52 protein-coding genes (1 of these 52 running past the window's edge) are annotated in these 57,671 nt (G+C 44.5%); 17 read left to right on the top strand and 35 right to left on the bottom strand.

Features of this window, described 5'->3' with window-relative positions:
• From GB993_RS07990 to GB993_RS07965, 6 genes are all read right to left on the bottom strand, one after another.
• On the bottom strand, positions 1-763 hold the 5' portion of the coding sequence (locus GB993_RS07990; RefSeq protein WP_161003835.1) for a class II fumarate hydratase. 623 nt of this gene lie to the left of the window's left edge; only the first 763 of its 1,386 coding nucleotides appear in the window; the start codon lies at positions 761-763; its stop codon lies beyond the left edge, outside the window.
• Between the two features lie 346 nt (positions 764-1,109).
• The gene (locus GB993_RS07985; protein WP_161003834.1) at positions 1,110-2,057 is read right to left on the bottom strand and encodes an L-lactate dehydrogenase; all 948 of its coding nucleotides are present in this window, start codon (positions 2,055-2,057) and stop codon (positions 1,110-1,112) included.
• 415 nt (positions 2,058-2,472) lie between these two features.
• Positions 2,473-4,302 carry a DUF6568 family protein gene (locus GB993_RS07980; protein WP_161003833.1) on the bottom strand — a complete coding sequence of 610 codons (1,830 nt, stop codon included), beginning with the start codon at positions 4,300-4,302 and terminating at the stop codon, positions 2,473-2,475.
• 46 nt (positions 4,303-4,348) lie between these two features.
• Positions 4,349-5,566: an NAD(P)/FAD-dependent oxidoreductase gene (locus GB993_RS07975; RefSeq protein ID WP_161003832.1), complete on the bottom strand. Its 1,218-nt coding sequence runs from the start codon at positions 5,564-5,566 to the stop codon at positions 4,349-4,351.
• Between the two features lie 16 nt (positions 5,567-5,582).
• Positions 5,583-6,251: a Crp/Fnr family transcriptional regulator gene (locus GB993_RS07970; RefSeq protein WP_161003831.1), complete on the bottom strand. Its 669-nt coding sequence runs from the start codon at positions 6,249-6,251 to the stop codon at positions 5,583-5,585.
• Between the two features lie 35 nt (positions 6,252-6,286).
• Positions 6,287-7,762 carry a Na+/H+ antiporter NhaC family protein gene (locus GB993_RS07965; RefSeq protein WP_161003830.1) on the bottom strand — a complete coding sequence of 492 codons (1,476 nt, stop codon included), beginning with the start codon at positions 7,760-7,762 and terminating at the stop codon, positions 6,287-6,289.
• A 375-nt stretch (positions 7,763-8,137) separates the two neighbouring features.
• On the opposite strand from GB993_RS07965, the gene GB993_RS07960 reads away from it, so the two are divergent.
• The gene (locus tag GB993_RS07960) at positions 8,138-8,596 is read left to right on the top strand and encodes a MarR family winged helix-turn-helix transcriptional regulator (RefSeq protein WP_161003829.1); all 459 of its coding nucleotides are present in this window, start codon (positions 8,138-8,140) and stop codon (positions 8,594-8,596) included.
• Positions 8,597-9,194: 598 nt separating this feature from the next.
• Here the strand turns inward: GB993_RS07960 and GB993_RS07955 are convergent.
• Positions 9,195-10,070 (bottom strand): aldo/keto reductase, encoded by an 876-nt coding sequence (locus GB993_RS07955; protein WP_161003828.1) that lies wholly within the window; start codon positions 10,068-10,070, stop codon positions 9,195-9,197.
• Between the two features lie 164 nt (positions 10,071-10,234).
• On the opposite strand from GB993_RS07955, the gene map reads away from it, so the two are divergent.
• The 3 genes from map to GB993_RS07940 all read left to right on the top strand — a co-directional run bounded on the left by map (position 10,235) and on the right by GB993_RS07940 (position 13,471).
• Positions 10,235-11,017, top strand: coding sequence for a type I methionyl aminopeptidase (map, locus tag GB993_RS07950; protein WP_017261265.1), 783 nt, complete (start codon positions 10,235-10,237; stop codon positions 11,015-11,017).
• A gap of 151 nt (positions 11,018-11,168) precedes the next feature.
• Positions 11,169-12,554, top strand: a complete 1,386-nt coding sequence (locus GB993_RS07945; protein ID WP_161003827.1) for a DUF2252 domain-containing protein — start codon at positions 11,169-11,171, stop codon at positions 12,552-12,554.
• A gap of 125 nt (positions 12,555-12,679) precedes the next feature.
• Positions 12,680-13,471 carry a Sir2 family NAD-dependent protein deacetylase gene (locus GB993_RS07940; protein WP_161003826.1) on the top strand — a complete coding sequence of 264 codons (792 nt, stop codon included), beginning with the start codon at positions 12,680-12,682 and terminating at the stop codon, positions 13,469-13,471.
• A 50-nt stretch (positions 13,472-13,521) separates the two neighbouring features.
• Here GB993_RS07940 and GB993_RS07935 read toward each other — a convergent pair whose 3' ends face one another.
• Positions 13,522-14,010, bottom strand: coding sequence for a GNAT family N-acetyltransferase (locus GB993_RS07935; protein ID WP_161003825.1), 489 nt, complete (start codon positions 14,008-14,010; stop codon positions 13,522-13,524).
• Between the two features lie 108 nt (positions 14,011-14,118).
• On the opposite strand from GB993_RS07935, the gene GB993_RS07930 reads away from it, so the two are divergent.
• Positions 14,119-14,991: a LysR substrate-binding domain-containing protein gene (locus tag GB993_RS07930; protein WP_161003824.1), complete on the top strand. Its 873-nt coding sequence runs from the start codon at positions 14,119-14,121 to the stop codon at positions 14,989-14,991.
• 75 nt (positions 14,992-15,066) lie between these two features.
• Here GB993_RS07930 and GB993_RS07925 read toward each other — a convergent pair whose 3' ends face one another.
• Entirely contained in the window at positions 15,067-16,473 is a 1,407-nt protein-coding gene (locus GB993_RS07925) for an MDR family MFS transporter (protein ID WP_161003943.1), read from the bottom strand.
• 352 nt (positions 16,474-16,825) lie between these two features.
• Between GB993_RS07925 and GB993_RS07920 the strand changes: the two genes are divergently transcribed.
• The gene (locus GB993_RS07920) at positions 16,826-17,575 is read left to right on the top strand and encodes a hypothetical protein (protein ID WP_161003823.1); all 750 of its coding nucleotides are present in this window, start codon (positions 16,826-16,828) and stop codon (positions 17,573-17,575) included.
• A gap of 122 nt (positions 17,576-17,697) precedes the next feature.
• Here GB993_RS07920 and GB993_RS07915 read toward each other — a convergent pair whose 3' ends face one another.
• The gene (locus GB993_RS07915; protein WP_161003822.1) at positions 17,698-18,459 is read right to left on the bottom strand and encodes a MerR family transcriptional regulator; all 762 of its coding nucleotides are present in this window, start codon (positions 18,457-18,459) and stop codon (positions 17,698-17,700) included.
• 237 nt (positions 18,460-18,696) lie between these two features.
• Positions 18,697-18,831 carry a hypothetical protein gene (locus GB993_RS13145; RefSeq protein WP_017261273.1) on the bottom strand — a complete coding sequence of 45 codons (135 nt, stop codon included), beginning with the start codon at positions 18,829-18,831 and terminating at the stop codon, positions 18,697-18,699.
• A 314-nt stretch (positions 18,832-19,145) separates the two neighbouring features.
• Between GB993_RS13145 and GB993_RS07910 the strand changes: the two genes are divergently transcribed.
• Positions 19,146-19,520, top strand: a complete 375-nt coding sequence (locus GB993_RS07910) for a RepB family plasmid replication initiator protein (RefSeq protein ID WP_161003821.1) — start codon at positions 19,146-19,148, stop codon at positions 19,518-19,520.
• A gap of 143 nt (positions 19,521-19,663) precedes the next feature.
• The gene (locus tag GB993_RS07905) at positions 19,664-20,263 is read left to right on the top strand and encodes a TMEM175 family protein (RefSeq protein WP_161003820.1); all 600 of its coding nucleotides are present in this window, start codon (positions 19,664-19,666) and stop codon (positions 20,261-20,263) included.
• On the opposite strand, the gene GB993_RS07900 is transcribed toward GB993_RS07905, so the two are convergent.
• From GB993_RS07900 to GB993_RS07870, 7 genes are all read right to left on the bottom strand, one after another.
• Positions 20,258-21,553 carry an ammonium transporter gene (locus GB993_RS07900; protein ID WP_161003819.1) on the bottom strand — a complete coding sequence of 432 codons (1,296 nt, stop codon included), beginning with the start codon at positions 21,551-21,553 and terminating at the stop codon, positions 20,258-20,260. The genes GB993_RS07905 and GB993_RS07900 overlap by 6 nt on opposite strands.
• Before the next feature lie 744 nt (positions 21,554-22,297).
• Positions 22,298-23,524 (bottom strand): MFS transporter, encoded by a 1,227-nt coding sequence (locus GB993_RS07895; RefSeq protein ID WP_161003818.1) that lies wholly within the window; start codon positions 23,522-23,524, stop codon positions 22,298-22,300.
• 75 nt (positions 23,525-23,599) lie between these two features.
• On the bottom strand, positions 23,600-25,903 hold the full coding sequence (locus tag GB993_RS07890; RefSeq protein ID WP_161003817.1) for an Ig-like domain-containing protein: 2,304 nt from the start codon (positions 25,901-25,903) through the stop codon (positions 23,600-23,602).
• Between the two features lie 27 nt (positions 25,904-25,930).
• Complete coding sequence (locus tag GB993_RS07885; protein WP_161003816.1) at positions 25,931-26,956, bottom strand: WxLIP family cell surface protein; 1,026 nt, start codon at positions 26,954-26,956, stop codon at positions 25,931-25,933.
• Positions 26,957-27,083: 127 nt separating this feature from the next.
• Complete coding sequence (locus GB993_RS07880) at positions 27,084-27,767, bottom strand: WxL domain-containing protein (protein WP_161003815.1); 684 nt, start codon at positions 27,765-27,767, stop codon at positions 27,084-27,086.
• Between the two features lie 229 nt (positions 27,768-27,996).
• Complete coding sequence (locus GB993_RS07875) at positions 27,997-29,670, bottom strand: glycoside hydrolase family 13 protein (RefSeq protein ID WP_161003814.1); 1,674 nt, start codon at positions 29,668-29,670, stop codon at positions 27,997-27,999.
• A 53-nt stretch (positions 29,671-29,723) separates the two neighbouring features.
• Positions 29,724-31,106: an SLC45 family MFS transporter gene (locus GB993_RS07870; protein ID WP_186337677.1), complete on the bottom strand. Its 1,383-nt coding sequence runs from the start codon at positions 31,104-31,106 to the stop codon at positions 29,724-29,726.
• Positions 31,107-31,299: 193 nt separating this feature from the next.
• Here GB993_RS07870 and GB993_RS07865 point away from each other — a divergent pair, with 193 nt between their 5' ends.
• Entirely contained in the window at positions 31,300-32,295 is a 996-nt protein-coding gene (locus tag GB993_RS07865; RefSeq protein WP_161003813.1) for a LacI family DNA-binding transcriptional regulator, read from the top strand.
• Between the two features lie 223 nt (positions 32,296-32,518).
• Here the strand turns inward: GB993_RS07865 and GB993_RS07860 are convergent, their stop codons facing one another.
• Both GB993_RS07860 and GB993_RS07855 read right to left on the bottom strand, forming a co-directional pair.
• Positions 32,519-33,361, bottom strand: coding sequence for an aldo/keto reductase (locus tag GB993_RS07860; protein WP_161003812.1), 843 nt, complete (start codon positions 33,359-33,361; stop codon positions 32,519-32,521).
• A gap of 113 nt (positions 33,362-33,474) precedes the next feature.
• Entirely contained in the window at positions 33,475-33,861 is a 387-nt protein-coding gene (locus GB993_RS07855) for a winged helix-turn-helix transcriptional regulator (protein ID WP_161000679.1), read from the bottom strand.
• Between the two features lie 289 nt (positions 33,862-34,150).
• Between GB993_RS07855 and GB993_RS07850 the strand changes: the two genes are divergently transcribed.
• Positions 34,151-34,969, top strand: coding sequence for a transporter substrate-binding domain-containing protein (locus tag GB993_RS07850; RefSeq protein ID WP_161003941.1), 819 nt, complete (start codon positions 34,151-34,153; stop codon positions 34,967-34,969).
• 9 nt (positions 34,970-34,978) lie between these two features.
• Positions 34,979-35,674 (top strand): amino acid ABC transporter permease, encoded by a 696-nt coding sequence (locus GB993_RS07845; RefSeq protein ID WP_161003811.1) that lies wholly within the window; start codon positions 34,979-34,981, stop codon positions 35,672-35,674.
• Between the two features lie 625 nt (positions 35,675-36,299).
• Here GB993_RS07845 and GB993_RS07840 read toward each other — a convergent pair.
• A complete protein-coding gene (locus GB993_RS07840; protein WP_161003810.1) occupies positions 36,300-36,542 on the bottom strand; it encodes a hypothetical protein in 243 nt (80 codons plus the stop codon).
• Between the two features lie 205 nt (positions 36,543-36,747).
• Here GB993_RS07840 and GB993_RS07835 point away from each other — a divergent pair, with 205 nt between their 5' ends.
• Both GB993_RS07835 and GB993_RS07830 read left to right on the top strand, forming a co-directional pair.
• A complete protein-coding gene (locus tag GB993_RS07835) occupies positions 36,748-37,803 on the top strand; it encodes an FAD:protein FMN transferase (RefSeq protein ID WP_161003809.1) in 1,056 nt (351 codons plus the stop codon).
• A 121-nt stretch (positions 37,804-37,924) separates the two neighbouring features.
• Positions 37,925-38,371, top strand: coding sequence for a hypothetical protein (locus tag GB993_RS07830; protein ID WP_161003808.1), 447 nt, complete (start codon positions 37,925-37,927; stop codon positions 38,369-38,371).
• A gap of 38 nt (positions 38,372-38,409) precedes the next feature.
• Here the strand turns inward: GB993_RS07830 and GB993_RS07825 are convergent, their stop codons facing one another.
• Positions 38,410-39,807: a flavocytochrome c gene (locus tag GB993_RS07825; protein ID WP_161003807.1), complete on the bottom strand. Its 1,398-nt coding sequence runs from the start codon at positions 39,805-39,807 to the stop codon at positions 38,410-38,412.
• 249 nt (positions 39,808-40,056) lie between these two features.
• On the opposite strand from GB993_RS07825, the gene GB993_RS07820 reads away from it, so the two are divergent.
• Entirely contained in the window at positions 40,057-40,461 is a 405-nt protein-coding gene (locus GB993_RS07820) for a VOC family protein (protein ID WP_161003806.1), read from the top strand.
• A gap of 365 nt (positions 40,462-40,826) precedes the next feature.
• On the opposite strand, the gene GB993_RS07815 is transcribed toward GB993_RS07820, so the two are convergent.
• From GB993_RS07815 to GB993_RS07780, 8 genes are all read right to left on the bottom strand, one after another.
• Positions 40,827-42,452, bottom strand: coding sequence for an ABC-F family ATP-binding cassette domain-containing protein (locus GB993_RS07815; protein WP_161003805.1), 1,626 nt, complete (start codon positions 42,450-42,452; stop codon positions 40,827-40,829).
• A 177-nt stretch (positions 42,453-42,629) separates the two neighbouring features.
• Entirely contained in the window at positions 42,630-43,670 is a 1,041-nt protein-coding gene (locus GB993_RS07810) for a hypothetical protein (protein ID WP_161003804.1), read from the bottom strand.
• Positions 43,671-44,016: 346 nt separating this feature from the next.
• Positions 44,017-44,793: a LiaF transmembrane domain-containing protein gene (locus tag GB993_RS07805; RefSeq protein ID WP_161003803.1), complete on the bottom strand. Its 777-nt coding sequence runs from the start codon at positions 44,791-44,793 to the stop codon at positions 44,017-44,019.
• Complete coding sequence (locus GB993_RS07800) at positions 44,790-45,248, bottom strand: LytTR family DNA-binding domain-containing protein (RefSeq protein WP_161003802.1); 459 nt, start codon at positions 45,246-45,248, stop codon at positions 44,790-44,792. The genes GB993_RS07805 and GB993_RS07800 overlap by 4 nt, the downstream gene beginning before the upstream one ends.
• Positions 45,249-45,345: 97 nt before the next feature.
• On the bottom strand, positions 45,346-46,371 hold the full coding sequence (locus GB993_RS07795; RefSeq protein ID WP_161003801.1) for a LacI family DNA-binding transcriptional regulator: 1,026 nt from the start codon (positions 46,369-46,371) through the stop codon (positions 45,346-45,348).
• 11 nt (positions 46,372-46,382) lie between these two features.
• Positions 46,383-47,324, bottom strand: coding sequence for a phosphoglycerate dehydrogenase (locus tag GB993_RS07790; RefSeq protein ID WP_161003800.1), 942 nt, complete (start codon positions 47,322-47,324; stop codon positions 46,383-46,385).
• Positions 47,325-47,337: 13 nt separating this feature from the next.
• Entirely contained in the window at positions 47,338-48,111 is a 774-nt protein-coding gene (locus GB993_RS07785) for a glucose 1-dehydrogenase (RefSeq protein WP_161003799.1), read from the bottom strand.
• A 498-nt stretch (positions 48,112-48,609) separates the two neighbouring features.
• Entirely contained in the window at positions 48,610-49,560 is a 951-nt protein-coding gene (locus GB993_RS07780; RefSeq protein ID WP_161003798.1) for a quinone oxidoreductase family protein, read from the bottom strand.
• A gap of 112 nt (positions 49,561-49,672) precedes the next feature.
• On the opposite strand from GB993_RS07780, the gene GB993_RS07775 reads away from it, so the two are divergent.
• Positions 49,673-50,170, top strand: coding sequence for a MarR family winged helix-turn-helix transcriptional regulator (locus tag GB993_RS07775; protein ID WP_161003797.1), 498 nt, complete (start codon positions 49,673-49,675; stop codon positions 50,168-50,170).
• On the opposite strand, the gene GB993_RS07770 is transcribed toward GB993_RS07775, so the two are convergent.
• The 3 genes from GB993_RS07770 to GB993_RS07760 form a co-directional block, all read right to left on the bottom strand.
• Positions 50,167-50,526, bottom strand: coding sequence for a DUF6176 family protein (locus GB993_RS07770; RefSeq protein ID WP_186337676.1), 360 nt, complete (start codon positions 50,524-50,526; stop codon positions 50,167-50,169). The two genes, GB993_RS07775 and GB993_RS07770, sit on opposite strands and share 4 nt — an antisense overlap.
• 422 nt (positions 50,527-50,948) lie before the next feature.
• On the bottom strand, positions 50,949-53,075 hold the full coding sequence (locus GB993_RS07765; protein WP_161003796.1) for an ATP-dependent Clp protease ATP-binding subunit: 2,127 nt from the start codon (positions 53,073-53,075) through the stop codon (positions 50,949-50,951).
• Between the two features lie 50 nt (positions 53,076-53,125).
• Complete coding sequence (locus tag GB993_RS07760) at positions 53,126-53,347, bottom strand: helix-turn-helix domain-containing protein (protein ID WP_017261307.1); 222 nt, start codon at positions 53,345-53,347, stop codon at positions 53,126-53,128.
• A 177-nt stretch (positions 53,348-53,524) separates the two neighbouring features.
• Here GB993_RS07760 and GB993_RS07755 point away from each other — a divergent pair, with 177 nt between their 5' ends.
• Together GB993_RS07755 and GB993_RS07750 are read left to right on the top strand one after the other, a co-directional pair.
• Positions 53,525-53,782, top strand: a complete 258-nt coding sequence (locus GB993_RS07755; RefSeq protein ID WP_161000695.1) for a GlsB/YeaQ/YmgE family stress response membrane protein — start codon at positions 53,525-53,527, stop codon at positions 53,780-53,782.
• A gap of 258 nt (positions 53,783-54,040) precedes the next feature.
• Positions 54,041-54,517, top strand: a complete 477-nt coding sequence (locus tag GB993_RS07750; protein ID WP_161003795.1) for a glutathione peroxidase — start codon at positions 54,041-54,043, stop codon at positions 54,515-54,517.
• Positions 54,518-54,837: 320 nt separating this feature from the next.
• Here the strand turns inward: GB993_RS07750 and GB993_RS07745 are convergent, their stop codons facing one another.
• Together GB993_RS07745 and spxB are read right to left on the bottom strand one after the other, a co-directional pair.
• Complete coding sequence (locus GB993_RS07745; protein WP_161003794.1) at positions 54,838-55,479, bottom strand: hypothetical protein; 642 nt, start codon at positions 55,477-55,479, stop codon at positions 54,838-54,840.
• 111 nt (positions 55,480-55,590) lie between these two features.
• On the bottom strand, positions 55,591-57,456 hold the full coding sequence (gene spxB, locus GB993_RS07740; protein ID WP_161003793.1) for a pyruvate oxidase: 1,866 nt from the start codon (positions 57,454-57,456) through the stop codon (positions 55,591-55,593).
• Between the last annotated feature and the right edge of the window lie 215 nt (positions 57,457-57,671).

Below are 57,671 nucleotides of genomic sequence, written 5' to 3'. Positions count from 1 at the left end.
TGAAAGCAGGCCCGTAAACTTTGCTCATCCGGGCTGCAATGTCATCAGCGAAACCAGGCGCAGCGTTTAAACCAGTACCAACTGCAGTACCACCCATCGCTAATTCAAGCAATGTGCCATCTAAACTCTTCAAGTAGCCCAGGTCATGTTCTAACATGCTGACCCAACCACTGACTTCTTGCCCAAACGTCAATGGCGTTGCGTCTTGCAAGTGAGTCCGGCCAATCTTAACTGTCCGCCAGTACTTGTCCTGCTTAACCTTCAGCTCATCAATCAAGTGTTGTGCCGAATCTTCCAATTCTTTAACGGCAACACTAGCGGTGATGTTCATCGCCGTTGGGAAAATGTCGTTTGAACTCTGACCATGGTTCACGTCATCGTTAGGAAGGATTTCAATTGAGTCATCCAACTTAGCAGCTTCGTGGGCTACGACTTCGTTTGTGTTCATGTTCGTTTGCGTACCAGAACCAGTCTGGTAAACACGAAGTGGGAAGTCCTTACGTAAGTCTTCGTCGCTCAAGCTCAGTAACTCATCGATGGCGCGAATGATGAGTTGACCCTTTTCTGCACTAATTTGATTCAATTCCTGATTGGCTTCGGCAGCAGCTTTTTTGATCTGTAACAGGGCGCGAATAATTGCAATTGGCATGAATTGCCCTGTTGGGAAGTTGTTGCGACTCCGTTCGGTTTGTGGTCCCCATAGTGCTTCGCTAGGAATCTTAACTGGCCCAATGGTATCTTCTTCAACACGATAATCTGACATCAAAATGTGCCTCCAATTCTTTGTGTATTTAGTAACAAACATAAACAAATAAAAAGCGAGGTCGGTGGAACATTTAATCCAGTTTGTGACCTCATTCACTTAACGTTTGTAAGTTTACTAGGTGCAAATAATTATAGTCAAACGAAGCGGTTACCATTAAAAACATTAATAGCTTGCTGTTGAGTGCTTTACAATTGCCGTAAGGACTTGTTTTCGCCCATTTACATTAGCTAGCAAGTATTGTGAAAATTGAAACGAAAATGATGTTTACAAATTTTTTTGACAAACTTCATCATGCAAACTAAAAAACGTCACCATATATGGCAACGTTTCATTGAAATCATTTTTAGTTCATTGCGTCATCAAGCACTTGCTTAAGTTGCTTAGCTGAAGCAACCATCTTGGCTTGTTCTGCATCGGTTAACGGAACTTCAAGAACTTTGGCAATCCCATTTTCGTTGATCAGTGCTGGTGTGCCAATGTACATATCGGACAGGCCGTATTGACCATCAACTGGTGCACCAACAGGTAACACAATATTTTCATTGTGTAATACCGCACGGCTCAATGTCATCAAACTGGTAGCGACACCATAGAATGTGGCCCCCTTCAGTTTGATAATGCTACCACCCTTGGTACGTGTTTCTTGTTCCAACTGTTCAAGTTCAGCCTGTGAAACGCCCGCCTTCTTGGCAACATCCAACAGTGGTTGGCCGTCAACTGTCGCAGCGGAATAGGCAGCAAATTCGCTATCCCCATGTTCACCGAGAATGTCAGCGTTAACACTGCGCAAATCGACATTCAGTTTGTGGGCTAATGCAACTTGCCAACGACTACTATCCAAGGACGTACCAGTCCCGATAACTCGGTTCTTCGGGAATCCTGACAAACGCTGTGTAGCGGCTGTCAACACATCAACAGGGTTAGCAGAAACAATGAACGTGCCCTTGAAACCACTGTCAACAACTGGTGTCACAATGGATTCCAAAATCTTCATGTTCTTATTAACAAGGTCCAAACGCGTTTCACCCGGTTTACGCGGAACACCGGCAGTGATGACAACTAAGTCTGCATCACCAGCATCGGCATAACTACCTGCATGGACATCCAATGGCGACGTAAAAGGTTGAACGTCTTCTAAGTCAAGGGCATCCCCTTTGATGTGATCTTGTTGAATATCAACAATTACTAGTTCATCGGCAACTTGCTGTTGCATCATTGCAAACGCATATGAGGAGCCAACAGCCCCGTCACCAACAAGAACAACTTTTGTATGTTTAATTTGATTAGCCAAAATTTTGCTTCCTTTCTTTATCAAGGGCAATTCGTTTTTATCGTCATTGTGTTGTAGAACACGAATTCAACCGGCCATTCTCACTGCAATTCATGGCGGTAAAGCGCAGCGGGCGGCCATTTCAAACGGCGGTTAATCATCGATCACATCACTATCATCTGCAAATCGATCAGGAGTAGCGTAACCTGCCGACCAGATTATAGTCAAGTGTAAAGATGGTGATTATGTTTGATAATGTGAGGTGATGCACTTTTTGAAGTATGCTTCAGCTTCCGTTACGCTGGGCAGAGGCCAGGTTTCGCTAACATGTAAATTGCTAGTGAAAACAATAGAGATGACACCATCAAAATAACAGTGTCATCTCTAAAACGATATTTACATTTCTCGAAATTCCAAGTCGTTTGTTTGTACTATTCTACGCCTTTGCAGTCAAAGCCTCATCAAGAAAGTCACAAATTCCATCATAGTCTAGTTCTCCGCGGAACCGTTCGATCTCCTTGCCATTTTGAAAGACAGCAACGACAGGTGTACCAGTAATTCTCATGGACTCCGTCAGGCTCGGATTCTTATCGACATTAGTATAATAAACCTTAAATTCACCTGGAAAGTCTTCTTTAAAGGCCTTTTCTAAAAGTGGATGAACCTTTTTGCAATGCGGACATCGTTCAGCACCAAACATAACGAGTTGTGGCTTATCACTCTTTCCGTTCAGTACTTCAGAATTGAAACCATCCTGATTGATTTCTTCAAATACCTTTCGATCAACATCAAATAGGTGAACGTCTTTTTTCTTAGCCTGCATTTCATTTGACTCATCAATAGTTGCCACACAAAGAGCCACATCAGGATAGTATGGTAGCGTGCCGTCAACATCCACCACCGTCTTCGCACCTTTTTTGCCAGCATTTGGCAACCTAAATGTCGTATTATCAACCGCCTCAATTGGCACTTCATTAGGTTTTGGTTCCTGTGGCACATAACTGTATGGATAACGGTAAGCTCTATAAATCATGTTATTTCGAGGTCCATCATCATTATGAGTGAAGTAAGGTGAAATCCATTCCCAAACGACCTCGTAGTCCTTGGTGATTTCAAGAATCCGCCCGTCAGCGCCCTCATCAATCATTGTGTTGCCGTTTGGCAAACGTTGAACATCGGATACATAGGGACTATAAAACTTGCTACTGTCCACCGGCATTACGGCACCCATATTTTCTGGTGTCACACTCCAAACGAGCTTCATTGTAACCGGATTGATTTCCAGTACCCGGCTGTAATCACGCAAAGCATTCTTTGAACCATCTTTGCTACCAGGGTTCGGAACACCGTATCCGGCCCAACCACCGTTGTCAAAAAGTAGAAGGTCTCCTTCACCAGGTAATCCTTTGGGAATCATGTGCAATCCATGTTGACCAATAATCTGACCAATTGCTGCCGCTTTCGGATCGTGTGTATAATCCGGTCCCAACTTCCAGACAATATGTCCACTATCGTGATCAACAATGTACAAAATGTTGGATTCACGTGAATCCATGATGATGTTGTTTGGCTTGAATCGCTCATCACCCTGGTCATACCATTTGTTAGGTCCTAAATAGCTGGCACAATTAGTGTGCATGAAGTCACCAACTCCACCGTCTGGCTCACGCATGTTAGGATTACGTGACAAGATATTTTTTGCTGCTTCATCAAATCCAAATTCATTGAAATGATCAGAACAGCTCCAGCTCCAAATAATATTGCCATCCCAATCGACTTCGTACACAATATCATCCAACAACTTTTTATCGGAAATTGCAGGATTATGAATTGTTCGATGAGCTAAAATCAATGTCTTACCATGGTCAATTGCCGGGTGATCGTTCGGAGAATAATAAACGCTGGCACCTTCACGTTGATAATCGTGGTGTTGACGTGCCATCCAGCGATGATCATGACCTGGGTCATCAATTTTTTCAAAGTGATCAAATTGCCATTCAACTTTACCATCGTAGTCAATTTGAACTAAATTAACACCATCTTGCATACCATTCTCTGGATAACGCATTCCTGAATTTCCCATGAGGTGACCACCGGGTAATAGCTTTGGTGGCATACCTTGAAAGTTCCAACGGCGAATCTCGTTACCGTTCATGTCGAACATCAAAATCCCGTCGTTAATTGTTGGTACGACTGTATATCCGTTCCATGCCTTATCTGGTTTATAAATGACTGTTCCCATTGGAAATACTAAAGGCTGACCCATAATTCATACACTCCTTTTTATATTCTTAGTTTCATTAATTGTAGTTTTACTGATGGACTGGACTAAGCTTGCTTTCCGCTGAATCCTGCGTTAAATCCACGACTTGCTTGAGGTGTCCCTGTTGATACAGCGCAACTGCAAAATTCGAACCAATATTTAGTTGATGATAGAGCAATGATTGCGATGTTATGTCATCAAGATTAACTTTATAGCGCGGCGTTAACAGCGCCTCAATATGCTCCAAACGTTTGACAGATTCATCATCGTATGGCGAATAGAACATTACAGCTTCGTTGCCACTAGTGTCGGCCATAATCTTCTCCAGTTGTGCTGTCTCTTTCAAATATCGTTCAACGTTGACCTCAGCAACTGCCCCATTACCGGACGCAGTAACAACTTGTCGAAGTGGTGTATCCGTACAGTCACCAACGGCATAAACACCTGCCACATTTGTAGCTTGATTACGATTGACTTTGATATAGCCATGCACATCTTTGCCCAAAGTATCAGGCAAAAAGTCAGTTTGTGGAACCATCCCAACAAACGAGAATACGCCAGTTGCATCTACGTCATGTTCCTGACCAGTCAAAATGTTACGAACCGTGACACTAGTAACGGAATCTTCACCATTAATGGATGCCAGTGTTGAATTCCAAATAAACTCAATCTTGTTATTTGCCATAGCTTCACGGCGATCAACCTCATTACAATCTAAAATACCTTCATCGTGCATAACGGCTACAGATACCTTCGATGCACATTTAGTTAGCAAAATTGCATTTTCAATAGCTTGATTTCCAGCACCGAGGACAAATACATGTTGATTCCTAAAAAATTCAGCGTCACAAGTCGCACAATAGGAGACACCGTTTCCAGAAAACTCAGCTTCGCCTGGAATTCCTAGTTGACGTGGTTTGGCGCCCACATCGAGAATTACTGCTCGTGCAGTATAATCGCCTCGCCGTCGAGTATGAACAATTTGTCTATGATTTGCGGCAGCTTCAATGCCACTCACACGGGTAGTTAGCAAACTAACTGAATCCGACTGTGTAACATGTTCCTTAAATCGATCCATTAATGCTTGGCCTGACAGATGTGGACTACCTGGAAAGTTTTCAACATCTAGACTATCTGTGATCTGCCCCCCAAAGCTGCCTTTTTCAATCAATAACGTTTTTAATTCTGCACGCCCGGCATAAATGGCAGCCGTCATTCCGCCAGGACCACCACCAACAATAATTAGGTCATATTCTTCATCACTCATTCATGCCATCTCCTTTTTATAGCAATTCGCTTAATGCATCCCAATTTTTAATATGCAAATGTTGATCCTCGTAAGTCAGAATACGTTCCTCCGAGAGTTGTTTTAACTCGTGATTTAAACTACTTCGACTGACATGCAAAATATCGGCGAGAATCTGCTGTGAGAATGGGATTGGAACACTATCACCATCACGTTGATGAATGCCAAGTAGCCAGAAAGCTAATCGTTCACGAATTGTTTTGTACCCGATACACCTTAAAAGCAGTTGATCACGATAACCTCGACATGACATGTAATAGATCATTGCTTGCGAGAGATTGGCGTTCCGATGCACCAAGGTGCGAAATTGATTTGCATTCATCCATACAACTTCTGAATTTTCAGCACAGACTAAGGTGTAAACAAAGGATCTTGCATGAGAAAACACTAGATATTCCGAAAACATTTCCGATCCAAAAAAATATGAATTATTGAGTTCAAGACCTTCTGCCGTGTAGTTAGTAACACGCAAAGCACCTTTTAAAACAAAACCAACGCGTTGTACTTCTGCTCCTTCTTCAACTATTATCTCGTCCTTGTTATAAGATTCCTTTTGCAAAGAGATATTTTCCAATAAAGTTCTGAATGCCATAAAATCAAAGCTTCTAAATAATTGATTTGATTGCAAAGCTCTTATATCTTCCATATTCTTCAATACCACCATTTCTCACTTATCTACATCTACACAGCAGAAATGTTTTCTGAATTGACCTTTGCGCTTGTTGTTTGCACTTCTGGCTCCATGGTTCGACCCCATCCAAAGAGTACCCAGCACAGCCACAATATCGTTAATATCAAACTAAAGAATGTGGCACCAAAGATTGCAGTTGGAGTGGGTACTGGTAAGAATGGGAATTTGGTGTGCATTTGGGTTGCTACACTAATCACGCCCATCACGTACACACTATTAATTGGAATAATACCGGTGAATGAAGTTGCAACTGTGATAATCAAATATGTTCTTCGTTCTGGTGAAATGTGAGCGGCGTGCCCTATATGGTCAGACATTTCGCCAAACAGCAAAATTCCTGGCAAGTCGCAACCACTGAGTAAAATATTGACGAGTCCAATACCGGCAGCAATTGTTAGTTCAGCCCCACGAGCCGTACGAACAAACCTATGACTTGTAATCCGCTCACAAATCAGATCAACCACACCACTGGCGTGCATAATCGCAATAAGTCCATAAAGAAATATTGTCAGTAAAGAAATATCAACCATACTGTACACACCATCGAATAAAATTCCTGTAAGCAACGTTGGATTATGTGGATCAATGCTAATAACGTCCTTAAATTGAAACAAATTCGTCATCAACCCAACAACAGTTCCCACTACAACGCCCCAAGTAAGACCAGTCAAAATTTCTTTAGTGCGAATACAAATCAGAACAACTACAATAATTGGAATCAGCATCCATAGACCACGAGGGTCAGAAAACTTGGCCAGTGCAGCTGATGAATGGGGCGTGCCCCCTTGACCACCAAAAATGCCGAGTAGAATGACTGTGATAAGTGCAGCGCCAGCAATCCAGGGAATTCGTTGCTGCAACGTTTTAACTAAATCAGCAGGTTCCCCTGTGGTAGAATTTGTTTCCAAACCCAATGTTGCATTAGTTAGTTGTGAGCTTGGTGATAGTGCATCTCCACAATAGACACCGCCGATAATGGCACCTGCAAGAATTGCTGGATTTGATCCCACTAAGATACCCGGTACATAAAAGATAGAAAGTGCTGCAAACAATGCTGCAAATGGAACTCCTGACCCTAAGGCGAAAACGACCGTTCCTATAAATGCCAATATTGTGAAGGCCGCACCATGAAGTCCCAACATTAAACTCAGCCATACAAATCCTTGGCCAACCTTTCCAACTAACAATAATTTGGTAAAAACCCCGATAATTAAAAAGACAAAAATTAATTTCGCATTTCCAAATCGTGCAAGACCGCTAACAATGGTGTTCCAATACTGTTTACGATTCCTAGCCATAAAGAAAACAATCACAAGACCGATTACCGCAGAAATAGTAAGCGCTTTCAAAGAATAATAATGAAAAACAATCGTAAATACACCGCTTAATAAAATGAAGATCAGTGTTGGCACTAAGGCAATATATGGTCCCCCATAAAAGTGTAGTGTAGGCTCTTCATCATGCATTTGACTCGCCTCCTCATCAGTTTTCAAGTTTATCCTAGCATCATATACTTGGTTTTTATGTTGGAATGCCAACAGTTTGTGAATATTTGAATAAGTGTTGACGCTAGCTTAGTTGATTTATTTAACAATCATACATTTACGCTATTTATTGTTGGAAAGAATGGCTGTCCTTAACCTTTTTCTTGGTGCTAAATATTTAAAATCAGTCCCACAAATCTTCCTCAAATTGACCTAAATTCTGGATAAAAATCACTTGGTATAGAAAGTTAATCAAATAAGTTTTAAAAAGCCAGTCATGACGGTGATAACCTGATATAATAAAGTCATTAAAATTTTAAGTGAGTTACCGATTCCGGCAATGGGAGGAAACATATCATGAGTGAACTAGACAACAACGACACTTTCTTTCAGTTTGAAACTGTTGTCATTCGTGATTTTCGTATTTTGTATCAACGTTTCAGTGCATATGCTGCTAAATATGATTTAAACAACAGTGAGTTAGGTGTTTTGGTGGCAATTGTAACTGATATTAAAACGAACCTGACTGATCTATCAGACCGTGTTAACGTCTCTGAATCGGCCGTTTCTCAAGCAATCACTGGATTGATGAAGAAAAAGTATATTCGTTCGGAAACCGATGCTAAAGACCGCCGTCGCCATTTCTTAGCGCCAACTTCAAAGGGAGAAAAACTAGTTATTGATTTCCGTGAGCACGAAAAGGAAATCCTTGATTCCCTCGAAAACGAACTGGGCGACGGTTTTATGCCCACGTTGGTTAAAACAATCGAAACAGCCAAAGATAACGGTTTTACAGAATTTAATCGAAAGAAATAACGTGACCATATGTTAGCTAAATAAACGCCTGAAATTGAGTGTCAGTTTATGACTATTACTCAATTTCAGGCGTTTTTTATTCTTGAGTTAACGGTGATTTGTTGAATCAACCCGATTTGATCTGCATAGTGCTACCAGAGAAGCTTTTGCATTGCCTCGTGATTCAATTGGATTATAAATAAGGCATGTGTTTGCTAAATTGCCTAGTAGCACAACTATGATGTACCAAATCAATTTCCGGTTACTTCAATTGCTATATCCAGTCACCTATTATTACTGACGGCGATTGCGTAAAATTCTTGAACCTACGGTAGCTGGAGGGCGGCAACATTGACACCGAACCGTGAAGGTGTTGTAAATCCGAGAGAACCATTCGGATTTACAACACGGACGGACGCCAAGACTCGCGGTCTTCACGAGGCTTGGCGGCGAGGTGATAGACGGTGTACTTCCGGCTTGAACCGGTCCCACGGCGAGCGTGTCAATGTTGCCAACCGCAAGCGGCATCCACCCCACTAAATCGACAATACCGTTTCTTTTGACCTGCAACCAAAAACGCGCCACACTTTTAACGAATGTGGCACGTAATGTCTACAAACTATTTTTCATCACCGAAGTACCAATCGAAACTGGTTAACCAGTAGCTAGTCCGTTTGTTCTGCTCCATAGCAGCCAATTGTTTCATGTCATCATCGTCCAGACTGAAATCATACACATCGGCGTTTTGCTTAATGTATTCAGGATGAACAGATTTCGGAATCGTCACCAATCCATTCTGTAAATCCCAGCGAATCAACACTTGGGCAGATGATTTGCCGTGCTTCTTAGCAATGGCCTGAATAACAGGTTCTTGCATTAAGGAACCACCAGTCCCACCAAGTGGTGACCACGCTTCTTGTTGAATACCTGTATCAGCTAAGTACTTCTTCAGAGACGGCTGTTGCAACCATGGATGAAATTCGACTTGGTCAACCATTGGCGTGATATCACTTAACGCGATCAATGACTTCATCGTCTGTTCAGAGAAATTGCAGACCCCAATGGCACGTGCCTTGCCGTCTTGATAAATCTTTTCAAACGCACGCCAAGTTTCGGCCCACTTGCCGGCAACTGGCCAGTGAATGAGATATAAATCTACATAATCCAAGCCTAAGCGTTTCAAACTGGCATCGAAATTAGTCAACGTGGATTCGTACCCTTGATCAGAGTTGGCAAGTTTGGTCGTCACAAATAAGTCTTCGCGCTTTTTACCAGCGGCGGCCAATCCCTGTTTGATTCCCTCACCAACTTGTTGTTCATTGCCATAGGCCTTAGCGGTATCGATCATTGGATAGCCCATTTGAATTGCCGAACTCACGGCATTCACAGCATCTTTCGGCTCAGCTTGCCAGACACCCAATCCCAAACGTGGCATTTCAACGCCGTTTGACAATGTTGTCGTATCATTAATTCCTGAAATTTCATTACTCATCATTATTCGCCCCTTTGTTCTCTCAATATTCATCATAGTGAACTCACTATAGAAATGCAAAAGGTAAGAGCGACAAGCCTTTTCAAGCGAGACGCTACTCTTTTTATCCTAAAATGGTTATACTAAATAAGTATAGTTATCAAAGACAAAAGGAAGAGAAAATAGTCATGATTACATTGAAATCACCTCGTGAAATCGAGGGTATGCGTAAAGCTGGCGCTGTGTTGGCCGGTATGCACATCGGTTTACGTGACATCATCAAGCCCGGTATTTCGAGCTGGGACATCGAAAAGTTTGCCGTACGTTACTTTGAAGAACACAACGCCAAGCCCGAAGAAAAAGGCTTCGAAGGGTACGACTTTGCTACTTGTGTCAGCGTTAACGACGAAGTTTGTCACGCTTTCCCACGTAAGGACCTGTTATTAAAGAACGGTGATCTGGTCAAAGTCGACACAGTTATTAGTGTGGATGGTTACATGTCAGATTCTTGCTGGGCTTTCGCGGTTGGCGATGTCAGCGATGAAGTTAAAAAGTTGATGGAAGTTACTAAGAAGGCTTTGTATCTTGGTATCGACCAAGCAGTTGTCGGTAACCGGATCGGTGACATTGGTTATGCTATTCAACACTACGTTGAAGACGAAATGGGCTACGGTGATGTTCGCGAATACGTCGGCCATGGCATTCAGCCGACGATGCATGAAGATCCAATGGTTCCTGCATACGGTGAAGCTGGTAAAGGATTACGTTTGCGTGATGGCATGACCATTACCATCGAACCCATGGTTAACGTTGGTGACTGGCGCTGTGCACCCGTCGCAGACGATGGCTGGACTGTGCGGACTGCTGATGGCAGCCTGAGTTGCCAGTACGAACACACCTTAGCGATTACCAAAGATGGTCCAAAGATTTTGTCGAGTCAGGATCATGAAGCTGACGCTAAATATCTATAAAGAAGTCATTATAAATTTTGCATTGAAGGCTACCCAACTGCCATTAGTTGGATAGCCTTTTTTGGTGTCAATGTTTAGCATCGTTTGTTTCTATACCGAACCACGGAGTATAATCAAACCAATATTTACTCAGGAGGCATCCTTAACTTTCATGGCAAATCGTGGTCTAGACATTAATAACATCATCGTCAATAGCAGCCAAACGGACTTAGAGCACATGGGCGACAAATTACGGGAAAAGGTCCCGTTTGACGCACTCGGCACATTCAAACAAACGCAACGCGATCCAACGCTCTTAATGCAACGGATTTCAGATATGCTAGTTCCTGAATTACTGCCTGAGCGGTATCGGCGAATGGGCGTATCAGCTTTCACGTTCTTTCGTGGCACTGCCGAGCTAATGGCGTTTGACCTCAACCACCAAGCAAGTACCCACATTCCCGTCATCATTTCAGGCGATGCACACTTGGGGAATTTCGGTTTCTTCGCCTCTCCCGAACGACGGTTAGTGTTTGACTTAAACGATTTCGATGAAGCGGGTGTAAATTCATGGGAGCGCGACGTCAAACGACTGCTAGTGAGCGTTATTTTGGCTGGCCGCGAAAATGGTTACACAGATAAAAAGATTCATAAAATCACACGGAACGTGGCCAAAAGTTATCGGGCGGGAATTGAAGCCAGTATCAAACGGTCGACAATTGACCGTTTCTATCCAGCAAACGACGTGGCCAGCATTCTTGGCGCTGTTCCGGAAGGCGATCCAACGGCCGACATGATTCAATACTTCTTGGATAAGGCTGGCAAACGGAACTCAGAACAAGTCGTTAAAAAGTTCACACAAACGACCGATGCTGGTTTACGTTTTGTAGATAACGCAAAAATTACGCGTCACACCAATGATGATGTTACGCGTAATATTATCGATTACCTAGCCGATTATCGTTCCACCGTGCGGACCGACATTGCATTGTTATTATCACAATATCACGTCACTGATATCGCCCGTCATTGTGTGGGCGTCGGTAGCTTTGGCTCGCGCTGTTATTTGGTTCTGCTTACCAGTATTGATGGTAGCCATCTTGTATTACAGATCAAGGAAGCTTTGCCGACTAGAAAAACTGGTGCGGAGCGCCAACTAGCTTTGACCTCAACGTTTGAAGAAAACGAAGGCCGCCGTATCATCGACAGCCAGAAGATTCTCCAATCAGCATCTGATCCCTTTTTAGGTTACTTCCAAAGTAGAAAGCACAGCTTTTATGTTCGCCAGTTCAGAGATATGAAAACTTCAGTGGATCTTGCCACTCTCAACGAAGATCAATTTCACGTGTATGCTGAATCATGTGGTCGTTTGTTGGCAGTGGATCACTGTCAGACACCGACCGGGCCAATGATTGCCGGTTATATCGGTGACTCTAAGAAATTTGACCGAGCAATGACAGATTGGGCCGAAGCGTATATTCCACAGGTCGAAAAGGACTATGCGATTTTTCTTAAGAATCACCCTAAAGAACAAGCACTGACCGATAGTGCAAAATAATAATGTTAATGATATTTGCGTTTGCGCGTAAATGTCATTTTTTTGTCGACTTAACCGAGTTCACTCACTCTGCAGAATAATTTCGCTACACTGACAGTATGAGACTATGTAAGGAAGGTGAGCTTGTGCTAGAACCAAGACAAACAGTATTTGATCGACAAATCGAACAACTGGCAAAACAACTGACTGCGGCTCACCGACCAACATTTCTAACTGGAGCTGGCATCTCTGTGCCAAGCCATATTCCCGATATGGAATCTGCCGTCAATCAGTTTGGGTTATTCTCTCAAACTTGGCTAGAAGATGACCCTGCCGCCTTTTATCAGCGTTTTCATCGGGAAATGCTGGATCCGATTCACAAGTATGGTCCCACTAAAGCTCACCGAATTATTGCGCAGTTAGAAGAGCAGCACCTCATTGATGGCGTTGTCACCACCAATGTTGATCACCTGCACCAGCTCGCTGGTAACCATAATGTAATTGAAGTTTGGGGCAGCATTAACGTTAACTTTTGTCTTCAATGTGGCCGTATCTTTAATCTTCAGGCACTGCATTCAGACATCCCACGTTGCCCCGTTTGCCACGGCCTTTTGTCCCCAGAACCGGCATTTCGTCATCTCGGCGGTACTTTGCCACCCAACCTCAAACAAGCCAATGCTTATGTGCGCCAACGTTTGACCAATGGCGCATGGCGTGTCCCTTTAAACGATCAGTTAGCCGATGAATTGCTGTCTCAAAGTGACCTCACAATTGTGACTGGGTCAAACGAGTATTATCGCCATTGCTCGCCCCAACATGTTATCGAGATCAATCCCCACGCCACCTGGTTTACACAGTTCGCGGACTTCAGAATATCATCCACAGCTGATGTAGCTTTCACTGCTTTGGCAATAAAATTGCAACTCAATCTAAATTAACATCTGATATTTTTGCTATTGCTGACACTGATCGAACAACTATTTGACGCTTAGAGTTCACGTTCATAAATGAGCGAATCGCGATCCGGAAATTCATAATCAACCGTCAACTTTTCCCGGGAAATACGTTTGAAACCCTGCTTCTCATAAAAGAAGTGCGAACGATGCTCACCCATTGGTGTGTCTAGAACCAGCCTATCAATATCTGGTTGTGCCTGTGCGTACGTCAGCAATGTTTGGAAAAGCTTGCGGCCAAGCCGATGCGGTTCGCCACGATATTCTGGATAGGTGAACAATTTCTTCAAAACGGCCGTTTGTTGCCCAACTTTTAGTAAACCGATTGACCCGACCACTTTATCGCCATCTAGGGCAATCCAAAAGTTACCGCCATTTTCCTGATAGTGATGTTCAATTTCAAAAACATCGGACTGTTCAATCATCTTAATGCCTAAATGAGCCTCATCATTTTGGCAAAATTCAATGAGATCCACCAGACCAGCCGTTAATCGTGCATCCATGTGATATGGTTCAATATTCATGCTTATTGCTCCCTTCAAGATGGTTTAAGCTTACACGTGAACGATTCAGTCGTAAAATTGATATTTTGAATATTATCAATCGATTATATCGATGGAGGACAATCACACGTGGAAATTCGCCAACTGACGACTTTTAAAACCATTCTTGATACAGGCAGTTTTACCAAGGCTGCCAAAACACTCGGCTACACCCAATCAACGGTGTCAGCTCAAGTGAAAGCGTTGGAGCAAGAGCTAAGTGGCAGTCTTTTTAAATATGAACGACGCCAACTTTTCTTAACAGACACTGGCAAACGTTTGCGACCACTGGCTGACCAGTTGTTAGCAGATTTCCAACAAGTGAAGCATTTGACTGACCAGTCGTCGGTTTCCGGCACACTGCGCATCGCTGCTCCAGAATCTCTCACTGTCACTCATCTACCCACCATTATCCAAAACTTCCGTCAACAATATCCCGATGTTGACCTGCAAATCGCCAATGCCACCTGCTCCTATAATCAACAGCAGCTACAAGATGGCGAGACCGATATCGCCTTCATGATGTGGCCGTCTTTAACCACTACGGCACTGGTGGAACATGATTTGGGCGAACAATCCCTCACGTTAGTAACGACCGCCAGCAAGCAAAAGACGTTTGCGGAATTAATCAGCGATCGTCATGAACCATTTATTATCAATGAGCCCGACTGCAGCTATCGTAATCAATTTGAACGATCACTATGGGGTGACTTTCATCGCCGCCCACAAATCATGGAACTGTGGAGCATCGCCGCGATTAAGGAGATGGTCGAAAGTGGGATTGGTTATTCCTATTTACCAACTTCAACTATCAAAAAGGAACTAGCAGGTGGCCAGCTGATTGCCGTCGATAATCCAATCCACAACGAAATTCATGCCCACATGCTGACACATAAACAAGCACGCCAACAGACGCTGATTGATGCGTTTGTAAACGTCACATTAAGCAATTGGCTTAATTAAAAAAGTTGGGTAACAGCGCCGCCACATCCCGTGGTGATACTGTTACCCAACTTTTTTGAATTTTATTCTGTTATGTTAACGCTCAGCGGGTGCTTCATGCCCTGCCGATTGCGTAGCGGAAGTTTCTTCAACATCTGCTGGCGCTTGTTGCTGCCGAACAAACACCGTTGCGACAATAACTCCGATAATGGCCAATGTCAACGTTAGCATAAAGCCCATCCGTGTTCCGGATGAAACAGCATCGCGTGTTCGTTGACCTGCTTCGCCAGTGCTCATCAAACTCGTTGAAAGTGCTGTGGCGATTGCACCACAGATCTGTTGAAGCGTGTTCATAATACTGCTACCATCAGCTGCTAATCGTGGTGGTAAAGCATTCAGTCCATAAGTTTGCGCTGGTGACATAGCCAAAGGGGCACCGATCATTAAAATAATGTGTGCTACCACGACATACCAGTATGCAGAGTGGCTGTTAGTCAAAACCAGCAACACAGCACCCACCGCTGCAACACAAAAGCCGGCAATCACTGGACGACGACCGCCAAGCCGATCAAATAACCGGCCAGAAATCGACGAAACTACCGCGTTAATGATACCACCGGGCAACATGAGCATCCCCGTCAAGGCGACTGGCACCATCAGGCCATCTTGCCAGTACATTGGCAACAGGTACATCGATGACATGATTACCATGAAATCAACCATAACTAACGATGTCCCAACAGAAAACGAACGGATGCCAAAAGCACGCACATTCAGAATTGGTTCATCTAGATGTAATTGACGACGACAGAACAATGCCAAACTGACGATACCAACAACTAATGCCAGCAATACTTCCCATGAACCCCAGCCCGTTTGACTGGCTAAGCTAACACCAATAACGACGCCACCAAAACCAATGGTTGACATCACAATTGACAATACATCCACATGTGGACGCGTCAACTCACTAACATTTTTTGTAAAAATAATGGCTAAAATAAGTGCAATCAGCAAAATTGGAACCATGACCCAGAAAATGTAGCGCCATGAAAGGACACCTAGGATCAGACCGGCTAATGTCGGGCCAACCGCTGGTGCAAACATAATAACTAAGCCAATGATTCCCATTGCCGCACCACGTTTATCCATTGGATAAATCGATAAGGCCACCAAGAAAATTAACGGTAACAGAATTCCTGTCCCAATTCCTTGAATCATCCGGCCAACCAACAGCATCCCAAACGATGGTGCCAACGCTGCTACAATTGCCCCGACAATAAAATCACACAAAGCAAAAATCAGCAGTTGACGCGTAGTAAACCAGCGGGTCAATAAACTTGATAATGGCAATAGAATACCAACCACCAACAAATAACCAATGACTAACCATTGAATTGTACCCATTGGCACGTTCATCTTTGTGGCTAAACTAGACAGCGCAATGTTTAACGCTGTTTCACTAAACATCCCGATAAAACCACCTAATAGCAAACCCATCATAATGGGGAAACGTTTAACGTTCTGTGTTTCGTCCAAAAAAGTCCTCCTAATCTATACGTGCCTAGCAACTGCCGTGATAAATCACCGTCTGCTGGCACAATAGGTTACATTAGCAGAAATTTTTGTGCTTCGTAAGTAAAACTTTCAAAATTCGTCAGTTAACCGCTTACATCATCAAAATCGCTTCATCGCAACCGAATCGTTACCAACTTTGCAGTTCCTTAGGCAGGATTTAAGCTGACTTTATGATGTCCTCCCTAAACTCATTATTAATCCAAACGGAAATGTTCTTATCACTTCAGTGAGAGCGATAACCCATTTTCAATTCACTTATACAAGGAGGAAATTCATCATGACAACTTTAGAAAGTAAATTTATGACCCGCATTGTTAACGTCGCTGGGACACCCTTCACCATTAAAATGGGTGTTGTCACACCGGATGATCAGGCACATGCTTTGTTCGATCAAACGCTGAGTAACATCCGGCATTTTCTTCGTCACGTCAATAAAATCACCACGCCGGCCCTCAATGCTGATAATCCCATCGAAACCCGTCAGGCTCTTGCTAAACAAGAACTGGTTCCCCTTCAACACCAGTTTATGTTTGTCGACAATGCAACACCGGCCACGCTAATGACAGATGGCATCACTTACACAATGATTCAACAGTGGGCAATGCAACAATCCTATCGGAAATACTTGGCACCACTACTGAGTCATAAACAAGTTTTCGCCGTCGCCATTGAGTCCAGTGGTAACGTTCAAGTCGGTACAGCCGCCGATACGGCCTTTACGTGGACACTTGGCGTAACTTCACCTCGTCACCAGCAAACGATGTTGGCCGTTTACAGTTTGCGTAATGGCGCCCTAGCAACCCAACGTTTTGATCGTGCTAACCAAACAATTACACAGGCAACCATTGTGTCCCGTGACCTCGCCGAGGCTGGCGCCTGGGCAGCAATTGCGGCAGCCACTTCCGAATCTGAATTTCTGCGGATCGCAGTTATTCAACGTTTGTCAGGCCTACTCATCAGTTCGGAACAAGAAAGTCAGTCACTGGAGCGCGGTATTGTACAGCAACACCAATTGGTAGCAGTGTAATCGAAGAGCATTCCTAAAATAGCAAAAGCTACAAACTAATTCAGCTAAATTTAAAAAGGAGCAATTACGCGCTTTTTTCGCCAAAGCGTGTGATTGCTCCCTTTTTTTACGATATTAAAAAATTATGCATATCGTTGAATTAATGAATTTAGCACAATAGCAGCCCGATTCCGTTTCGATTTATCTCGATAATAGTTTTTAAATCGCTGATCCGACACATACAGTTCGCCTAAACCTTTATGGGCCAGGGGCGAGTAACTAGGCCAAAAGTAATTCAACCACTTACGATGCAGCTTAACCACCTCGCGAGCCATTTCACTATTTTCATCTTTTGAATCAATCACTAGTACCAGCTTATCAAGCATTTCTGTTTCAATAGCCCTGGCATCTGCCATATCCTTTTGCGACAAGCCCAGATATTGCTGGTTGGCGTCCGTTAAAGCAGCATAACCCCATTTTTCCGTAACCTCTGAACCAAAGTCATGTACATTTTGAGTAACCCGTGTCTGTTTAAAAGCGGCAAACTTTTTTTCATCTGTCATAATACTACCTCCTTGTTGATTTAGTTGGAGGGCAGCGTCCAAAGTCGTAATCAACTGAGTCAACTGACGTTGTTGATCAACCAACAAATGCCGATGCATACGTAATTGTTCTTCACGTTCAGACAGAGGTAATCGCATAATTAAACCAATCTGCTTTAATGGCAAGTTGAATTGCTTAAAAAAACAAATTTGTTGGAGACGCAAAACTGCTTCTTCATCATATTGGCGATAACCACTACTTGTTTTGCCAGTTGAATGCAACAAACCTATTTGATCGTAATAGCGAAGAGTTCGTGCACTAACTCCCGCTAAAGCTGCCAAGTCTGAAATCAAATACGACATTTCATTGTCCTCCATAAAACCAACATAAACGTTCACGTAACGTAAGGGTCAAGCATATTCGCAAAAAAATCAATACAATATTGGCATTCGTCTGATGCAAGGCCATTTTATTACGTCTTAAAGCACACTTTAATGCAAGCCAGTGCCGCCGAAGACAAAAGAAAAGACCTCAGCGTTTTAATCACTGAGGTCTCAAAATAATAATTATTTAATTATGGCAAGGTGTTTCCTGGTCGGCTAGTGTTCCTGGCCTACCCAAACGTTGAAGCTGTGTGGGCTGTTCGCGTCCGTTTCCTCTGGTTTCGTGAATAATTGATCCACGACCCAGTCCATTTTCGGACTATCAATATCAATAACACAATTCTTACTCAAATGTGCCACACTCCTTTTCAAACGCAGCCTTGATAAAACCCATCAATACTAACGCTTTGATGCTTAGGTTCCTAACAACAGTATTAAGTATAACAGGTTCGAGTAACTATAAGGCAAGTATTAACCTGTTAATTTTATTCTGGCTTCTAAACCTTCGCTACAAATAGCGCCCTAGCAGACACAATGAGACATATTAACATTTTCATTAGTTTTTAAGCTATGTAACAAAACCAGGAACAGATTAATTGCAGAAATCCGTCTTTCACGTTATCGTACTGCTATAAAAATATTTATTGTGGAAGGGGATCACTGTCATGACTAATAGCATATTTTCCATTGATTCCGTAAACTTTGATGGTCTGTCAAAGAATGAACTCAGTTTGTTCTTTGCGGTATTAACCCGTATGCACCACCTGCGAACCACTAGCGTCGTGTTTAACTTCGACGAATTAACTTGGTTAACAAATGACATGGATGATTACGTCACTATCGACGACATTATTCCAGAAATACTGACAGACTTAAGTCGCACCAATATCACTTATGACTTAGGTGATGGTAAGGCACGTCACGATTTCTTCACTCGTGCGACCACTGTCGATGATCAACGCATTGTTTCGATCCAACTCAATCCCGACTTCGAATTCTTGGTTCAAGTGGACGCCAGCAAATGGAAACAACAATCCTAATCACAAATTGAAACAATCTCAAAAAACACGTCTGTTGGCGTGTTTTTTATTTGTCATACCATCCATATGCCCTATTAACAGACAACTTGCCGTGTTTTAGCTTACACTGAAAACATAATTGATTACTTTCGGAGGCTTTTCACATGAGTAAAGAACGTTTAACTGCATTCACTGACGCAGTCTTGGCAATTGCGATGACCATTCTCGTTTTAGAACTTAAACAACCGGCTCACGCTACGTGGTCGGCCATTTGGGACTTAAAGCAAAGCTTCCTTGCCTACTTTATTTCTTTCGTCGGCTTAATGATCATGTGGAATAACCAGCACCACATCTTTCAACTGGTTCATAAAATTGACGGAAGGGTTCTGTGGGCAAACGGACTCATGTTGTTCAGCGCGTCTTTCTTCCCGTACGCGACCAAATTTGTTGATGAGCATTTCTTTTCCTCAACAGCGGAGTTATTCTACGGGTTTGTCTTTCTATTGTTATCAATTGGTTACTTTTCAGTCGATTTAGCATTGATTAAAGCCGATCCGGATAACAAAAAATTACGCTATGCCATCAACCGCCCCGTTAAGATAGTCGCTGATTTTGGCACCAAACTTGTCGGCTTGTTTATTGGCATCTGGTTTCCACCAGCCGTCATTCTCAGCACCTTTATCGCCATGATGATTTGGTTCGTACCAGAGCGTCGTGTTGAAGAAGAATTTGATCAATTTAATCAACAACATCATGAGTCATGATTGATGCCGGTTGAAATGTGCGAGTTGACCCGCAAATTCTTTGTGGTGCTGACCAATTTCCGTACTGTACTCATCAGTGTTTTCCGCATGCTCACCATGTTCACTTTCGTCCAGGCCAACTCGCTCATCTGTAGCTGATACCCTCATGGCGACGAACCGCCGCAACACTAAAACAATCGCAGCGCTCGCAATGGCCACTAAAATAATCGTGATACCGGTAGCCAATGTTTGAATACCTAACAAGTGCCATCCGCCTCCATAAAGTAGGCCATTTTCGGCAATTGTGCGATTAACGGTGCGGGTAGCAAACACGCCAGTTAGAATCGAACCGGTAATCCCAGCAACACCATGACAACCAAACGCATCCAGAGCGTCGTCGATACCAATTCTGGCCTTCAGCACATGAACGAAGCCATAGCTGGCCAACGTTGCCAATAAACCAATCCAAAACGCCCCACCAACAGTGACATAACCGGCTGCGGGCGTGATGCCAACTAGCCCACACAGCGTGCCCGTACAGATACCTGCTAAAGACACCTGTTTTCGAATCGTCATTTCTAGTATCAGCCACACCACCATCGAAGTTGCCGTTGCGACTGTTGTGGTCAGCATTGCCGTAACTGCTAATTGGTTGATAGCCAGTGCACTACCGGCATTAAAACCGTACCAGCCAATCCACAGAATGGCCGTACCACACAGAACCCATGGTAAATTATAGGGTTGATCCTGATGTGGATGTAGCCGCCGACCAAGAAACGCAGATAGAACGTATGCAGTGACACCAGCATTAATATGAACCACTGTTCCACCAGCAAAGTCGAGCATGCCCATCCGGGCTAACCATCCGTTTGCGCTCCACACCATGTGAACCATCGGGTAGTAAATAAGCAAACTCCAAAACACGATGAATACGAGTAAAAAGTTAAAGCGGATTCGGCCAACAACGGCACCCACGAACAACGCCGGTGTAATAATGGCGAACATCATTTCAAACAAAAAATACAAGGATTCAGGAATTTTCGTTGCGGTTAGCTTCGTTAATGACACGCCGCCAAGAAAGAAATGATCGACTTTACCAATCACGCCACCGATATCACCATTAAAGGCGAGTTCGTAGCCTACAGCGATGAACAGTAAAATGGCGATTCCACAAATAACAAACACGGATAGCATCGTGCTGACCACATTCCGTTTGGACACTAGCCCACCGTAAAAAAACGCTAACCCTGGCGTCATGAACAATACTAGAATGGTCGACAGCACCATAAAAGCAGAATTTGCAGCATTCATTCACATCACATCTTTCTCTCTTATTACGAAGCAGTATAGGTGTGGAATGACCGTCTGTAAAGCCAATTGTGTTCATTGGTATAGGTGCATGTCAGCTTTTATAACATGGATATGATGCTCGAATCGAAACATTGGGCTATTTCACTGAATGACAAATAAAATCCCTTTAGGAAAACTTATCTTTTAACGACCACGTCCGTTGCGCCGACCGGAGACGCCGTTCCCTGGGACCGGGTTCAACCTGCAAAGGTCGCAGTTTTCACCCTTGCATATGAGCCGAAAGCCCACGTCTCATATGTCATCCCACAACACTAAGCGGCCAAATCCCCGCCGCCAAGTGTTGTCGACACGGAACTCTGTCTCCAATCAGCTCCACTCTTTTAGTTAATGATTAAATTTTACATACCTGTTACCGCTATTCAGCAATAACTGTCTGCATAACGTTTAATGCTCACTGCTATATTAGCCGGAGGGTGGCGACAGTGATACCGAGCCGTGAAGGTAACGTTAATTCGGTGATTTTACCGAATTTAGGTTACGGACGGACGCAAAGACTCGCGGGCTTCACGAGGCTTTGTGTCGAGGTGAAAGACTCCGAACTTAGGAGGCTTGAACCGGTCCCACGGCGAGCGTGTCACTGTTGCCAACCGTAGGTGATATCTAACGCACATTTCGAAAAAGTTCGGTTGAAAATAACAATCGGTCCATCCTCCGTTTTGGGGAATGGACCGATTATTTTGTTAACTATGCCTGCTCGCTAGTTGTGGTTGAACCGTGGTCCGTGTGATAAGCCCACATGACAACAACCAAATTAATGATAACTAACAGTGTCGTCATCAGGAAAACGTAGCGGTAATCAAGCACCCCAGCCACCCCTGAGGCCAGCATTGGACCAACAACGGAGCCGATTGCCTGCGACGACTGATTGTAACTGAAAATACGACTCACTGCGTCATCAGGTGTGTTCAATGTCATCACTGTTTGGGTCACTGGCAATAGCGCCGCATCCGAAATGCCGACCAAGAATCGTAAAATACCCAGCATGACAACGGTGGTGACAAAAAACATCGGGAAGAATACAAGACCACAGAAAACCAGTCCGGCAATCAGGACACGTTGCGGCCCAATATGATCGCCCAACGCGCCTAATCGTGGCGCAGCAATCAATGTCGCAATTCCTGGTAGAGCGGCGATCACCCCACTGGTTAAGGCGACATTCCCGCGACCGTGCATCAACTCTTTAACAAACAGACTAATGATGGGGTTGATCGATGTCGTCGCCGCCTGAATTAGCATGGAAGAAATAATCATTGCCCACACAATGCGCACATGTTTGATACCTGCAAACGCGCTCTGATGCTCCTTAGCGGCTGCTCCGGTAGCGGGTTTAAAGTCTTCCTTAACAAAGAAGTAAGTGACTAGCGATGCAATCAACATCAGCCCACCAAACATATAAAACGGAATTCTGTAACCAAAGATTCCAGCAATGTAACCACCGATAACAGGACCAACTAACTGACCGCCGACCGCGCCAGTCGTTAACGTGCCCATCGTTTGCCCGCTTTTTTCCATCGGCACCTCACTGGCAATGAGGGCATATGCATTGTTGATGTATCCGGAAAACGCGCCTTGAATCAAACGAAGGCTGATTAAGACCCAGACATTTGGTGAGAATCCTGTCAGCGTGGCCGTAATGGTCATTCCAATCGCTGCCCGCAATAGCATCGGTTTACGCCCCGTTCTATCGGCCAGCCGCCCCCACAAGGGTGAAACAATCGCTTGGCTTAAGAACGTGACTGAAAAGGCAAGGCCTGCGTATAACGTTAATTCCCATTTAGGATAATGACCCATTTCACTGATAAATAACGGTAAAAATGGCAGACTCATGCTGGCACCAGCACCAGTAACAAAATTACCGATCCACAGTGCGTACGTGTTTTTCTGCCATTGCTTAAGTGGCTGACGCTTCATTTCGTGACTCCCTTAAAATTCTAATAGAATCACTATACCACTTTAATTTTTTAGATATTAAGCGCTGAGGTCTGATTATTTGGTCGGACCCGTCGTCAAATTGAGATTCAGTGTGCCTTGATAACTTTCCGCGAACACAGCATCGCTTTTGACGCTGAGACCCATCCCACGATTAATCGTTTGCTGGGTTGCCGTATCCGTCATCCCCGTTCGTTTGAACTGACTAGTAGGATATACCGTCGCATTAGCCGAATTATTAGTGAAGATCGGTAACGAGCTAGTCGACAACGGTGTTTTGACTCCGTTTGCGTCCGTAAAAATTAGTGGCTGAGCCAACTTGTGAGCTGGGTTGGTCGTGCTCACCAACTCGTTATTGGCGAGTGTCGCAGACAGCGTCCAATTAGCCCCTGCACCGCCATTCAGCGAGTTCACAATACTGACAGCAAAGTCATGTGCCCGCGGTGGCGTCAATGTTGTTCCCGTTTTGATTGTTGCAGGAGAAAAGTTTAAAGGTGACACCGATTGAATACTGAGTTGTTCCATCTGCGGCACCTTCAGTGTTTCCGCCACACTAACACCACCAGATCCATTTGTTGCACTGATTGTTAACGTTTCGCCGCCAACGGTAGCCCGATTCAACGTTACTTGATACGTACCGCCGCTTGTCACAGTGCCAGTTCCCAAGGTGGTCCCGCTATTATCTTTCACTGTTACATAACTGCCTGGTTGGGCTAACTTGCCGGTCAGCGTTGTAGCGCCATCGCCTGCAATAACAGAATGTGGTGTCGGTACCGCAATCACGATTGACACAGTGTCCGTTACTGCATCATTCATTCCTGGAATCGTCAGCATCATTCGGTGCGTTTGCTGAGGATCAAGACCGTTAAGCGTCGTCACCTTCGTAGCAGGATTCACACCCGTTGTTGAACCCGTACTTGCTGTAGCACCCCGTGTGATAGGATTATCTGCGCCTAAATTGTTGCCGTCAATCACGAGTTCTGTGGCATTGCTAGCACTTGGGAAACCGGCTCCTGAAGCTGTCAATTGCCAGCCATCATTTGTATCGGCTGATGACGCCTGTTGATTCCAAACAAACATTGGTGCATTGGTCACCTGAACCGTCTGATTTTGTTTGACAGCCGTTGTCGCCGTCTCACTCATCCCTTGACTAGTGACTGTCACAGTGAGTGTTTCGCCAACAGCAACGACCCGATTGAGGCCAACTGTATACGTGCCGCCGTCAGCAACAGCGCCCGTTCCCAACACATTATTGTTGGTGTCCGTGACCTTAATCGTCGCCCCAGCTGGTAAAGCCGTCCCAGATAAACGACGCTGACCAGACCAAACGTCGTTAATTCCAGGCTTGTCCGGATTGACGTACAAACTGATGCTGTTGGTACTCGTCCACGGATTGATTGGCCGACCGTTATGATAAGCAACTGTCTGCAACGTATGCGTACTTCCACCTGAAAGACCATTAAGGGCAGTCTTAATGGCGGTCCAATTCCGAGCGGCAACTTTTGCAGTGTTTACTGTCAGTGTTTTACCAGAAATCACGGTATCACCACTGGTAAATGCATCTCCCGCGACTTGCTGACCATCGATCATAAATGACACGGTGTTGACTTGATCAGCCGTTGTATAATTAAACGCAAAGTTAGCACTTAACTGTAAAGACTGTCCAAAAATGGCTGGCATTGTGCCCGTTCGTTTGTCATAGGTCACACTACTTGGCAAACCACCTGCATTAACTTGAGTAATTGACATGCCCGGATCAGCCACAGTTTGATTTTCCGTGTAAAGCGGAATCAAGCCAAGCGCTCGGTTGATAACGGTTATTTTGTCGCCGGTTTTCATTGGCGTTCCAATATCAGTCGTCCAATCACCCGTTAAAATGGATACTGTGGCTTTGACAACATCGTTTAAGCTAACCGTTAAACCACCGATTGCACCAAGTATATCGTTGTTTCCTCGAACCGTCTGACCGTTTTGGACCAATGTTGCCGTATCCAAACGTGTAACTAACTGTGTGCTAATGCCATCGTCGTTTAACCGTGCCTCAGCTGCTGCTCGTTTCTGCTGCTCGTCATCTAGTTTTGCATCAGCGTCCTCGGATTCGGTAGTCGTTGACCGTTGAGTTGGGACACCGTCGCTGCTTTCGTCAGCGGCAGGGGATTGAGAATCACTAGCTGGTGCGCTTTCAGCAGATGTACTCGCACCCGTGTTTTCGTGTGCCTGCGTTGGGCTGCTTTCCGATGACATCGTCTCACTATTAATATCAGCTTGAACACTAACAGAACTAAGCGTTGGCGGCACCGAGACTATCAGCAACAGGCCCACCATGACCATCCGGGTTAGTGTTTGCTGCCATTTACGCATCTTGCACCTCCTCGTTTGTTCACATGGTTAACGTCGACGCCGGAACCACCATGTCGCGCCACCAATAATGGCACCTAAAATAATCACAGCACCTGCACCTTCCAACATGTACCAGCCTGGATGACGTGGTTTTGCCTTATCGAGCGACTTGTCATTAATGCGGTTGGCGTCACTGGCCCGAATCGTGAAACGACGTTTGAAATGCCATGTATCGTTTTCATTCTTCGCCGTCATCTTCAAGGTGTACTTGCCGGGCTTCAATTCTTCTCCGCCAAACAGAATTGGAAAATTAAAATTAGAATTTGGCGCCATAATCATCTGTTGCAGTTTAGCCTGTTTTACAACTTTGTCTGACCCCTGTGGGTAGATCTTTCCTTGCACCGTTAAGTTCGGAATAATAACGGCTGCGGTGTTCTGCAGGTTAGCAAAAACGCCTTTCTTATAATTGCGCAAGCCAGGTTTCACATCATTTAGCTTCAGCGCTGCTGATACCTCATGATTCACCGTTAGCTTCATCGCAACTGCATAAGAATATTTGTTATGCACGGTCACACCGGTCTTTCGATCTTTTTGTTTCGTATCAATTCGTTCGAAGTACCACGCGCCAAGAATCACACCAGTTTTGGCATTATCCGGCACACGAATTGTTGCTGACACCGTTTTTTTACTGTTAGCAGGAACCGTAATGACCTTTGCTTCATGTAATTGGGTAATTTTCTTTAACGGTATTTTTAACGATGAATCTTGCTTTTTTGCTTCCGTAACGTACTCAATCTGACCATTTTCATTCGTATGTGCCGTGTGAATCTCATTCTTAATCTTCATTTCCTTGTCAGACGTATTTTGAACCACCGTCGATACCGTCTGTGTCTGACCCGGATTCATTTTTAGGTCAAAATAACTTTGTTTCTTATCAATTTGATTATCCGGAATTTGCGCTTGAACGTTAAAGTTCACGTTTGCGTCATCATTGGCGGCCCTAACTAGTCCCGTTGTAATAAACATCGCGGCTATTGCGGACAGGATCACTATTAATCCTCGTAGTCGTTTCATTGCGGTTCCTCCGTTGTGTTTTGGGTGCGGTGATTGAACTTCTCCCGGGCTTCGGCATCACTCTTAAAAAAGCACCGTTCAACTGAAAGCTGACCGGTGACTTCAATTATGGGGGTCAGAATGGTTGTTAACTTGTTGGCGAATCCTGTAGCGTCCACGTTAAGTTGGTTGAATAATCTGCAGCTTTTGCCGTTCCACCAATAATGGTTAGTTCCGTTTGAGCTGGCGTCCAGCGATCAACTGTTAGTCCGCCACCTTTACCTGCCGCTGCCGATAACAGCGTGCCACCTGTGCCCAAAGCGTTACTTACTTCGCTGGCCACTGCACCATTATCGATACCCGATTCCGTCACGACTTGTCCAGCAGGCAACTTTAATGTCGCACCTGCAAGTTCATCCGTACCAGACTTCAGCGGTGTCCCGGAAACCTTCAGCGCCCATCCGGCGTTAGTCCCACGTTCGTCTGCAACCTGTGCCGATTGATAAGTCCCAATCATATCGGAGCCTGACGTTCCCACTCGTTTCGTGGTGGCCGAATTAATTGGCTGCGTGCCAAACGAAATCAGTTTAGAAACATAGTTCAGCCGTAACGCGCCGGTAGCCCCGGTCCCTGGATGAGACGGATCAGTAATAGGGCCGCCACCAGGGTTTGCCGGATCAACAGGGTTAGTCGGACCTTGCCCAGCGATAAATCCTGCTGTCACTTGCGTTGTCGCAGTGCCTACATCACCAGCTGCCTTCGCGCCTATCACAGGGCCCATGAGCAACCCGGCCACGGCGACGGCACCAAATAATTTTGTTTTTTTAAACATGTTTGGTCCTCCTTTTTGAACGCACAGTTGAACTTGCATCTATTCCTCCGTGCGTTTGACTTTGCATGCTTGTAAATTGACCACCATAATTGTTAGTTCCAGAATAGCAACTCGCTACTCATTAAGACAAATTTTCTGATTGTAATTAGAAAATTCTAAATTTAAAAGTGTTCCACGTGAAAACAAAAAAGTGCGCGCCATCTGGCAACGCACCTTCCACTCAATCTAATTAATCTTCGTCAAACTCATAAACCTTACTCTCATATGGGCGTAACGTGACACCTTGGTCATCGGCGTAGTTACCGATAAGTTCTTCACTTGCCTCGCCCTGATGATAATCGCGTGTAACAGTGTCGTTAGTGAAGTTGCACATAACTAGCAAAGTATGCCCGTCATAATGACGTTTGTACGCATAAACTTGATTGTCATCGGCGTCTAACGCCTCAAAATCACCAAACTTAATCAAGTCACTACCATGACGGAGGGCGATTAGCTTCTGATAGTACTTAAGGACTGAATCTTGGTCATTTTCTTCAACCGCTACATTGATTTCAGGATAATTGGCATTCATCTCAGACCACGGTGTGTGTTCAGAAAAGCCAGCGTTTGCCCCTGTACTCCATTGCATTGGTGTCCGCGCATTATCACGGGAAATGTTAGCTAAGTCCTTCATCATTTGACTCGAGGACACGAGGTGCTTTTCTTCAACCATTTCCTTGTAACCGTTCAATGATTCCAGATCACGGTACTGTGATAGTGACGTGAAGTGAGCGTTGGTCATGCCCAGCTCCTCACCTTCATAAACGTATGGGGTTCCTTGCAGCATGTGTAATGCTGTGCCCAGCATCTTAGCAGCCCGTACACGAACAGCCGGATCGTCATTAGCAAACCGGGAAACGGCACGTGGTTGATCATGGTTATTCCAGTACAAACTGTTCCAGCCTTTGCCATCTAGCTCCTGTTCCCAACGGTTGAGGGAATCTTTCAACTCTGTCAGTTTGACCGGCTGATCATTCCATTTACCCAACCGAACATCAGGGTTAGCACTCAACCCAACGTGTTCAAACTGGAAGACCATGTTCAGCTCTTCGCTCTTTAAACCTGTATATTTGATTGCGTCCTCTGGTGTTGAACCAGGCATTTCGCCCACCGTCATCACGTCATAGTGTGACAACACTTCTTCATTCATCTGGTGCAAAAATTCATTTAATCGTGGTCCATCAGCGACAAAGTCCATCGTTGTGCCAGCAGTCGCTTCACCAGGCACATCTGGCAAACCAGGTTGTTTGGAAATCAAGTTGATGACGTCCATCCGGAAACCATCGACCCCTTTATCCAGCCAAAAACGTTCGATATCAAAGACGGCTTGACGAACATCGGGATTCTCCCAATTCAAATCGGGCTGTGCCGGGGCAAATAAATGTAAGTAGTATTGGCCGCGTTCTGGCACGTAAGTCCATGCCGGACCGCCAAATGCCGCCTGCCAGTTATTCGGTTCATGACCGTCAACTGGATCGCGCCAAATATAATAATCAGCGTATGGATTGTCTTTAGACTGACGACTCTCCTTGAACCAGGCATGCCGATCAGACGTGTGATTGACAACCAAGTCCATCATCAATTTCATCCCGTGCTCATGAACCTGTTTAAGCAACGTATTGAAGTCATTCATATCACCATATAAGGGATTAATAGCTTTGTAATCCGCGATATCATAACCATTATCCTTGTTAGGTGATTTATAAATTGGGTTCAACCAGATTACATCGACGCCAAGTTGCTTAATGTAATCGAGCCGTGACGTAATCCCAGGTAAATCGCCGACACCGTCGTTATTGCTGTCCTGAAAACTCATTGGGTATATTTGATATACAACTGAACCTTGCCACCATTGATGTTGCATGATGAACCTCCTCATTTTTCTCTTAGCTAATTTAATTCATTTTTCCAAACTGTCTATTTTGTTTCTGAAAGTGCTGGGTGAATCACACTGACTGCAAACGCACCAAGGATTAGGGAAATGCCACCGACCACGATCATGCCAGGCATCGACTGACCGATAAGTGGGAAGATTGCGAAGCTGGCCACTGATGCAATGATTTGTGGCAAACAGATCCCACAGTTGAACAGTCCTAAGTAAGCGCCTTCATTTGTGCCGTCTAAAGATTCTGTAAACAGTGAGAATGCTTGTGTTTGCATCGTTAAGTAACTGATCCCAATCAAACAGAATGGGAAGATCAGGCCCATTTGTGAGTGCGTGAAGAATACCATGATGAAGCCAACACCACCCATAACTAAACCAATTCTGTACCATAACTTACGTTGCGTGGCCTTAGTGCGTGACAGCAACAACATGCCCCACAGCACAGCGGCAACAGATTGGATACACGTTAAGATACCGTACCAGTTACCAGCTGCTTGATAGCCTGCAGACGCTGGGTTCGTTGTGTGCCAAACGTTATCGGCAATTGCGCCAGTGCTGTATGTCCACAAATACTGGAAGGCAAACCAGGCAAAGAGTTGAACAAATGAAACTTCCCAGAAGGCCTTTGGGGCAACTTTAACCAAGTGCCACAGACTAACATCGGGTTTCTTTTCGTTTGGATCAATATCGTGATATAAGTCATATTCTGTTGGGTTATATTCTTTAACTGACAAAATTGTGTAAAGCGACGTCAGTAACAGAATTCCGGCGCCAATGTAGAAAGCCAACTTAACTGAATTTGGCACCTGCCCCTTTGGCGCAATGTTAGTGACACCAAATAGTGTCAATACATACGGTGCAATCGTGGCAAACACACCACCAAGGTTTGAAAAGGATTGCTGCCAAGACCATGCCATGTCCTTTTGGTCTTCGTTAACCATGTCACCGATGATCATCTTGAATGGTTGCATACATACGTTTGAAGATAGGTCCATGAATAAAATGGTAAAGGCACCAAATAATAGCGCTAATAATGAACCATATCCGAAACCGAATGAACCAGCGTTTGGCAACAGAATCATAACCAAAGCGGCAATCGGGGCACCAATCATTAAGTAAGGCATCCGCCGACCAAAACGATTCCATGTTTTGTCTGAATATTTACCGATTAACGGCTGAACAACCATCCCTGCCAAGGGTGGCAAAATGAAGAAGAAACCAAGTTTAGTTGGATCTGCCCCGATGGTCTGGAAAATCCGGCCCATTTGTGATGATTGAAGCGAAAAGGCCATGTTGATACCAAAGAATCCAAAGGTCATCGCAAAGATTGCCGATAACTTTAATTTTGGCAACCCCTTATTAACATCAACTTCCGTCGACGCTTTTACTTTAGTGTCTGAATCCGTTGCTTGCATAATCAAGCCTCCTATAAATATGTACCTGGGTCTTGTTGAATTCGCGTTGCACGTTAACGTAAGCGCTTTCAAAAGTACATTATCACATTACACAAACGTTTGCAACATTGTTAAAACAATAACACAAACGTTTGCGTATACTTGTATAATTACGAATGGTAAACTTGAGACAGTAAATTTTATTGGAGTGCTTATGCGAGTAACCATTAAGGATGTCGCGCAGGCGGCGAACGTTTCTGTCTCGACCGTTTCGCGTGTGCTATCAAACAAAGAAAACTTTTTTGCTTCAAAAACGGCTGATCATGTTCGCAAAGTTGCCGCCGACCTAGGTTATCAGCGAAATGCCTACGCCGCTGACTTGGCCAGCCATCAAAGTGATGTACTGGCAGTCGTGATTTCCGCCACTAAATCAAATTTTGCCGATGAAATTATCGCCGGTATTCACGATGTGGCGACCAAACACGGCAATAGCGTCATGATCTTGTATGCTGGTGAAAATAACCCCACATTACAGGAAAAAGCCATTAAGACGGTCATTGAACGAGACGTCATGGGCGTTTTGATTGTCGCCTTGGAACTTGGCGATGAATCGCTCAATAGCCTGAAAACGAGTGGTATTCCACACATTTTTCTCTCAACCGCGGCCAAAGAAAACCTCGGTCCATTTATTGCCTCTGACGATCATGCTATCGGGTATGAAGCAACCAAATACCTCATCGAGCATGGTCACCGCAAAATCGGCCTGGTTGGTATGGACGAGCAATCATTTGTTGGTACACAGCGCATGAACGGATATCGTGAAGCAATGGCGGAGCATAGTCTATCGATCGACGAAAACTGGTTAGTCCCTGGTTACTTCACATTTGAAGATGGTGAAGCGGCCATGCAGCATTTTGGCAAACAACCAGCAGTCACCGCAATTATCGCTAACAGTGACCTTACCGCCATCGGTGTCATCGACCAGGCCCGCGATTACGGCTTAGAAGTCCCCGCGCAACTCTCTGTCATGAGTATTGACGGAACCAAACTGACCCGTATTTTCAGACCGACCATCACCAGTGTCACGCAGGACTTCTTCCAAATCGGCCGCGCTGGCTGTGCGGCTCTGTTGACTGGCGACAATGAGCCAATCCAGTCCAAGTTTTTGCCAATTAAAGTTGTTGAGCGCAATAGTACTAGGCAGTTGTGAGCAATTTATCGATTAGCTGGCTGTGTATCAAACTTGCTTTGCAACAATAATCGTTTGAATTCGGCCATTGATACCAATCTTGACCTGTTTCCAATATATAGACTAAGCGTTATCAATTTCAGTCGATCGCGAAGTCGCCTAATCAGCCGACTACGAAAAACGGACTGCAAATCCAGGGAATTCCCGAGATTTACAGTCCGTTTTAATTTTCGTCTAAATGCATTTAGTTCATCGACAACGATTTCTTCAACCATTCCTCGTCGTTAGGATCTTCCGACCCACGACGATTCTTATCGATACCAGCAATAGCGTTCATTTCGTCATCGCTGAGTTTGAAATCAAACACATCAATGTTTTGAGCAATCCGTTCAGCATGAATGGACTTTGGAATAACGATGATGTTGCGTTGCAAGTGCCAACGTAAGATAACTTGCGCCACACTCTTCTTGTGTGCATCAGCAATCTGCTTCAATGTTGCATCTTCCATTACGCCACTCTTGCCTTGACCCAATGGTCCCCAAGCTTCGTGGGCAATGTTCAAACTCGTTAAGTAATCGTGCAGCTCTTTTTGCTGGAAGTAAGGGTGCGTTTCAATCTGGTCAACCGCTGGCTTAACCTTTGCGGAAGCCAATAACTTATCAAGATGTGGCTTTTCGAAGTTCGATACACCAATCGATTTGATTTGACCGTCATTGTATAAGTCTTCCATGGCGCGCCACTTTTCCGTGTACCCTTCACTTGGCCAGTGAATGAGGTACAAGTCCAGGTAGTCCGTTTGCAGCTTCTTCAATGACTCCTTAAAGGCGGCCATTGTTTCATCGTAAGTCGTGTTGCTGTCCCAAACTTTTGAAGTAATGAACAGATCTTCACGCTTAACATCGCTTTCAGCTAGGGCTTCGCCAACCCAAGCTTCATTATGATAAATAGCCGCCGTATCAAAATGACGGTAGCCATCCTTTAAGGCATCGGCAACAGAACGCTTTAAGTCAGTTGCATCCTGCACTAAGAAAACACCCAATCCTAACTGGGGAATCCTTTGTCCGTTGTTTAATGTTAATTCATCCATATTGAAATTCCTCCTCAACTTGCTTTCACAATCAATACTAGCGCGTTCATTTAGTAAAACAAGACGGTACTTACAGGTGCCTAGGTTACCAATAAGTACCTTGCAAACGAAAATTAACCAAGCAGTTCTTCTCGGCTCGGTGCAGTCTCGCCGAGATGACGAATGACCACACTTTCACCATTGGCCGCCCGACGGCGAACGTCTTCTTCGCCCCACTGACAGATCTGCTCCAGTAGGCCGCTTAAATTCTGACCATGTTCAGTTAACCCGTAGACTACTCGTGGCGGTACTTCATTAAACACTTTTCGTGTCACGATGCCATCATGTTCCAAATCACGTAACTGTTCTGTTAAAACCTTCTGAGTCACGTTCGGAATAGCCCGACGTAGTTCACTAGTCCGCATTGGTCCTTCATGCAAATCGCAGAGAATAACCGGTTTCCATTTACCACCGATCACATCCAATGTTGCCTCGACACCAACGTTATAAACTTTTGTCACGACTCAATCCTCCTGTGAATGTCTTTAAAACATAGCTGTATTGCTATGTACCTACCTTAAACTATAGCATATTAGCGATAGCAGTCCCTAACCTGAGCCTTCGTTTAAATAGTTTGTGAAATTTATATTCATATTTTCAAAAATGTCGCCTAATAGCAACGATACTTTATTTAATGATTGCGTTTACATTTTTCACATAAACATTTATGCTTAAGACAATCTAATTAAAGGGGCGATTGTTGTGTTTAATTCCAAGAAATCGATTCGTTTAACGGCTTTGGCATCAGCCATGGCACTGATTTTAGTCTTCACGCTAGCTGGTTGTGGGAAGACGGCCAAGTCAACTAACCAAAAGGTTGCTGACCAAAAAACGTGGGTCGTCGCAACATCTGGGACATTGTATCCGACCTCGTTCCACGCTAATAAAAAGAGTGCCTTAACTGGCTACGACATCGCAGTCGTTAAGGCTGTTGCCAAGGGACTCCATAAGAAGGTCACCTTCAAAGAAATGGACGTCGACGGCATGCTAACGGCCGTTAACAATGGTACCGCTCAAATGGCCGCCAACGACTTTAGTATCAGCAAACAGCGTGAAAAGCAGTTTGCCCTTTCCACTCCTTATAAATTCAGTTTCGACAGCATGGTCGTTCGCAAATCAGATCAATCTGGGATCCACAGTTTTGCTGACTTAAAGGGTAAAAAGGCTGCCGGTGAAGCTGGTACCGGCTATCAACGTTTGGCCAGCCAGCTCGGCGCTAAGAAAGTGAACTACGACAACGTGTCAAACGATGTTTATCTTCGCGATGTTGTTAACGGTCGAACCGATGTCATCCTGAACGATTACTACCTGCAATCCATGGCGCTCAAGGCATTACCCAACTTGCCTCTAACCATTCCAAAGAACCTCTACTTCACCACTCAAAATGATAAAAACGGTACAGGTATCATCATGAAGAAGAGCAACACGAAGTTGACTGCGGAAGTCGATAAAGAAATCAAGAAGCTAGAAGCAGACGGTACCATCACCAAACTATCGAAGAAATTTTATGGCGGCCAGGACGTCTCCAAAAAGCCTAACGTTAAGACAACTTACTTCAAGATCAAATAAAGGACGCTCATGAATTCATTGCTAAATTGGCTGACTATTCCTAACTTTTTCAATGCCCACTTTGCGTGGCATGCGCTGCCTTACATTCTTGGTGGCTTACCGCTCACCGTGGAACTAACCATCGTCAGCTTTGTCGGTGCACTGGTGCTTGGTTTTTTCCTCACCCTTGGTCAAATGAGCAAACGTCATTGGCTTCATTGGCTGACGCGGACCTACATTTCGTTTATGCGCGGTGTCCCCTCGTTGGTTCTGCTGTTCATCCTCTATTTCGGGCTACCATACACTGGCATTCAGCTAGACGCCTTTGTAGCTGCGGCCATCGCATTCATTTTGAATGCAGCTGCGTTTGTTTCCGAAGTCTTCCGTTCTGCCTTTATGGGTGTCGAAGATGGACAATGGGCGGCCAGTTATTCGCTTGGCATGTCGTATGGTAAAGCCGTCCATTACGTCATCTTGCCGCAAGCATTCCGGATTGCCATCCCCGCACTGGGCAATATCTTGCTAGATATGTTCAAGGGAACCTCGCTGGCCGCGATGGTCACCGTTTCCGAAATGTTTATGCGCGCTAAAATCCAGGGTGGTAAGCAGTTTGACTACATGACCGTCTATCTATTGGTCGCACTCATTTATTGGGCATGCTGCTCATTGCTGACTGTCGGTCAAAACTGGTTGGAAAAGCGGTTAACGTTGCCGACTACAGATTAATTCAACTAAATTGTGTATAAAAATAGGTGTCTTCACTGCTCCATTGCGTAAGTGAGCGATAAGTGAAGACACCTATTTTCTTTTGATCATTGAAATCTCCTTACAGATTGTTCAGATAAATATTTTGTGTGGTTTAAAGGCCGTTGTGCTAGCCCAAAACGCGGTTTTCACCCTCGATTATGGGCCGAAAATCACGTTCCATAAGTCGTCCCGCACCACTAAGCGGCCAGACCCATGCCGCCAAATGGTGCCGACGCGGAACTATGTTTCAGGCCAGCTCCACTCATGAAGCAGGAAATAAACTATTATCAATTTTCTATTCTATGGACAAATGATAAAAATACTTACAGACCACTTTTAGATCAAATGACGTTGATATTAGCGGATGGTTCATCACTGTGCAGCTGAAGGGCGTCAACATTGATACCAAGCCGTGAAAGTAACGTTAATTCGGTGGTTTTCCGAATTTAGGTTACGGACGGTCGCCAAGACTCGAGGTTCTCACGAGGCTTGGCGGCGAGGTGAAAGACGGTGCACTTCCGGCTTGAACCGGTCCCACGACGAGCGTATCAATGTTGACAACCGGAAGCGAAAGCGGCCTCCACCACTACCACAAAACAAATTATCAGTTTCGTTGAACCAAAATAGCTGAATACAGAACATACATTGAGTTAGCTGGATTGTTATACCCTTTGGCTGCCATCTTCCTTAGCAACTCGTCCAACGCTTGCTTACGATCATTTTCGCCCAAATCTTGCGCGTCAATTGCTTGAAACTGATTAGCGAAATCAACACCGTCCGACAGATGATACTTTTCCCAGTATGCAGGCGTTAAAAGCGTTGCGTTCAATTTGCCATGATTTTTCATGTTTGTTCCTCCATTGATTGCAAGTCAACAATCTACTTAGACTTATCTTGTTTAATTTTACCGCCGTTTGTAATCGTTTTCAAAATCGCCACCACATCACACGCTTTTTGCGGTAAAATGTAACAGTTCTCACAAGACATATGAGCGTGCCATCAAAGTTTATTATTAACCATAAATTTTGGCATTTAAGGAGAGTTTAGCAATTATGAAAAAAGCGCTGATTTGGGGTACCATGACCATTGCCTTATTGGCAATATTGAGTGGCTGTGCAAAGAAACCTCAAAAGCACACAATGGTAAAAAATCCTTATGAGAAAACTGAGATGGTGATGGGCACTGTCTGCACCCTGTCAATTTACGACAAAGGCAAGAAGTCAGTCATTGATAAAGGCTTTAAGGAAATTCATCACATGGACGATGAATCAACGTTGACACGTGGTGGATCGCAACTTGATAAAATCAACGCCAATGCCGGCATCAAACCCGTTAAGGTGCCTGCCGACTTTTATCCAATGGTTCAAAAGGCACTCGACGTTTCAGAGAATTCTGAGGGTAGTTTCGACATGGCAATTGGTGCCGTTACCAATCTATGGAAAATCGGTTTGCCCGGTGCACGAGTGCCCAAACAGTCAGAAATTGATGCGGCGCTGCCGCTTGTCGATTACCACGACGTTCAACTGAATGATAAGAACCGTACTGTTTATCTCACCAAGAAAGGCATGCGGCTCGACTTTGGCGGAATTGCAAAAGGCTATATTGCGGATCAAGTCAAAAAAGTCTTCAAGGAAAACGGCGTTACTTCTGGTATTATCAACTTAGGCGGAAACATCATTGTGATGGGCAATTCGCCGGAGGGACATAACAAGCCTTGGCAAGTCGGTATTCAGAATCCGGTTAAGCCTCGTGGCGACGCTGTTGGAACCATTAAAGAATCTGACATGTCAATTGTGACTGCTGGTACCTATGAGCAGTACCTCATGTCCCACGGCCATAAATACATTTATTTGTTCGATGCTAAAACCGGCTACCCATATGAAAACAATCTCGCCAGTGTCACGATTGTCTCTAAAAAGTCGATTGACGGCGACGCCTTATCCAATGCTGCATTTGATAAGGGGCTAAAAGATGGGTTAGCATACATGAATAAGAAGCCCAAAATTCAGGCTATCTTCATTACAAACGACAAAAAGATCTACGTTACAGACGGCCTAAAGACCAAGTTCAAATTAGATAAACACACTAACTACAAGATGGGCAATTAGCTTACATTAATTAGATGATTTCTCGAAGCTTATTCACTCGACGACAACAACAATAATATTGTATAATCCCTCCAAAACATGATGCGTCAATTCGTTCATCCGGGTTTTGGGGGGGATTTTTTTGAAACAGATTGTTCGAGTTTATTTAATTGGCTTATCGCCAATGCTGTTCTTGTTATTACTATTTTCATTGCAACCTGGAATTGGCGCGCGTTTGTCTTTCACCCCACTTGATGGCTATCTCGTCCTCGCCTACCTGAGTTTTCCGTTTGCTCACCAATTCTTCCCAAATTTATTTCACGTTCTTCATCTCTCACGACAGTCTCACCCACGTGAAGTTAATATGCCTTCGCATCAGATCATAACGCCTGCTGTGCCGTTTAGTTTCATGTTTACAGAGTCCTTCAGCAATTTGGGCGTAAACTTTGTGATTGACACATTAATCATGTTAATTTCACCTTTTCTGGCATTAGCTGACATACTGTTGCTTTCGTTTCACCAGCGTCAACGGTCAGTGATTCCAACAAGTAAATTTTATGCCAAGCCAAAAAGTGGTTCGAGAAAATAACTCCCGAACCACTTTTTTCAGTATTATTAACACACTATTTAACCTTTGATGTAATCGTAAACTTGCTCCCCAGCCTGACGACCAAAGATTACCGTTTCAGCAATGGAGTTACCGCCGATCCGGTTGTTACCGTGCAGTCCACCGACAACCTCACCGCCAGCAAATAAACCTAGGATGATCTGACCGCTTTCATCCAATACTTGTGTCTTATGGTTGGCCTTGATGCCACCCATTGTATAGTGGATTGCGGGTGCAATATGAATAGCGAAGAATGGTCCGGCAGAGATATCGCGATCCATCCCAGTTGAGCGACCGAATTCTTCATCATCGTGATCAGCTACAGCAGTGTTCCACGTGGAAACAGTTGATGACAACGTATCAACGTCCATATTCAATTTGCCAGCTAATTCTGACAGGCTTGAACCTGTTACGACCAAACCAATACTGTCGTAGAACTCAATGGCCTTAACACGTGAACGAATACCTTGATCCAGAATCAGATAAGCGCTGTGCTCTGGTAGGGCTGTAATAGCGTTTGAAACCACCTTGCGCGTTGTTAATTCATTAACGAACCGTTTGCCTTGAGCATTAACCAAAATGGCACCTTCGCCACGGACGGCTTCACCAATCAAGAATGCATGTGGGTTATCCTGTTGCACAGTTGGATGTACTTGAATTTGATCCATCTGAACTAAGGCAGCGCCGGCGTCTGTTGCCAACTTCAAACCATCACCCGTTGCCCCGGGTTGGTTCGTTGTCTTGTACCCCTTTAAATCAGGACGGTACTTTTCAATCATGTCGTTGTTGGCGCCGAAACCACCCGTTGCCAAGATAACAGCTTTCCCGCCGACCATCTTTTGACTACCATCAGGCAACGTTGCGTTAACGCCAGTCACTTTACCGTCTGCATCTTTCACCAAACTGTTAACCGTTACGCCGGTGAACAGTGGCAATTCGTCCTTTTGAACGACTTTAGATAGCTCAGTAACCAAGAACGCACCAATTGGCGCCATGCTGGCTGGACGGTGAGTCCGCATTTTGCTCATCCCACCAGTAATGGTGATATCATCCAAACGAATGCCATGGTCAGCTAACCAATCAATTGATAAAGCAGCGTGTGAACTGAAATAGCCAAGCAACTCTTTGTCGTTTAAATCACCACCGCCCTTAAGGGTTTCAGCGTAAAAGTCCTCGTAACTATCGACAACACCATGATGTAACTGAACGTTGGTTTCAGCGGCGTTCATCCCAGATGAAGCTCGCATCGTGTTACCACCAATTTTTGGCATCTTTTCAAAGATAACCGGTTTCAAACCAAGTTCATGTGCCTGAATGGCAGCTACCATCCCCGTGCTTCCTGAACCGATGATGACAACGTCATAACTGTCTTGCAGTGCATTGATATCCGTTGGTTGAAAACGAAATTTTTCGGCCATTTTAATTGACGCTCCTTATTTGTTTGCTAAATGAGTGACTAAAATTGATTCTATTTAGGAATTGGATGTGTTGTCGATCAAACTTTGCTCTGTAATTCACTAATGCAAATAAAAGATACGGCACATCACTTACGTCGTAAGCATAAACGATGTTCCTAATCATAGTCAAACGTTTGTGAATTAATTAATTTTGTTAATATGGTAAGCTGAACTTAATATCAACACCACAAAACAGGAGGTCTGTTTACAATGAAATTCTTACCTTATCTCACTTTTCACGGTCAGGCAAATGAGGCCCTAAAATTCTATCAATCAATTTTTGGTGGTCACTTAGACATTCAACGCGCGGGCGAACTATTTGCAACTACAGACGACAAAACAGCAAACCTTGTGGTACATGGCGTATTAACCATTGATGCAAACTTTCAAATTACGGCACTCGATGTCATCCCCGGTGCGCCTGACATCCAACCAGGAGCAACGGTATCAATGGGTCTCCATTTTGACAGCACAAAACAAGCAACCGACATCTACAGCCAACTATCCGAAAATGGCCAGCGGGTCATTGACTTCACTCCAAAAGATTGGGGCGCCCTCTTCGGCATTGTCACGGACCAATTTGGTGTCCGTTGGAATATCGATACCACCGCCTGATTGCCGAAATCAGGTTAAAAACAAACAATGTTGATCCAAATAAAAAACGTCTATTTCACCCGTACCTCAAAAAATGAGGTGCGATAGAAATAGACGTTTTTCGATTACTAAGTTTACATGGCACACAAATATCAGCCGAAGGGCGTCAACATTGATACCGAACCGTGCAGGTAACGTTAATTCGGTGGTTTCCCGAATTTAGGTTACGGACGGTCGCAAAGACTCGCGGTCTTCACGAGGCTTTACGACGAGGTGAAAGACCGTGAACTTCGGGCTTGAATCGGTCCCACGGCGAGCGTGTCAATGTTGACAACCGTAGGCGGTAGGCAGACTAATCCTCAAACATTCCAATAGATAAAATGGAGTTAGTCGTACAAATCATGGACCTGCTTTTGAACAACTTCATGTTCCAAGAAGTCATCGTACTTCGTGTCAAATCGTTCAACTAACCCTTTGTTGGTCACTTCAACGATATGATCAGCAATCGTTTGAATGAACTCGTGGTCATGTGACGTAAACACAATAGAGCTCTTAAAATCAATCAGACTGTTGTTCAAGGCTGTAATTGATTCCAAGTCCAAGTGGTTAGTTGGATCGTCCATCAATAAGACGTTCGCCTTACTCAGCATCATTTTAGACAGCATTGAACGGACCTTTTCACCACCGGACATGACGCTCACCTGGCGCATAACATCTTCGCCGGAGAATAACATCTTCCCGAGGAACCCACGTAAGAACGTGTTGTCATCCTCACCCTTCGGTGCGTACTGCCGAAGCCAATCAATGACTGTCAAATCAGAATCCGTGAACTCGCTGTTGATATCACGTGGCAAGTACGTTTTCTTAACTGTTTGTCCCCAAGTGACCGTGCCCGTATCAGGTTTCATTTCCCCGGAAATAATTTGCATCAAAGTGGTGGTAGCCAGTTCATTGCGACTGATCAACACCGTTTTGTCGCCAGGACGCAGCGTGAACGTAATGTTATCGAGAATCTTTACGCCTTCAATGGTTTTCGAAACATCCTCAACACGTAGTAAATCGTTCCCGAGTTCACGTTCTGGTGTGAACTGAATAAATGGGTATTTCCGTGTCGACGGTTTAATATCATCAAGCGTAATCTTATCCAACTGTTTCTTACGCGACGTCGCTTGCTTAGACTTTGACGCGTTGGCACTAAACCGGGCAATGAAGTCTTGCAGTTCCTTAATCTGTTCCTCTTTTTTTTGGTTGGCACTAGACTTCAGTTTGGCAGCCAATTCACTACTTTCCATCCAGAAATCATAGTTCCCCACAAAGAGCGTGATCTTACCAAAATCGACATCACAGATATGGGTACAAACTTGGTTCAAGAAATGCCGGTCATGTGAAACCACAATCACGGTATTATCGTAGTCAGCCAAGAAGTTTTCCAGCCAAGCGATGGATTGGACATCCAGTCCGTTTGTCGGTTCGTCCAACAGCAGAATGTCGGGGTTGCCAAACAACGCCTGACCAAGTAACACCTTCACCTTTTGAGGTTCGGTCAATTCGCTCATTTTCATGTGATGCATGGACTCATCGATGCCAAGCGCCTGCAACATTTGACTAGCTTCCGCTTCGGCATTCCAGCCGTCCATTTCAGCAAAGTCGCCTTCTAATTCAGCGGCGCGCATACCATCTTCATCACTGAAGTCTGGCTTAGCATATAAGGCATCTTTTTCCTGCATAATTGCATATAACTTAGCATGCCCCTGAATGACCGTGTTCAAAACTTCTTCATCTTCGAAGGCAAAGTGGTTCTGGTTCAGACTGGACATTCGTTCGTTTGGTCCGAGCGAAACAGTCCCTGTCGTTGGCTTTAATTTGCCTTCAATAATTTTTAAGAAGGTTGATTTCCCAGCGCCGTTTGCCCCAATCACACCATAACAATTACCCGCGGTGAACTTAAGGTTGATATCCTCATACAGCTTTCGGGTGCCGAACTGCATGCTGACGTTATTTACTGTTAACATTAATATCCTCTCGTCTTTAAGAAAAAGCCGCGTCATAAAAATATTCATGCCACAGCTTTATATAGTGTTGTTTAAGTTGTTCTAGATTATCACATTTTTGTCTCCGCGTCTAAATTGCTTAGATACAAAAAAAGCTTCCGTTTTGTGCAAACGGAAGTTTTCATCAAGATTCAATTATTATTGATTTGAAGTTGCCGTGGCGGCAATTGACTTCAAGTAGTTGTTGGAGTCAACTAACGTAGCACCTGAAACAAGGTTACTCTTCTTGCTTACAGTCTTGTTAGCTTGAGTCGTGATTTGTGCGGCAGTCTTACCAGCAGCCCACTTGTTGATGGCGTTGATTGACTTCATCCGACCTTGCTTGGACTTAGCAAGTTTCTTCATCAAAGCAGAGTACTTCTTGTCGTTAGCTTGCTTGGAAATCAAGATTTCGTTACTCTTGTAACCTTCTTTACCAAACTTGGCGTAACTGTTTGGAACACCCTTGTAGCCCTTGTTTTGCTTTGTGTTAATGAACTGGAATTCGTCAATGCTTGAAGCAGCAACTTTGTCACCGTTCATGGCAACTGTCGTAACAGCAAATGATTCATTACCATGTGGTGCACCGTTGGTTTGCTTCAACACAACGTTGTCGCCAGAAACTTTAGCACCCTTAGTGGTGTAACCCTTGGTAGCTGCATCAGCGATAGCCTTAACATAACCGTTCGTGCTGGTTAAAGTAGCACCAGAGATAACTTTCTTCTGCATTGCCTTGTTCTTCTTAGCAGCAGCGTAAAGTTGACTAGCAGTCTTACCCTTGACGTAGTTTTCAATGGCGTTCAGAGACTCTTCACGGCCCTTAGTTGAGTGCGCAATGTTCTTCATCAATGCCGAGTATGCTTTGTCATTGTTAGCTTTGGAAATTAAGGTTTCACCTTTCTTGTAACCTTCCTGACCAAACTTTTTGTCACTGTTAGGAACACTAGTAAAGCCCTTTGACTGTGATGTCTTGATGAATTGGAATTCATCGACCTTAGCAGCCAAAATCTTCTTACCCTTCATGGCAACAGTCGTCACACCAAATGATTCGTTGTTGTGAGGACTGCCATCCAATTGTTTGATGACAACTTGGTTATTGTTCGAACTAGCCTTAGCAGTTCCTGATGGTAATACTACTAATGAACTGCCCATGGTTAATGCTGCAGCAACTGTGGCTGCCTTCATACCTAATTTGTTCATTATGTAATGCACCCCTTGTGATTTAATTTTCATACTCTTTACAACTGTAAATTCTAGCACTGCATTTCGGGTTTGTATAGCAATTCTTGTAAGCGATTACTAATCTATTAGTATCATCTTTTCATTGTCTATTTCGTTAATCAATCAACCTTTTTTGATTTGCTCAAATCATCCTTATCTATAAAGACATTGCTTCATTATGCGAGTGACTTTATCTTAGTAGCGGCGGACGGTGTGGCCGCTATCATCTCAATCCGGGCAGAATTCAACGTAACCAAAAAGCACTCTATTTCCAAAGTTCAGAAATAAAGTGCCCACTTAAGATCAGTCTCAAAATATTTTAAGATTAACTGTTGGCTGATGCCGGAACATCTGTATAGATAATATCAATGTCGCCCATTTTAAATGCGCCCGTAATCAAGACGTCAGGACCCGTTTTAGTCGGTTTCACACCTTTTTCGTTAATGTCGATCATTGTGGCGTCCATTTCAATATCCACATTCCAATCTTGCGGCACATAAAGGTCCACTTCGCCCATATTGCCGTTCAGAAAAATCGTTGCTTGGTCACCATTGATCTGGGCCTTGTCGAAGTAAACCTTCGCTTCGCCCATCGTCACATTGATATTAGCCTGTTTAAAATCCTCAGACTGCACGTAACGGACAGCATTGCCTAAACGCACGTTTACATTGACAGATGATTCATGGTCCGTTTCCGTTGATGTTGTGCCCTGAAACGTCCGGCCATGATGACTGGCCCAGCGATTTGCCATAAAGTAAGCATGACGCCGATAGAAACGGTGGCGCAACGGTTGTAACACGAGCGATAAGCCAATGCTGAGTAACAACGCGATGCCAAGAATGGTCCACGGAACTAGCCCAGTGATACCAAGCGGTTTGGCATACAGCATACTCATAAACGCTAAACTGAAAATGACACCGCTGACGCTGAAATAAGCGATACTTTTAATTGCCAGCGCCGCCAATATCAACGTTCCGACGATTGTCCAGGCACCAAACTGGTAGGTTAACCAGCCCATTTTAACTGCTAATAATAAACCCGCACTGATTAAAAAGAATAATCCCCAGAACCAGCGACCCCACTTTACTCTCGTACTCATCATGACAAAGACCTCATTTCATTTAATCGTTCCTGTAGTTGTTTTGTGTAACGACGTGATGCATAAACTTCTTTGTGGCTCCCGGCAAACGAAACCAGGCAGCTGGATAGTGATTTGTTCAGTGCGCTGACATAGTGCAAATTGATGATGGTCGATTTAGAAACCTGTAGGAAAAATCCAGGTAATTCATCGACTAGTTCATACAGCCGTTGCTTATTATTGAAGATATCCATTGCCGTGTGCACCTGCAGCAACCGATCAGCGGTTTCAATAAACAAAATATCATCCAGTGAAACGAAGTATTGCGTGTTCCCTTGAAAACAAGCAAGAGTATTTTCACTCGTATGGATGCCCACTAAACGTTGTTCAAGTTGTTTAACTTCATCATTTACGTTTGCCGTGCGAATAATGACTTCCGGCTCTTGGCAGTCCGGATCAATTTCAACATGAACTTTCAATGGACATCCCTCCCTTATGAACAAGACTAATTAAACGTCGAAACGATCATAAATGAAATAGTATTTGAATGAGCGGTCAATTTTGCTGCGTGAGTGGTCATTTTTTTGCAAACATACTTAGAGAATCGCGTTCATGAAGTGCACTTTCAACCATCGTGAGTGGTTCAACGGACTGACCGGCTAGTTGACGGAGGACGTTTGTCGCAACCTGCTGGCCCATGGTTCGTGGCTGTTGCTGAATCGTAGTAATACCGGGTTGCATCAATTGTGATAATGACCAGTCATCATAAGCCACCAATCCAATTTGCTCTGGAATTTTGATCTGATTATCGGCCAACACCGTCATCACTTGGAGTAGCAAGTGACCCTGAAGTACATAAAGTGCCGTGTGACCAGTACGTTTTTTCAGTATCGCATTAAGTTGCTGATACAGCTTCGCATTTGAGGTATCCGGCTGGACAGTTAACGTCTGCAGCGGTTGACTAAAGTTCTTTTCCTCACAAAGGTCAGTGACTGCCCGATAGCGGTCATCACGCACCGTGTTATCGCCCAACGGCGGCGTCACAACAACCAGTTGATTGTAGCCGCATCTGGCAACTGTCTTCGTCAACTGAGCTGAGTAACGATAATTATCCGTTGTGACTTGAGGCCAGTTTGTACCCCTTAACTGGCGATCAACAATATCAACAACCGGCTGCGTTTGTTTTAAGAATGCATAGTTGGCTGCTGTAGCGCTAACGGGCTGCAAAATAATGCCGTCAACTTGCAGTTCTAGCAAACGTTGTAACTGTTGACGTTCAACTTTAAGGTCATTATCGGCGTTCATCAAAACGATTTGATAACCTGCCGCCGCTAAAATTTGATCCGTACCCTTAAATAAGAGTGACGAAAATAGATTTTCAACATCGGCGACGACCATCCCAATCAGATGACTAGACCGACGTTTGAGCGACTGAGCTTGCCGATTCAAATGAAAGCTAGTTGTGTCGATGACCTGCTGAATGCGTGTCCGTGTGGCCGCCGACATTTTTTCGTAATGACCGTTCAGATAGCGTGATACTGTAGCATTTGAAACGCTGGCTTGCGCAGCAATGTCATTGATTGTAAGTGGTTTTTTGGCCATTTGAATACTCCTTACTGTACCTTATTGACCGCCCATTGTGGCTGTTCACCGCTCAATACACGGACCACTTCACTTGCAGCACCAATCGCCATTCGATTCATCGACTCCGTCGTGTTTGAAGCGATGTGTGGCGTCAGAAGGATATTATCAAATTGGTACAGTGGGCTGTCTAACGGCAATGGTTCCTCGTCAAAAACGTCGAGCGCAGCCGCACGTAACCGTTTGGAATTTAAGGCATCAATCAGCGCTGTCTCATCAACCAACGCACCCCGGCCTAAATTGATTAAGGACGCGCCAGGTTTCATCTTGGCAAATGCTTGCTGGTTCATGATTTTTCGTGTATCCGGTGTCACCGCTGCATGCAAAGTCACGATATCGGATTGTTGCAAGAGTTCATCAAAAGTCACTTGCTTAGCAAACGTTGTTTCACGTGGATGCGGATTGGTATACAAAATTGTCATCCCTAAGGCGCTGGCCTTCTGTGCCACGAGCTGACCGATTCTGCCAAAGCCGAAAATACCAAGTGTTTTGCCTTCTAGGTCAAAGCCACGGTGCGTTTGCGGATAATTAGAATCGCCCTGACGCATGTGTTGAGAATCCTGAAACAGGTTCTTCGATACAGCCAAAATATCCGCTAAGGTTGTTTCTGCCACCGTCGATGCGTTCGCCTGTGGCGTAATAGTGACATATACACCATGTTTTGCGGCTACCTGCGGATCAATATTGTCGTAACCAACGCCATGTCGCGCGATTACTTTAAGGTTTGGCAATGCTTGATATAAGTCCTCTGTAAATGGATCAAGCATATAAACAATGCCATCAACACGATCACCTAATTGACGTAACGTGTTTGCATGTTCGTTTGGCACCTCAATGAGGGTCATCCCATGGTCAGTTAAATAATTCTTACCGGACTGCTGCCAATTTTCCGGTACAACAACTCGTTTTGTCATAAAGTCTTCCTTTCTATCGTAAGAGATACCCACCATCGACTGGAATCGTTGCACCAGTAATGTAGTTAGACGCTTCACTGGCGAGAAATACGATGGTGCCCATTAGCTCCCGCGGAGCCGCCCAGTGACCAGCCGGAATGTGCGCTAAGATTTCTGCATTCCGTTCTGGATCATTCTGTAGCGCCTTCGTCATTGGTGTGTCAATGTAACCTGGCGCGATGGCATTAACCTGAATGTTGTCAGGCGCAAGTGCATCGGCATATGCCTTAGTCAAACCAACAACACCGTGCTTGCTAGCGGTATATGGAAAAATAAACTTACCTGCTCTAAATGATTGCATAGACGCGACGTTAATAATCTTGCCATGACGTTGCGGTGCCATCTGTTTAGCTGCAGCGTGTGATAAGTAATAGAGCGCGTTTAAGTTCACATCGATCACGGCACGCCAGTCTTCGTCCGTAAATTTGTCCCAGGTAGCACGTCGCTGTAGACCAGCATTATTAATCAAAATATCGAGTTGTCCAAACGTTGATTGAACAGCGGCCATGATTCGTTGCGGCGCATCAGTCTCCGTAATATCGCACTGAATAAACGCAACGTCCGCCTGATTGTCGGTAGCAAATGTTTTAAGTTCTGACCAACCCTTCTGTGAACGGCTGACAACCAGTACTTTGGCACCAGACTTGAGTAACGCCTGTGTGTAAAACGCACCAAGTCCAGAAGCGCCGCCAGTCACGATTGCCACCTTGTCATCGAGTCGAAACCAACTACTATCAAAAGTTTTCATGAGGAAATCTCCTTTTTGGGTAAACGTTTAACCTAGCTTTACAAAGGTCAATATAGCTTTTTACCTTCAGTGTGTCAATTAAGTGGTGATGCCAACTTTGTGCGATAAAAAAATGCCACACCAACGTTGATGTGACATTCTCTTCGCCTATTCTTCAGATAAGTGTTTTGCAAACGAATTAAACTGCCGTTTCGTCAGGCTGAAACGCCGTTCCGTGGGACCGGTCTCAGCCCGAAGTACACGGTCTTCGCCCTCGACTTGAAGCCGCAAAGCCACCGTCTTCAAGCTCGTCCCGTAATACTAAATGGTCAAAACCATACCATTAGGTATTACCTTCACGGAACTTTGTTTCTGCCTGACTACACGACATTCGCTGGATACCGATTTTACCCGTCGTCTTCTTTACCCTTGTCCACAAAAAAATCTGACTGATACAACAAGCTTGCTGAATCAAATAAATATCAAAAAGAAGTGCTGTCCTGTATTCATTCAAAGTAACTAGTCCATCGTATAAACAACACGTTTTGTGACATCATTCCAATTGGTTTCATTTAACTCAGTTAATGGCATCGTTGTCGAGGCAATCTTGAATTGGCCAGCGCTGATTAACTGCGCCAATTCGGGCAGTTCGGCTAAATATTGTCTGGCATTAATACTGCCTTGACCACTACCAACTAAATTTAAGTTTACAGATCTCAAGGCTGCGCTTGGGAGCACCATATCGGCGCCACTCATACTGCCAATTTCAATCCATAGCAATTGCTGACTGTGGTTACGGCGTGCAGGCAACATCACCTTCATCGCTGTGGACGCCACAGTGCCCCATAAGTAATCCAACACAACATCTACATCGGCAGCTGCTGTAAACGCCGCTCTTAATGATTCCTGATCATCTCGAAGTGAAATCGTCTGTGTTGTGCCTAGTTCAGATAATGCTGTGAGTTTTGTTTGATTACGGCCGACACCAATAACTTCGCTTGCGCCGAGATAGCGACTAATTTGAACGGCCATCTGCCCAGCTGCTCCGGTTGCGCCTAAAATCATGACTTTTTTGCCCGTCAAATCCCCCACGCGAACCTTAATTGACATCCAAGCTGACATTGCTGGATTCATCCCCGCTGCAACTCTTGCTGCATCAATATCATTACCTAAGGGAATAAAACGATGGTGATCAATCACCGTTTGCTCGGCCAGTGCGCCATATTTGGCGTTTGACGTGATAAAGTATCCCGTCTGGCCTGTCTCCGTTTGCCCAACACCATCTAGTCCTGGTACAAACGGTAATTCGCCGGTGCTTGTGTAGTGTGTGCCATTTGCTTGTGAGCGAACACGCGGATACACCGCGGCGGCGAGAACATGGACCGTCTGTTCGTTTGCGGCCGGCTTCGGCGTCTCGATTACGCTAACTTTTGGTGCCTCTTTAAGATCATTTACAACTGCTGCTTTCATATTGTTGCCAACTTTCTTTTTGATTATTAATTACCAGTAATTTATAATTGAGTATAATCATTTAACATTAAAATACAATAGATTACCGGTAATTTATTTTAGGAGACATCGCATGACCAACTCGCAAATGCAGCAAATATACCAATCTATCCACGATTTAAATGACGTTCATGAAGACTTTAAAAAAGCCTTCTGGCAAACATCCATTGATCATTTTCAAGATCAACTGACTGATCAAGTTGCTACTAAACTTCGTAAAATGCAGATGACGCACTCGGAAATGCAAATCCTCAGCTTTGTGACAGAAGCACCTGAACGAACACTGGCTTATCAGGATTTAGTCGGCAAAGTTCCCTTCTCACAAGGAATGCTTTCACGCTACGTTAAAAAGCTGGCGTCAGCAGAACTATTGACGCGTTTTCACCAGGCGGATAATAAAAAGGCCGTTTACGTTTCCGTAACCGACCTTGGTCAACTGATTGCTAAACTGCACGCCGACATGCACCAAACGGAGCGTGACCTTTACGCTAAAGCGCTGGCACCCTTCGACGACACGCAAATGCAAAACGCCGTGGACGTCATGCACGCACTAGCAACAATCAAGCTTTAATTCTCATACAGTCGTGACATTTTCTGCGTCAACTCATCTGGAACATAGTTCACTACATGATCAAACTTCAATGACGGCACACTTTCATCAATACAGTCCTCCCAGTATGCGACATGCCGTTTGTCCAGCTCGCTCTCTGAATCCTCAACCGGCCTTGGATTATCGCCCTGAATAGAATACCAGCACAGATACAGATCATTGCCAATCATTGTTGAAAAGACCGATTCGACTAACATCTTTTCTGCGGGTAACGTTGTCAAGAACGCTTGCCGATTATCTGCAAGAAACTTTAACCATTCCTGAGCTTCTGCGTGCTTGTCTGACTTGACCCTGAAACCTTCCAGTTCTGTCTTCATTGTGATTTCTCCTTTATCTTTTGAAGCAATTCTTTGCCAGCAACCTAATTTTGTATACTCATACGTCAAAAATAGTTGCGACAAAACTCTGAACTATTGTAAATACCTTGGTACAATCCTGAGGACAAGTTAATCCTATATCCATAAGCATGTGGTAGTGGAGGCAACCAGAGACATAGTTCCGTGTCGACACTACTAAATGGCACGCTTTTGGCCATTTAGTAGTGTGGGACGACTTTTGAGACGGAACTTCGGCTCAAAATCGAGGACGAAAACCGCGATCTTAGCGGGTTGAGTCCGGTCCTCATGGAACGGCGTCTCTGGTTGCCGCAACGGCAGACGACCAGAGCATTGCAAGAAAATATATATGTACTAAAGACCCAGTGTCAGTATGTGGCACTGGGTCTTTATGCGGTCAAACACTATTCGGTAACGCTGTCTTTGTCCAAATTCTTGATCTTGATTTCCCCATCAACCAAATCTGCTTCCAAATGTTTGGCATCCAAGTGATCCAAGTAGAAGTCAGTGACGCGGTCACGAATTTGTTGTTCGATAACTCGACGTAATGGACGTGCACCCATTGCTTCATCGTAACCTTGGTCGATTAACCAAGCTTTGGCGTCATCCGTTACCTTCAAGGTAATTTGCTTCTTAGCCAATGTCACGTTAACGTCATCGATCATCAAGTCCACAATTTGGCCTAAGTCATCTTTAGTTAAATGACTGAATTCAACGATCCCGTTGAACCGGTTCAAAAATTCTGGACGGAAGTATGGTGCCAACTTGTCCATCAAGTTCTTGTTCTGATTCTCATCGGTACTCAAGCTTTCGTTACCAAAGCCGGCGTTAGACGTCGCAATGATAATGGTGTTCTTAAAGTCGACCACATTCCCTTGACCATCCGTCAAACGCCCATCATCCATGACTTGAAGTAACAGGGTCAACACTTGTGGGTTGGCCTTTTCAATTTCATCAAGTAACACGATGGAGTATGGGTTACGACGAACTTTTTCCGTCAACGTGTTGGCGTTGTCTTCATAGCCAACATAGCCGGCAGTCGTCCCAATTAGTTTGGAAACGGCGGTCGTATCCGTGTATTCACTCATGTCTAAACGGATAATCGCATTCTTGTTGCCAAACATGTCGAGGGCGAGTTGTTTAGCCAATTCCGTCTTTCCGACACCGGTTGGACCAACAAATAAGAAGCTACCAATTGGACGATTGCCTTCATCAAAACCGGCACGGTTACGACGGATTGCCCGAGCAACCATATCAACCGCTTCATCCTGACCAATAACCTTACCCTTAAGGCGTTTGTTAATGGTCTTCAACCGTTCAATATCGCTGGCACCCATTTGTGAAACCGGAATCCCAGTCAATCGCTCAACAGCGGCGGCGACATCATTAACAGTTGCGACTGGGCGTTCTTCGTGACCGCCATCTTTCAACTGTTTGGTTAACGCATCAACTTTGGCCTTCGCCTTACCAGCGGCTTCAAAGTCTTCCTTATCAGCGGCAGCCTGTTTGTCTTGTTCAGCCTGCTTCAACTGTGCTTCCAAACTAACTTTGTCAGTAACTGGATGTTGTGCGGCCAAGTGTGCAGCTGTCATGTCCAGTAAGTCAATCGCCTTGTCAGGCAATGAGCGTTGTGGAATGTACTGAACCGCGTAATCAACAGCAGCCTTCAGAACATCGTCAGGCAAGTCAACGTTGTGATGATCCTGATACAACTTACGAATGCCCTTCAGAATCGCTACGGTATCTTCAGCACTAGGTGCATTAACCGTAACATCGTTGAATCGACGAGCAAGTGCTGCGTTCTTCATGATGGTATTTCTGTATTCGTCCTGCGTTGTTGCACCAATGACTGTCAATTCGCCACGGCTCAGTGCCGGCTTGATGATGTCGGCCATACCTTTGCCACCATCTTCGCCACCAGTTGAACCAGTGCCTAAAATCTGGTGAATTTCGTCGAAGAATATGATTACATTGCCGGCCTTTTTAACTTCTTTGATCAGATTTTGAATATTTTCTTCGAAGCTACCACGATATTGTGTACCCGCCTCTAATGAGGATAAATCAATTGACCAAATTTGCTTGTCCTTGATGGCTGCTGGCACATCGCCATTCACAATAGCTTGTGCCAATCCTTCAACGACGGCCGTTTTACCAACCCCAGCATCTCCGACAAGAATTGGATTGTTCTTAGTACGACGGCTTAAAATTTCAGCCGTTTCCTGAATTTCCTTATTCCGGCCAATAACTGGATCCAGCTTGCCGTCACGAGCTTCCTGAGTTAAGTTACGACCCAGTTTTTCCAGAATACCTTGCTTCTTTCCGTTTTGAACCGCCTGCTTGCCACGCCCTTGTTCAGACGCTGCCAAACGACCATTCTTTCGGTATTCCGCAAATTCTTCTGGTGTCATCTCACGACCATTGACTAGATACCGTGATTCTGAGTTAATGCCGTTCATGTTACCCATTAATTGATTGAAAATATCGTCCATGTTGTTGCCAAATGGATCGTTAGAAAAGTTTTGTTGTGCCATATTTAATTTCCTCCTCTGTACCAATGCTTCAGTTCAAAGCTCTTTAAAGGCTAGTTCATATAATGTGACTCCAGATCTCTTAGAATTTCCCACATTTGAACGTGCTGTGCACGCGCTAATGCATCAAGATCCCTTATGTTCAGCGGGGTCGCATCAGTTTGTCGTTTATTAAACGACTTGTGTAAGGTGGTATACCCATAGCCACTGCGCTTAGCCACCTCATAGATGGTCAAGTCATGCTCGACCAAATACGTCTTCACATCAATTTTCATGACATTCTCGGTAACCTCCCTTCGATAAATACTATATCACATCTGTGAATGTAGCACAAGTGTAAATGTACCACAAATGTGAATTATTTTAAGCATAAAAATTGAGCTATTCATCATTTCTTGATACCTTTAAATCAACGCAAAACCTTATTGCTTTCATAAGAAAGGAGCATGCTTATGTTTGGATGGTTATGGTCACTTATTGTTGGTGGATTAATCGGTGTTGTGGCTGGGATGATCACAAATCGTGACTTGCCAGCAGGCATCATCGGTAACATTATTGCCGGTCTGGTCGGTGCGTGGCTCGGTCAAATGATTTTCGGTCACTGGGGACCAATGCTTGCCGGCATGGCAGTCTTCCCATCCATTATTGGAGCGGTAATTCTGGTATTGATTGTTTCAGCAATTTTCGGCATGCGCAAACGTAAAGAATGATGTTTCATAGAAAAAGCCATCCCAAAAAGAGGATGGCTTTTTTCTATGATCTACCTTGTGAGAAATGGAAGTATATTTCCATATTTGGCTAATTTTTGATTTTGGAAGGGTACTTCCATTTTCTCCGTTTCACGTGAAACGTTCATCATGTTCCTCGAAAATGTAAAATCCCGATTCTCGCATTATTTATGAAATTGACGCACAATAACCATAAGTAATGATGTAACACTATCAAACAATTAGAAAGGAGCGCATTTAATGGCATCAATCTATGATTTTTCGGAAACTGAAATGAGCGGACAAACCATCCCATTAGACAACTATCGCGGTCAAGTTCTCTTGATTGTAAACACTGCTAGCAAATGCGGCTTTGCGCCACAGCTGGAAGGCTTGGAAAGTCTGTACAAACAGTATCATGATCAGGGCTTCAATGTCCTTGGCCTGCCGTCAAATCAATTCCACCAAGAGCTTGCGACGGATGAAGAAACGGATGACTTTTGCCAAGTTCACTATGGTGTAACCTTTCCGATGACAAAGCGTGTTGCTGTGAATGGTGACGATGAAGATCCGTTATTCACCTATTTAAAGGATGCTGCTGGTCATGGTCGAATAAAATGGAACTTTACCAAGTTCTTAGTAGGTCGTGACGGCCAAGTCATCAAACGCTATGCACCACAGACAAAACCTGAGAAGTTTGAAACGGACATTGTGGACGCATTAAACCAAGCCGAATAGTTATCTATCTATGTAAATCACGAGTCCTGTTGGCTCGTGATTTTTTGTATTCACATGTGAACAACAGATTACCTACACATTAGCTAGTTGTTGGTGCAGATCGATCAGTTCAAGAATATCCGCTGCCACGTCACTCCCTTTGTTACCAGCCTTGCCACCAGCACGTTGTTGCGCGGGTCACGGACTTCAACAAGTTGTCCAACGACACCTTGTTGTCACCGTCGGTCGGGAATTTCACCCTGCCCCGAAGAAATGATTTATTCAACTGGCACAAAGATATTAGTTTTCAAATTGTTTGTCAATGTGAAAATTATCCCAAGTCAATTTGTGATGATCGGAAAATTGCGCGCCGCTACTGGATCAGCAACACTAATTTGTTGGCGCAAAATAATTTGCCATTGGGATTGTGGCAACGTCGACACATCGTTCAAATACAGCTCTCGGTGCCAATCATCGCCATGTTCAATCACAAACGGGCTATTGCCGATAAACATTTGTAATCTTTCGATTAATTCCGGTGTAGCTAGACCAGTTTGGCTCACCTGCGCTTCCAGACCTTCTTTGAATCGCTCATAGGTTACATCACCAACGACGGGAACTTTGCCACGTAATTGATCAATTGCCGCTGTAACAGCTTCGTTTGGCATAAAGTTAGGTTGTTTCATTCTCATCTGAAAACGTTCGTGAGGTACGTGCAAATCACCATACCAGTTAACCATCAGTGGATAATGAACGAAATTGCGAAATGCTGCAATCGTGATATCATGTTTCGGCGCCTCGGACAAGAACTCGCCAAGTGCTATCATGCTGGCCGCATCCCGACGAAATTCGATGCTATCTTCATCTCCATTACCATCGATACGCAGGTAATTTCGTTCACCTAAATCAACGATACTGCCATCGGTCGTTGTCATTGCGTATTCGTCCGGCTCTACTTCGGCCCAATTAAACAAAAATGCCATGTCTATCATCCCCACTTTTTGTGGCGACTTTAGCACATGGCATTTTGTATTCGCTGAAATTCAATCTCGTATTTATCGGTTAGCGAACAAACTCAATGATTAAATTAACAACTAATCTTCCTCAGAGGCCCCAGTTGAAGCATCAATATCGCCTGACTGCGTGTCAGCTTCAGCAGGTGTGTCTTCCTCTGTGTCTTCCGAAGCACCTGTCGATGCATCGGCTTCATCATCACTATTACCGGAAGCTTGCTTCAAAAAGTAGCTAAATGGCTTCAACGCCTGAGCTTGATACTTTTCAACAAAGGCATCCACTTGGTCCTTAGGCTGGAAGCTCGGATCAAGGAACATGTGTTGCGTCGTCAATGGCATTTCATGAGTAAACTTCACGTCAATGACAACTGGCGCACTTGCCTGCTTTGCGGCAGCCATGGCTTGTTTGAAGTCATCCAGCGTCTTAACAGTATAAGCTTCTGCACCCATTCCGCGGGCAATTGCGGCCCAATCTGTTGCTGGCAGATCGACACCGGAGAGTGGTTGATTACTGTCATCTTTTTGTTCGGCTTCGATAAAGCCCAGCGTTTCATTGCTGAAGACGATGTTCACGATATTCAGGTGATACTTAACCTGAGTCAGAATTTCCTCCATCAACATAGCAAACGCACCGTCACCGCTCAAACTGTATACATCCCGGTGTGGGTAATTGATTTTTGCAGCAATCGCAGCCGGCAAGCCATAACCCATGGTTGCGTATTGACCGGAAGTCGTCCATTTTTGATCACCATGAATATCAACTAACCGTTCAAAATTAATGTTGACGTTACCAACATCAACAGCAAAGACGGCTTTATCACTAGCCGTTTGATTCAGCACGTTAAAGACGGGTTCTGGACGAAGCGGTACTTCTTCATCATCTTTGAAACTGTCTTGCCAAGCGCGCCAATTTTCTTTATCAGCTAACGCAGCCTTATAAAAAGCACTTGGTTCCTGCTGTTCACCTTTAGCTGCGATGGCGGCCAATGCTTTCTTAGCGTCAGCGAGAACTGGCACGTCGATATGATGACGTTTGCCAAGCTTTTCCGAGTCTACATCAATCTGAATAACCTTCGCCTTTGGAGTAAACAGCATCGAACTAAACGGTGAATCATTACCGACCCAAACAATCAGATCAGTAGAAAAGCCAAGGTCAGCACCTGGTTTAGGTGCAACCCGACCTGTTGAGCCCATGTAGGCTGGATACGTTTCATCCAAAACACCTTTACCCAAAACGGATGAAACCAATGGCATCTTAAACTTTTCGGAAACAGCCTTTAATTCATCAGCAGCGCCAAACGCACCTTTACCGAAGTAAATCATGGGCGCCTTAGCCTGTTCGATCAATTTAACAGCTTCATCGATTTTTTGCGGGTCTGGTTCTGGATATAGTGGTGCAACGTGATTAACCGCGTTTGATTCATACGTATCGTCAATCATGGCCCAGCCAAAGTCTTTAGGAATCGTCAATACAGCAACGCCGTGATACTTATAAGCGTGCCGAATCCCCTCGTCGACCAGCTGTGGCAAACCTTCAGCGTTCATTGCGGTTTTATTCCAAACGGCAACATCGTTGAAAGCAGGTTCCTCATCCATGGCCTGGAAGAAATCGCGGTTCATATTGCTTGAAGGCACCTGAGCCACAATGGCCAGCAACGGTGCGTGGTCATGACGAGCATCATATAATCCATTCATTAAGTGGATGGCACCGGGGCCTGCTGATCCAAAACAAACGCCAATCTTACCAGTTAACTTTGATTCCGCTGAGGCAGCTAATGCGCCAGCCTCTTCGTGACGAACCTGAATGAACTTCAATTTATTACTCTGGTTATAAAGAGCGTTCATTGTTGAGTCAAATGAACCACCAGGGTAACCAAAAATATGATCCACGCCCCACGCTTCAATTACCTTCAACACTGCATCTGAACCACTAATCTTATTGGCCATATCTGGTCTCCTTTCATAAATCATGACAGTTTTTTAATTACTGCTTATCAAAGTTTCGACATAAATTTCCAATATCGAAACTTTGTGAAAAATGAAATCGCTTTCGATGATTAATGTAAGGTAGATTGCAAATTTGATCCGAATTTTTTGACAAATTAGTCAGCATCACTTGGTAAGGTGTTTGCCAGTTAAGTACTTTAAGGGGGCGTTGGTTA

Source organism: Furfurilactobacillus milii (genome assembly GCF_009864005.1).
GTDB classification, from domain to species: Bacteria; Bacillota; Bacilli; order Lactobacillales; family Lactobacillaceae; genus Furfurilactobacillus; species Furfurilactobacillus rossiae_B.
The sequence above is the reverse complement of the archived record's forward strand: the minus strand, read 5'-3'. Positions and strand labels throughout refer to the sequence as shown.

Excerpts from the sequence above, each read along its gene's own strand:
- GB993_RS07910 (WP_161003821.1), top strand. The coding sequence starts at position 19,146 with ATGACTAATAGCATATTTTCCATTGATTCCGTAAACTTTGATGGTCTG.
- map (WP_017261265.1), top strand. The coding sequence starts at position 10,235 with ATGATTACATTGAAATCACCTCGTGAAATCGAGGGTATGCGTAAAGCT.
- GB993_RS07885 (WP_161003816.1), bottom strand. The coding sequence starts at position 26,956 with ATGAAACGACTACGAGGATTAATAGTGATCCTGTCCGCAATAGCCGCG.
- GB993_RS07920 (WP_161003823.1), top strand. The coding sequence starts at position 16,826 with ATGACAACTTTAGAAAGTAAATTTATGACCCGCATTGTTAACGTCGCT.
- GB993_RS07945 (WP_161003827.1), top strand. The coding sequence starts at position 11,169 with ATGGCAAATCGTGGTCTAGACATTAATAACATCATCGTCAATAGCAGC.
- GB993_RS07925 (WP_161003943.1), bottom strand. The coding sequence starts at position 16,473 with ATGATGGGTTTGCTATTAGGTGGTTTTATCGGGATGTTTAGTGAAACA.
- spxB (WP_161003793.1), bottom strand. The coding sequence starts at position 57,456 with ATGGCCAATAAGATTAGTGGTTCAGATGCAGTGTTGAAGGTAATTGAA.
- GB993_RS07785 (WP_161003799.1), bottom strand. The coding sequence starts at position 48,111 with ATGAAAACTTTTGATAGTAGTTGGTTTCGACTCGATGACAAGGTGGCA.
- GB993_RS07805 (WP_161003803.1), bottom strand. The coding sequence starts at position 44,793 with ATGATGAGTACGAGAGTAAAGTGGGGTCGCTGGTTCTGGGGATTATTC.
- GB993_RS07935 (WP_161003825.1), bottom strand. The coding sequence starts at position 14,010 with ATGAATATTGAACCATATCACATGGATGCACGATTAACGGCTGGTCTG.
- GB993_RS07955 (WP_161003828.1), bottom strand. The coding sequence starts at position 10,070 with ATGATGAGTAATGAAATTTCAGGAATTAATGATACGACAACATTGTCA.
- GB993_RS07860 (WP_161003812.1), bottom strand. The coding sequence starts at position 33,361 with ATGGATGAATTAACATTAAACAACGGACAAAGGATTCCCCAGTTAGGA.
- GB993_RS07965 (WP_161003830.1), bottom strand. The coding sequence starts at position 7,762 with ATGCATGATGAAGAGCCTACACTACACTTTTATGGGGGACCATATATT.
- GB993_RS07795 (WP_161003801.1), bottom strand. The coding sequence starts at position 46,371 with ATGGCCAAAAAACCACTTACAATCAATGACATTGCTGCGCAAGCCAGC.
- GB993_RS07895 (WP_161003818.1), bottom strand. The coding sequence starts at position 23,524 with ATGAAGCGTCAGCCACTTAAGCAATGGCAGAAAAACACGTACGCACTG.
- GB993_RS07750 (WP_161003795.1), top strand. The coding sequence starts at position 54,041 with ATGGCATCAATCTATGATTTTTCGGAAACTGAAATGAGCGGACAAACC.
- GB993_RS07845 (WP_161003811.1), top strand. The coding sequence starts at position 34,979 with ATGAATTCATTGCTAAATTGGCTGACTATTCCTAACTTTTTCAATGCC.
- GB993_RS07835 (WP_161003809.1), top strand. The coding sequence starts at position 36,748 with ATGAAAAAAGCGCTGATTTGGGGTACCATGACCATTGCCTTATTGGCA.
- GB993_RS07765 (WP_161003796.1), bottom strand. The coding sequence starts at position 53,075 with ATGGCACAACAAAACTTTTCTAACGATCCATTTGGCAACAACATGGAC.
- GB993_RS07870 (WP_186337677.1), bottom strand. The coding sequence starts at position 31,106 with ATGCAAGCAACGGATTCAGACACTAAAGTAAAAGCGTCGACGGAAGTT.
- GB993_RS07770 (WP_186337676.1), bottom strand. The coding sequence starts at position 50,526 with ATGAAGACAGAACTGGAAGGTTTCAGGGTCAAGTCAGACAAGCACGCA.
- GB993_RS07975 (WP_161003832.1), bottom strand. The coding sequence starts at position 5,566 with ATGAGTGATGAAGAATATGACCTAATTATTGTTGGTGGTGGTCCTGGC.
- GB993_RS07815 (WP_161003805.1), bottom strand. The coding sequence starts at position 42,452 with ATGTTAACAGTAAATAACGTCAGCATGCAGTTCGGCACCCGAAAGCTG.
- GB993_RS07900 (WP_161003819.1), bottom strand. The coding sequence starts at position 21,553 with ATGAATGCTGCAAATTCTGCTTTTATGGTGCTGTCGACCATTCTAGTA.
- GB993_RS07905 (WP_161003820.1), top strand. The coding sequence starts at position 19,664 with ATGAGTAAAGAACGTTTAACTGCATTCACTGACGCAGTCTTGGCAATT.
- GB993_RS07760 (WP_017261307.1), bottom strand. The coding sequence starts at position 53,347 with ATGAAAATTGATGTGAAGACGTATTTGGTCGAGCATGACTTGACCATC.
- GB993_RS07970 (WP_161003831.1), bottom strand. The coding sequence starts at position 6,251 with ATGGAAGATATAAGAGCTTTGCAATCAAATCAATTATTTAGAAGCTTT.
- GB993_RS07780 (WP_161003798.1), bottom strand. The coding sequence starts at position 49,560 with ATGAAAGCAGCAGTTGTAAATGATCTTAAAGAGGCACCAAAAGTTAGC.
- GB993_RS07810 (WP_161003804.1), bottom strand. The coding sequence starts at position 43,670 with ATGAACAAATTAGGTATGAAGGCAGCCACAGTTGCTGCAGCATTAACC.
- GB993_RS07840 (WP_161003810.1), bottom strand. The coding sequence starts at position 36,542 with ATGAAAAATCATGGCAAATTGAACGCAACGCTTTTAACGCCTGCATAC.
- GB993_RS07915 (WP_161003822.1), bottom strand. The coding sequence starts at position 18,459 with ATGTCGTATTTGATTTCAGACTTGGCAGCTTTAGCGGGAGTTAGTGCA.
- GB993_RS07980 (WP_161003833.1), bottom strand. The coding sequence starts at position 4,302 with ATGGGTCAGCCTTTAGTATTTCCAATGGGAACAGTCATTTATAAACCA.
- GB993_RS07875 (WP_161003814.1), bottom strand. The coding sequence starts at position 29,670 with ATGCAACATCAATGGTGGCAAGGTTCAGTTGTATATCAAATATACCCA.
- GB993_RS07790 (WP_161003800.1), bottom strand. The coding sequence starts at position 47,324 with ATGACAAAACGAGTTGTTGTACCGGAAAATTGGCAGCAGTCCGGTAAG.
- GB993_RS07880 (WP_161003815.1), bottom strand. The coding sequence starts at position 27,767 with ATGTTTAAAAAAACAAAATTATTTGGTGCCGTCGCCGTGGCCGGGTTG.
- GB993_RS07775 (WP_161003797.1), top strand. The coding sequence starts at position 49,673 with ATGACCAACTCGCAAATGCAGCAAATATACCAATCTATCCACGATTTA.
- GB993_RS07755 (WP_161000695.1), top strand. The coding sequence starts at position 53,525 with ATGTTTGGATGGTTATGGTCACTTATTGTTGGTGGATTAATCGGTGTT.
- GB993_RS07850 (WP_161003941.1), top strand. The coding sequence starts at position 34,151 with ATGGCACTGATTTTAGTCTTCACGCTAGCTGGTTGTGGGAAGACGGCC.
- GB993_RS07865 (WP_161003813.1), top strand. The coding sequence starts at position 31,300 with ATGCGAGTAACCATTAAGGATGTCGCGCAGGCGGCGAACGTTTCTGTC.
- GB993_RS07745 (WP_161003794.1), bottom strand. The coding sequence starts at position 55,479 with ATGGCATTTTTGTTTAATTGGGCCGAAGTAGAGCCGGACGAATACGCA.
- GB993_RS07960 (WP_161003829.1), top strand. The coding sequence starts at position 8,138 with ATGAGTGAACTAGACAACAACGACACTTTCTTTCAGTTTGAAACTGTT.
- GB993_RS07890 (WP_161003817.1), bottom strand. The coding sequence starts at position 25,903 with ATGCGTAAATGGCAGCAAACACTAACCCGGATGGTCATGGTGGGCCTG.
- GB993_RS07820 (WP_161003806.1), top strand. The coding sequence starts at position 40,057 with ATGAAATTCTTACCTTATCTCACTTTTCACGGTCAGGCAAATGAGGCC.
- GB993_RS07825 (WP_161003807.1), bottom strand. The coding sequence starts at position 39,807 with ATGGCCGAAAAATTTCGTTTTCAACCAACGGATATCAATGCACTGCAA.